The following is a 54,031-nucleotide window of genomic DNA, read 5'->3' as shown; positions in this document are numbered from 1 at the left end:
GCAGGATACTGGTGATCCCAACCTGCCCGGTGTTCAGGTTACCCTGGTTTGGGGTGGATTCAACAGCGACACGATCGGCAATGGCAACGATATCACTATCGGCACCGTCACTACCACGAACCCGGCATTGGCAAGCCAGCCGAATTATCTGTTTGGCAATCTTCCCAGTGGGAATTATTCGGTGCAGGTTTCTGCCACAGGTGGGTCGGGCGGAGTACCAGCCAACGTCAATCTGACTGATTCCATTAACGATGCAGTGCTCGATCCCAATGCCCAGCCTCAGGTGTTCCTGAATATTGGCCAGAATCTGCTGAATGTGGATTTTGGCTACCAGGGCAACGCCACGATCGGTGACACCGTGTGGTATGATGTCAATGGCAATGGCATTCGTGAAAACGGCCCCAGTATTTTTGAACCTGGAATTGCCAACGCTGTCGTCACAGTTACCTTTGCAGGTGCGGATGGGCTATTCCCTGGCGACGCTGGCGATACAGGTGACCAGATCGTCTTTACCACAACCACCAATGCCAGTGGCACCTACCAACTGACTGGTTTACCGGCAAATCTGCCGAATAGTCCGTATCGAGTAACCGTCACCCCACCCGCGGGTTTTACGGTGCAGACATTCGACAACGATGATCCTCTCAACGGGCCATTCATCACCCCGAATCAGTCTGCCCTGACATTAGCACCCGGACAGACCAATCTGTTGCAGGATTTCGGCTACCGTGGGACGGCCAGCATCGGCGACTTTGTGTGGAACGACCTGAATGGTGATGGCATTCAGCAAGGTGGTGAACCTGGTCTGGACGGTGTGCAGGTCAGTCTGCTTCAAGCAGGCCTCGATGGTGTGTTCAATACCCTTGATGATCAGGTGATTGCTCAAACCACCACTGCCGGTGGGGGAGCATACAGCTTTAACGGTCTCGTTGCAGGAAACTACCAGTTAGCGTTTGGGAATACGGATGGTACACTCACTTATCAACGGTCCCCTCAGAACACTATTGCAGTCGGTGCGACACCTGCCAATGATAGTGACGCCAGTGCTACCACAGGAAGAACGAACACGATCACACTGGCTGATGGCGAAATCAACGGTACGATCGATGCAGGCCTGTTTCTGGGAACTTCCGTCGGCAACTCCATTTTTAACGATCTGAACAACAACGGCCTTCAGGATGTGGGTGAAGTGGGGATCAATGAGGTAGAAGTGATCCTGTACGATGCTGCAGGCACCACCGCTCTGCAGACCACGACGACGAATGCCCAGGGGCTGTACCTGTTCAGTGGGCTGGCTGCGGGCAGTTATGTGATCGAGGTTTCTGCACCGAACTTCAATGCTGGTAATGTGTTAGAGAATTTCACCAGCAGCACCGGCCTGAATGGTTCGCTGACGGGACCATTCGAACCAGGTGCGAACGCGAACACCAGTAATGTGGATGGCGACGACAACGGTACGATCGTGGGCACCCTCGGTGCCGGCGGGGTGATCCGCACCGTGGCGGTGGTACTGGATAACACCGAACCGACGGGTGAAAATCCCAATAACGACCCCACCACGCCAGACAATCAGTCGAATCTGGCAGCGGACATGGGTGTTTTCCTGCCATCGACGATCGGTAACACGATTTTCAACGATCTGAACAACAACGGCCTGCTGGATGTGAGTGAAGTGGGCATCGACAACGTGGAAGTGGTGCTGCTGGACGGCACGGGCACGCCACTGGTCACGACCACAACCGCTGGCGGCGGGCTGTACAGCTTCAGTAACCTTGGTGCAGGTAACTACCAGGTGCAGATCAGTGCCACGAACTTCAACGTGGGCAACCCACTGGCGGGCTTCCAGTCGAGCACCACAACCAGCACCACGCCGAACGATGGCATCGACAACGATGACAACGGTGTGGTTGTGGGTACGCTCGGAACTGGTGGCGTGGTGCAGACGAATCCGTTTGCAGTCACCCCCGGCACCACGAACAACACGCTGGACTTCGGGCTGTTCGGCGCTCTGTCGATAGGGAACCTGGTATTCGACGATGTGAACAACAACGGTGTGCAGGATGTCGGTGAAAACGGCATCAGTGGCGTCGAAGTGGTACTGCTCAATGGCACGGGCACCGGGATTGCGACCACAACAACCGATGCAAACGGCCAGTACCTGTTTACCGGGCTGGCACCAGCGGAATACCGCGTTCGGTTGAGTGCGGCAAACTTTAACCTTGCCGGTGCGTTGGTGGGTTACCGCTCCAGCACGGGTGCAGCGAACGCCTTTGAAGGTGCGGGGACGCCAGTACCTGGTACCAGCAACGTCGACAACGATGATAATGGTACTACCACCGGCACGCTGGGTTCGGGTGGCTTCATTGAAACACCCACTTTCCTGCTCCAGGGTGTGCAGCCGACAGGTGAAACTCCGAACAACGACCCCACCACACCGGATGATCGGTCGAACCTGGCAGTCGATTTTGGGGTATACCGCACGCAGTCGCTGGGTAATGCCATCTTTAACGATCTGAACAACAATGGCATTCAGGACGTGGGTGAGTTGGGGATCAATGAGGTCGAAGTGATTCTGTACGATGCAGCGGGTACCACCGCTCTGCAGACCACAACGACGAATGCACAGGGGCTGTACCTGTTCAGTGGGCTGGCAGCGGGCAGTTATGTGATTGAAATCTCCGCACCGAACTTCAACGTGGGGAATCCGCTGGCGGGCTTCACCAGCAGCACCGGCTTGAATGGTTCGCTGACGGGACCATTCGAACCAGGTGCGAACGCCAACACCAGTAATGTGGATGGCGACGACAACGGCACGATCACGGGCACCCTCGGTGCTGGCGGGGTGATCCGCACCGTGGCGGTGGTGCTGGATAACACCGAACCGACGGGTGAAAACCCCAATAACGACCCCACCACGCCAGACAATCAGTCGAATCTGGCAGCGGACATGGGCGTTTTCCTGCCATCGACGATCGGGAACACGATTTTCAACGATCTGAACAACAACGGCCTGCTGGATGTAGGTGAAGTGGGGATCGACAACGTGGAAGTGGTGCTGCTGGACGGCACCGGCACGCCACTGGTTACCACCACTACCGCAGGCGGCGGGTTGTACAGCTTCAGCAACCTCGGTGCGGGGAACTACCAGGTGCAGATCAGTGCGACGAACTTCAACGTGGGTAACCCACTGGCGGGCTTCCAGTCGAGCACCCCAACCAGCACCACGCCGAACGATGGCATCGACAACGATGACAACGGTGTGGTTGTGGGCACGCTCGGAACTGGTGGCGTGGTGCAGACGAATCCGTTTGCCGTCACCCCCGGCACCACGAACAACACGCTGGACTTCGGGCTGTTCCAGGGGGCATCGATTGGTAATGAGGTATTCATCGATACCAACAATAACGGTATTCGAGATGTTGGTGAAGTGGGCCGACCGGGTGTAATCATCCGTCTGCTGGATATTACGGGTGTCAATGAAATCGCCAACACCACCACGGATGTGAACGGACAATATCTCTTCACAGGACTGGCACCTGCAAATTACATTGTCGAAGTGGCTGCTGCCAACTTTACGGCAGGTGGGCAGTTGTTCCAGTTTGTTTCTTCAACGGGTAATCCAGGTTTTGCTGCCCCCACACCGTTTGAAGGTGCCAGCACTCCGAACCCATCGGCAAATACTACGGACCAGGATGATAACGGTACCACCATTGGTGGGGTAGTGCGTACTACGTTGGTTGATCTGACGGTAGCACAACCCATTGGAGAAATACCGAATAATGATCCATTGACTCCCGATGCATTCAGCAACCTCACTGTTGATTTTGCCTTCTATCAAACAACAACCATTACGGGAACTGTGTGGGTAGATCGGACACCGAACGGAATCCTCGAGCCGACTGAACCAGGCAGGTTGGGTGGGGTAACGATTACGGCCACGGGACCAACAGGTACTTTCACTACAACAACTTTGCCAGACGGGACGTACGTATTCACGAATATCCCGGCAGGCACATACACAATTACGCAAACGCAGCCCGCGGGCTATGGTTCCTCCACACCAAACACAGTTGTGGTCAATGCCCCACCGAATGGCAATGCGGTTGTAAACTTCGGCGAAACACTTTCCAGCGTCAGCGGGCGGGTATTCTTTGATCGCAACAATAATGGTCTGCAGGATCCTGGTGACGCAGGCATACCTAATGTAGTTATGAATCTGGTGGGTACCGATGCCAACGGGGCTCCGGTGAATCTGAACACCACCACCGATGCCAATGGCGACTATATCTTCCGCGAACTGGTTGGTGGGACGTATGTGATCAACGAAACCCAGCCCACAACACCACCCAATATTGATGGGATTGATACCCCCGGAACCGCAGGTGGGATTGCCAATACACTTGCGAATCCGAATCAGATCAGCAATATTGTGCTGCCAGGTGGTATCGATGCCACGGGCTACAATTTTGCCGAAATCCCGTTAACATCCATCGCAGGAAGTGTTTACGAAGACCAGAATGGCAACGGTGTTCGCGATTTTCTGGAACCAGGGATTCAACTGGCAACAATCACCCTCACAGGGACGACGGTGCAGGGCAATCCTGTCAACATTCAGGTTCAGACAGATGCCAACGGAAACTACCTGTTTGACAATGTAGTACCAGGTACTTATACCCTGACCGAAACTCAGCCTGCAGGTTTCCTGGATTGGCTGGAACAGAATGGCACCCCACCTGCGACCGTGGTGCTGAACGATCAGTTCCAGAATATCAACTTGATTACCAATACCGGACCTGCAACGGGCTTCAATTTTGGTGAAGTATTACCTGTCAGCATTTTTGGCAGTGTCTATGTCGATCTGAACGCCAATGGCGTGCTGGATGGTGGTGATGGTCCAATCAATGGTGTTGTAATCACCTTAACAGGCATTACCGACCTGGGCACCACCATTACCCAGGTTACAACAACTCTGCCGAACGGTACTTATTCGTTTACCGGTTTGCGGCCTGGTACTTATACCATTCGTGAAACCCAACCCACGAACTTTGGCGACAGTAATGAAACCGTCGGTGATCGTGGTGGGATTATCAGTGCCAATGATGTGATCAGTAACATTGTGCTGCGTTCCGGACAGGTCGCCACTGGGTACAACTTTGGTGAATCGGATCAGATCAATCTGGTGCTCACACAAACGATTGATCGCCGACTGGTCAACGTGGGCGAATTTGTCACCATTACTTACAACGTGCTCAATCAGGGGCCTGCCACCGGAAATAACGTGGTGATGTCTGCACCGCTGCCTCCCGGGCTGCAATTTGCCAGCACCAGCGCGCCTGGCAGTTACAATCCTTTGACAGGCCAGTGGAACATTGGCACATTGCCCGCTGGTCAGATGGTGACCATGCAGGTGCAAGCCCGGGTCTTGCAAAGTGGGGTGCTCACCAATTTTGCACAGGTTACTGCATCCAATCGTGAAGTGACACTGGTGGATAACTTCTCGAATGTTAATGTCATCTCGGCATATCGGGCTCTTGCGTTGTCCAAGCGAACCTTCCTGACTTCTGTTACCCCCGCCAGCGGTGCCGCACCGACAGGCACCACGGCCGCCCGGTTCGTCTTGCGTCGTCGATAATCGACTGTGATCTGTTTGTTACGTTGCCCACCGATTTCCTCTGGCACCACATGATAAAGCACGTGATAGTGCCAATTGAAATCTGTCTGAAAGTTGTATGCCGAATCTGCTGCTGATAGATAACAGATCACGTGTGCTTAATCCAAACTGCTTATTTCACCAGCAGATCGGGTACATAACGTGGCAAAAAGTGGCAGTGGGATGGAATCGCGTAAAAACTGCACTCGCCCATCGGCAAAGAGTGCCATGCTGCCACCGATATGGAAGCTGTAGGGTTCGTTATCGTTTTTTCTGTTCATTGTGTAGGTGCAGCCTCCTGCCGGTCCACACCCTTCGGTGGTGCCGTCGGCACTGGAACCATCGAAGCTGAAGGGGCCTTCGCTGTCGGCCCAGCCAATCCCCTGATCATTAGCAATGCTGGGAGTCGCTTGCCGCTGCCGATAGGTCAGTGGGCGGGCACTGCATTCCAGCACCATGATGGTGTGGGTGGTGCCATCGGTCACACTAGCGAAATTGTTCGTTGAATTGCGGTGCATGATCGAAAACCGATTATTGCCATCGTACAGCGAGGTGGGCAGGTGGGGGTTTATTGCTGATGGCTGCACACCCATGATCGCCTCATAATCGGTGGGGGCAATCGGATTGCTGAAGGTCATCGCTGGGCGGGGAGCTTTCGCAATGGCACTGGTGATTTCCAGCCGATTTCCCACGGATGGGCACTGAAATACCTTTACGGGCACGGCGGCAGCCACCGGATTGGTGCCTTCCCACCAGTTTGCATTGTAATCGTAGAGCTTCTGAAGGTTTTCCTGTTCAATGTGGGGCAGAATCAGCACCCGCCAGCCAAGATATCTGCCCGCTGGATTCCCTGGTCCGCTGGTGGTCCAGCCCGACGCGGGAAAAACCAGATTCGAATCGTGAAAACCGTGCAGTGCGAGCCCCAACTGCTTCATGTTGTTCTGGCACTTCGTCCGGTTGGCTGCTTCACGCACCTTCTGAATGGCGGGCAGCAGTAAACCAATCAGAATAGCAATGATCGCAATCACCACCAGCAATTCGATGAGTGTAAACGCACGGCCATGTGGTGTCGCACGGTCAGAAAGATGATGCATCAACTATTCCCAGAAAAATCTTAGCAAACCTTCATTAATGAGAGGATTTTCACAGGTAGTGGGAGTGAATTCGTCCTGAAATGTTCCGATACCACTTCGCCTGATTGTACATGATCAGGAAGGTTTTTACCACACCGTGTGTCCAAAATCGATGTACAAAGCAAATTTCAAGCAGTTTCCCTTTCAGTAAACTATCTACCGTGGGCTGTTCCGGAGTAATCGCATGCCGTATCCCAGATTCGATCGTTTTCAGTTAGTCGTGCGACCATTAGGGGAACGTGTCCACGATCTAAAATTATCGCAACTACTGAATCTGCAAGATGTTACATCTTTTTCTGACCCCGCGTTGCCTGTGCTTGCCCAGCACCTGCGTGCGGCACAAAAGGTCGGGGCGGCACGGATCTGGATGATGGGTGCCCACGTGGTGCGTGCCGGTGTGCAGCGACAACTGATCGATCTGATGGAACGTGGTTTCATTTCCCACATCGCAATGAATGGTGCGGGGCCAATTCACGATTATGAGTTTTCTCTCATTGGTGCAACCACGGAAAGTGTTGCACGTTATGTGCGGTCGGGCGAATTTGGCCTTTGGCGCGAAACTGGCCAACTGAACGAGATCATTCAGGACGGAATCAGGCACGATCTGGGTGCGGGGGAAGCGATCGGCAAGGCAATCTGGACTGGCGATTTTCCCCACAAAGAGGTCAGTATTCTGGCCCACGCCTATCGCCTGGGCATTCCCGCCACGGTGCACGTGGGGATCGGGCAGGATATTATCCACGAGCACCCCAACTGCAACGGTGCCGCATGGGGTGAAGCGAGTTACCGAGATTTTCTGGTATTTGCGGAAAGCTGCAGGCACCTGGAAGGTGGCGTGCTGCTGAACTTTGGGACTGCGGTCATGGGCCCGGAAGTCTATCTGAAAGCACTGACCATGGCACGCAACGTAGCCCACCAGCAGAGAAAACAGATTGCGAATCTGACGACAGCAGTGTTTGATTTGATCCCACTGGAAGGCGACACGCGGGTGCAGGCCCCAAAAAGCGACCCACGTTATTACTATCGACCCTGGAAAACAATCCTGGTCCGCACCGTCAGCGATGGTGGGCAAAGTTTTTATGTGCAGGGCGACCACAGAGAAACAATCCCCGCCCTGCGACAGTGCTTGATGAGTTTGCAGGATTAGGGTTTTTGTGGGCAATTCTTCAAACTTTTTCTGCCCGAGATCGTCTTATTTCATGTGAAGCTGTGCCCACAATTCCCGTTTGTAGCTGATTCGGCGAAAAATGGCGGCATTTGGCGGATAGATGATCTGTAAACTAATGATCGATGCTTTAATGAATAATACGAGGTTCACCAGATGAGATACTTGCAACGATTTCTCCCCATCCTCTGTGGGGTGCTGTGTTCATCCCACGTGGCATGGGCAGATCGGATTGCCATCCAGATCCATCCTGCCCACCTGCGGGTGGTGGAATCTGCGATGGTGATTACTGGTGAAGTGGTGGATGTGGAAGAAAAACTGGTCAGCTACCCACTGCAAAAAGAAAACCCGAAGGCAGCATTTGATTATCAGATGGTGACGGTGAAAATTGACCGTACGTTGCTCGGTGGTAAGGGTTTAACGCAAGTTCGTGTGGGCACCACGCGACTCATTCATCAGATCGCTTTTCAAAAAGGTCAGAAAGGGTGCTTTTTCCTGGTGCCGCACCATTCGGGCGATTTCTTCACCACTCCATCGATCAGCAGCCCACCTTATTACGAACAGCAAATGTTGAATTACAAGGCCGAACTTGAACTGGTGGAGAGAGCGACAGCAATCCTGCAAGACCCTGCGAAAGCACTTGCTGCGAAACAAATTGCCGACCAGCAACTTGCGGTTCAGGTGCTGTTAACGCGGTATAACAGTCGCACGCACCTGGGCAGTGGGGATGCGAAACAGGTCGAAGTGCCCCAGGAAATCAGTAGTAAAATCATTTCGATTCTCTCCGAAATGCCATATTTTAATCAGGGCACCGTCACCGGTTTACAAAACCTGTTCTGGATGACGCAGCCGGAAAAAAATGGTTTTGTACAACGAGCAGACATTGGCAAACCGGACTTGCAGGAAAAAATCATGAAAGATTTCCTGAAAGCGAACCAGAAAAAAATCAAACTGCAGCAGTGGGTGGAAAAGCAAACGTGATTTCATGAAAATCGGATGAAAGGCAAATTGATTTCAGGAAAGTTTTCGCTTTTCCCTTGCCACCTTCGCTGGGCTGTGCTATCCCACATGATAAGCATCGCGGTGCAGTCATCGCATGTAAACCGTAATTTTGGAATGGTCCGTTGAATATTTTCTCCGCGAATCTGGTACTTATCGCTGCTGCCGTAGCCATCGCAGCCGCTGCGCGTACTTCATAGACTCCGGGGAACAACGAAAGTTAACTGAAAACCCCGGAGTCACCTCCGGGGTTTTTTATTGTCTTGAAAAGGAAACCAATGACGACTCTCTCCCACGTGCTGAACAAACAGATGTCTGAAAAGGCGAAGCGAACACCGGATTCGCCGATTAGTTTTTTCATGAAAAAAGCCCTCGAAAATAAGGATCTGATCAGCCTGGCAGCCGGGTTCGTCGATTCCCCATCCTTACCCGTGGAACCTCTGAAAGACGTAATGGAAGAGTTGCTTGCTGACCCGCTGGCAGCACAGGTGGCGTTGCAGTATGGCACCACTCAGGGCTATCGCCCACTGATCGACCAGTTGGTGCAGCACCTGGGCAAGTTAGACCATCTGGACCAGCCCGAACAGCATTTCCAGCCGCACAACGTGGTGATTACCACTGGTTCGCAGCAGTTGCTTTACATGTTGTGTGAACTGATGGTGGACCCGGGCGATATTGTGATTGTCGAATCGCCATCCTATTTCGTGTTCCACAGCGTGCTGGTGGAACATGGGGTGCGTGTCGAACAGGTTCCAATGGACGATGAAGGCCTGCGGGTGGATGCCCTGGAAGATCTGTGCGATGAACTTCGCGAACGTGGGGAACTGCACCGCGTCAAGTTGCTCTATTGTGTCGATTACTTCCAGAACCCCACCGGGTTGACGCTCTCGAAACGACGTCGGGAAGAACTGCTGGCATTTTTGGTGCGTTTGCGGCAGCACCATCATCTGTTTGTGCTGGAAGATGCGGCCTATCGCGAACTGGTCTACGAAGGCGAGAACCTGCCCAGCCTGAAAAGTTACGACAAAGATAACCAGCATGTTATCTATGCGGGAACCTTCTCCAAACCATGTGCACCAGGCTTCAAAACGGGCTATGCGGTGCTGCCCGAAGGTTTTGCCGAGCCGTTGCTGCGAATCAAAGGAAACCACGACTTCGGTTCCAGCCACCTGGCCCAGAATATTATTCATCGTTTTCTCATTTCTGGGAAATACCAGGCCCATGTTGCCCACCTGCGTGGGATCTATCGGGAAAAGCGGGACGCACTGATTGAGGCACTGGAACAGCACTTTGGTGACGTCGCTGGTTGCCGATGGACCAATCCATGTGGGGGAATGTTTAACTGGTTGACGTTACCCGAAAACGTCCCCACTTCGGCGAATAGTGAATTCATGGATGCGGCAGTCGCTGAAGGGGTGATCTATATTCCGGGTGAATTCTGCTATTATTCCCCCGACAACAGCCAGCCAAAACATGAAATCCGCCTCAGTTTTGGTGCGGCACAGCCCAATCAGATTCGAGCGGGCATTGCCCGCCTGCGAAAGGCCTATGACCGAGTGACAAAGAAGGCTTGTGAATCTTCTCCCACCACCTGCAGTACGGGAATGTAGAATCTTTGTTTCTTGAAGTACTGGGCCAATAAATCGAAGTAATGTTCCTTACTTCAGTGGGCGGGATTTCAGGTGATCTTCCAGTTTCAGGTGGGGCACACCTTCTTTCCACCAGTCTGGTGCCGATTTGCCCTGTAAGTGGTGGTCAAAGAATTCCCGCATCCGAATTGCATAGTCTTTGCGGTTCGATTCTACTGCCAGACCGTGGTTTTCACCTTTGTATTGCAGCATCACCACAGGCTTTTCCAGTCGACGCAGGGTGTTGAAATATTCCACCCCCTGGGTAAAGTCGACCGCACCATCTTTATCGTTGTGCAGTAATAAAAGTGGCGTTTCCACGTTCTGAGCATTGAACACAGGTGAATTGCGGATGTAGGCATCCTGCAGTGCCCAATAACCAGCGGTAAAGCGGCCCTGGCTGCTTTCAAAAATCGGCTGGTTGGCAATTCCGGAGTTCCAGTACATGGAACTATACATACTGATCAAGTTGGTCAGTGGGGCACCTGCAATGGCTGCTTTGAAGCGTTTGGTCTGGGTAATCGCATACGCGGTTTGATACCCACCCCACGAGTGGCCGTGCAATGCCATTTTCTGTGGGTCAACCACGCCGGTTTTCTCTGCAGCATCGAGCGCGGCCAGAATGCACTTCACCGAAGAGCCACCGGGATTGTTAATTTCGTAAGTAATGTCGGGCATCAGCACCGCGTAACCGTTACTGGTGTAAATCGATACGTTGAACGCACTGCTGCTGGGTGGGCTGTAACTGTGAATGCGGTCCGACAATTTCTCATAAATGTACACCACAGTGGGGTACTTTTTGCCCGCCTGATAGTTCGCTGGCAGATACAACGCTGCCTGCAACGGTTTCTTGTCGAAACTTTCGTAGTGCAGTACGCGGGTGCCAGCCATCCACAGATAATCCTTCTGCTGTGGGTTGGTGGTAGTCAGTTGTTTGGCGTTTTTGAACGTGCCATCTACCTGGAAAATGTTCGGGCTGTCAATCGCTGTGGTTTTCTGGTACGTGAACAGGTCGGCATTTTTTGCCTTGGCCAACCGTGTGAAATCGGCATCCCCTTCCACAATCGTGGTGAGGGTGGCGCTGCCGGGTAAGCGACGCACGTAGCCGTTTTTCTTGGTTTTCTGCACCACGTATGGGAAATAGATTGGCTGTGCAGGATCGATGCCTTCGCTTTCTGGATTGAGGTCCAGAATCGACTGATAGCGAATGCCATCTTTTTTACCATTCACTGTCAGGTTAGTGCCAGCATCTCCTGTAACAGGAATCTGCCAGATATCCCAGTTGTCGCTGATGAAAACCGATTGGCCATCTTTCGCCCAGCCCATGAACCGGGTTGGTGGGCGATCAACGTTATGGTCGTCTTCGGTATTGATAAAACTGGTGGTGCTTGCCTTGGTAATATTCACCGATTTTTTGCCAGCGAACGAATAATACCAGTAGTTGCCATCCTGATAGTAGAGCAAGCCTTTGCCATCGTTGGAAGATCCGAAGAACCAGCGAATCTTTGTGAGAATGTTTGTTCTTTTGCCAGTGGCAAGATCGACCTGATCGATATTTCGGTAAGAGATTCCATCCAGCGAAGCCTGTAAATCATACGGTGCCGTAATAGAAGCGTACGCATACTGATCTTTAGCAGTAATCCCTACCTGTGGGGCATCTTCGGAGCCAAGAGCAACAGTTTTTTTTGTTTTCAGCGAATACCACGCCAGGTAGTTTTCATTTTTGTCGCGACTTGCATCGAGTGCCTGCTTTGGCTGTAAGCGGGAGTCTTTCCAGTGCCATACCACCACGGCGGGGCGATTGGGATTGTTCGGTGCAGGTGCTGCAGTGGTCGATTTGGGTGGGTTATCGGTTTTCGCAGGTGCTTTGGGGGCAGGTTTTGTTGCTTCTTTCTTTTCCTGTGTTTTGATGCCGAACACAAATCCCTGCAGGTCTTCTGTCCAGCGTGGTTGTCGCTGTGTCACCAGTCCCATGTCTTTGGGGAAGGTTTTTTCCTGCTTGGGATCAAAAGTGATGATTTCTGGCTGTTTGCCGGTGAATTTCACCCCCAGAATGCCGTAATATTTCTCATTTTTCAGTTCTTTGTCTTCAAACGACTTCATCACCGTCAGTGCGGTGCCTTCTTTGTTCCAGTTCAAGCTGGAATAACTGCTGGAGGAGCTTTCCAGCATGGTCAATGCAGCACTGGTGGTATCAAAAATCTGCACCCCACTGCCCACGCCGGCATCGGTGGTGACAATCATTGCCAGCAGATTTCCCGTCTTGTTGAATTCGAAATCGCTGATATTTCCCAGCGGAATCGATTTGCCGGTTTTCAAGTCGTGCAGAATCAAGTCTCGGTTGGTACCCGCACTCGCAGCAATGGGCCCCGTCGCACCTGGTGCCGGTGGGCTCGCAGATTTCTTCGGGCTGGGCCGCAACGCCAGCCATGTTGGAGTTCCTTTGCTCAGCTTATAACTGCTGATATTGTCGAGAATTGTCTGTTTTCCATTTGCTAATTCAACAAAAATCAACTGAGATGTGCCTGCTTTGCTGGCGGTGCACACGAAGAAGTTGGAATCTTCGCTGAAGCCAGGATTACCACGTGCAATATCGGTGGTAATCGTGGTGACTTTGCCAGTTTCCACCGAAGTCAGCAGAATGCGATTTTTCTTCTGATTGCCCACCCCTACAGCGACCCATTTGCCGTTGGGTGCGATATCCTGCGACAGCACATTCTCCCACAGATCAGCATCGGCAAGCGACAGCGTTTTCTTTGTGGGTGGGGCCTTTAATTCTGCCAGCCGTTTTTTCAGGTCGGCAATTTGCTTTTCCAGATCTTCAATCTGTTTCTGACTGGTGGGTGCTGCCTGTGCCCACATCAACGTGGGGCAAAAGGTCATGGCAGCAATGGCCAAATATGATAATACTCTCACAAAATGCTCCTGGCACATCGGTTCTGAATCGGTATGAATGCCGAGTGATCACTGAAATTTGGGCAATTTAGGTAATTTATAGCTTTTCTTCATGAAAAATTACCAAAATCTGTTGGAAAGTCGCTTCCCACCAGTGCGGTAACGTTTCTCCCACGTGGCGCAATTGATACAACCCCTATATCTGAACCTAATTTCGAACATGGTTGGAATATGCGTCTTCTGGTGACTGGTGGGTGCGGTTTTATCGGCAGTAACTTTATCCGTGGTTTCCTGAAGCGAAATCCCGAAAGCACCATCATCAACCTGGATGCGTTGACCTACGCCGGCAACCTGGAAAATCTGGCCGATCTGCACGCCGACGCACGCTACCAGTTTGTGCGTGGAGATATAACAGACGCACCCCTGGTCCAGAGTTTGGTGGGCGACATCGATTCTGTGATTAATTTTGCCGCGGAAAGCCATGTCGACCGCAGCATTATGGATTCCGGACCTTTTTTACGCACCAATGTGATTGGCACGCAGGTGCTGCTGGATGCTGCCCGCAAAGCGAAGGTGCGGCGTTTTGTTCAGGTGTCTACCGATGAAGTCTACGGTTCGCTGGGGGAGACGGGTTTGTTTTCCGAAACCACCCCACTGGCGCCGAACAGTCCGTATTCTGCCAGCAAAGCTGCTGCCGACTTGCTGGTGCGGTCGTATGTGCATACCTTCGGGATGGATGCCATTATCACCCGCTGTTCCAATAACTATGGTCCCTACCAGTTTCCGGAAAAGCTGATCCCACTGTTTATCAGCAATTTACTGCGTGATGAAGTAGTGCCTGTTTATGGCGATGGCATGCAGGTGCGTGACTGGATTCATGTGAACGACCACTGCCTGGGTATTGAAGCCGCCTGGAAGCACGGGAAAGGTGGCGAAGTGTATAATTTCGGCGGCAAGTCCGAAATGCCTAACCTCTTACTGACCAAAGAGTTACTGCGAATTCTTGGCAAGCCGGAATCGCTGATCCGTTATGTGCAGGATCGCCCAGGGCACGATCGTCGATACGCGATTGATTGCAGCAAAGCAGAAGCAGAACTGAACTGGCAGCCCACGGTCAGCTTTGAAGAAGGCCTACAACAGACAGTCGACTGGTATCTGGAGCACCAGGATTGGGTCAATTCAATCCGCACTGGTGCGTATCAGGAATATTACCAGAAGCAGTATGGAATCGATACAGGCAAATGATGTGCGGCACAGCCCGAAGGAATGAAGCAAAATGCGTGGTGTTGTATTAGCAGGTGGCAAGGGAACTCGCCTCGGCGAACTGACCAAAGTAACCAATAAGCACCTGTTGCCGGTGGGGCCTTATCCCATGGTTTACTACCCGCTGAAAAAAATCGTCGGTGCGGGAATCAAAGATGTGCTGCTGGTTTCCGGTACAGAACACATGGGCGATTTTGTGGAACTGCTTGGTTCTGGCAGGGAACACCAATGTGCCCTGACATACCGTGTTCAGGATGAGGCCGGGGGCATTGCTCAGGCACTTGGCCTGGCAGCCACATTCTGTGGGGATAATCGCTCGCTGGTGATTCTTGGCGACAACATTTTTTACGATCCTTTGCACGAATTTGTGAAGAAATCGGATGCCCACCCCGACTGGGCTTGGATTGGCCTGCAGAAAGTGCCCGATCCTGGCCGGTTTGGAGTTGCTGAACTGGATGGCGACCGCGTGATTTCCATTGAGGAGAAGCCTCAGCACCCGAAAAGCGATTTCGCGGTCATTGGCATCTACATTTACCCACCCGATGTGTTTGAGGTAATTAAAACACTGAAGCCCAGCCGACGTGGGGAACTGGAAATTACCGACGTAAACAATCACTATCTGAAAGCAGGCCGCCTGGGCTACCAGATTATTGAAGAATACTGGACCGATGCTGGTACGCTGGATTCGCTGGACTATGCCAACCAGTTAGTGCGAGACAAGCCACCGGTTTTCTGAGATTGGAATTCCCTTCCTACAGATCAAATCAGGCAGGCAACATCGCGTAAAACTTTGGGCCTGGGTGCCTCTATGAACGATGCGGCAATCGCTTTCAAGAAAAAAGAGCGCAATTCAATATTTTTGTTCAATTCAACAAATCTTTTCTTGCAGACAATTACTAAACCCAATTTCATATGAAAATCGGTGTTTTAACGTCTATCATGCGAATCGCGGTTCATGAAACATGATGTTGAGTTGCCAACTCAAGTGTTTAGTACTGGATTCCCGCCTTCGCGGGAATGACGATTGTAGACACAACCGCGGTTGGATCGAAAAATACCAGAAACACCGAATTTCAAACTGATTTTGGTTTAGATCTAAATTGCATGTTTTTACAAATTGAGTGTTGAAGTAAAACGACAATCAGACGGCTGTGCTAACAACCGTCAGAAAGCCGCCCTTTGGAGGACTTTTGAACATGCAAGCAAGCTGTCAATTTAGTTCAATCTTTGTTCCAGGTAAAACTTACGGTGCGGCCTGTTAATCCAACCATATCGATGGTATGGCTTTTAATTTTCGTCGGTGCACCAAACGTTTTTGCCTTCCAGAACTCTATCACATATTTGCTGTTATCATTTGCCAGAAAGTTATAGACACCAGAATCTTTCGTCTGATCTTTGGTGGACAATTCCTTGATCAGTTTGCCGTCCTGATAAATCTTGATCGCCTTCCACCAGGTGATGTTGCTTGGGGTTTTCAGTTGAATGCCCACTTTGTTCGTTTGATTGAAAGCCATTGCCACAGCAATCTGGTCCACGCTCTCAGCGTACTTATTCCCAGATGTCAGATTTTTGTAAGTAAGATCGTAATTCACCACCGTAGCTGGGGCGTTTTTTGTCAGGATCTCCGTCAGAACTTTATTTGCTTCTGCCTGTGAAATCTCTGTGCCATCCGCTTTACAATACTTAGCACTGACAATCCGGTACAAAGAGCCTTCAAAGTCTGGCATGGTGCCTGGTTTTACAAGAAAGTAGCCATTGCGGGCAAAAGAGGTCCCCCAGCTGTTCTGGATTTCCCAGTAGGGCTGGCCAGTTTTGTTGCCCGCCTGGGGATTGTTATAACCAATCAGTGCCACCGCATGACCGAAACCACCATTGATGATGTTTTCATTCACCGAACCTGCAAACACTTCCGTACCACTGAAATCCAATAATTCCTGGGTAAAAGAGTAGGAGCCTACCAAAGGAACATCGCGAGACAGCAGATAACGAATGTAATTCGGATCGTTCCGCACCCATTCTGTGTCTACCACCTTCACACCATAGTTGGCGTTGGTAGCAAATGGAATCACCACCTGCTTCGCCTTTTGCAGAGCATCAGGAATATTCCAGCCTGCGTCTTTGGTTTTGTCGGGTCGTTGGTCATAAAACCATTTTGCATCCAATAGATTCATGCCAGCTTTGGTAAACGCTTTGCGATCAAAACCACGAACTCCACTTTGAAGAATCTGGTTGGAATTAATCATCTGCATGCCCAGAACCGAAGTGATCGACCAGGCAACGCACGAATTGCCACTCTGTTGCATTACTGGCAGTGTACTTGGAATCGCTTCGGTCCCACGCCCGTAGAGAGAGGAGCTTTCCGGTACTGGGGCTCGTGCTTTGGTCGCCCGATCAGTAATCACGGTTACCGGACCGGGGAGGTTTTCCTTCACCAGAACCAGTTGGTATTTCTGCCCACCTTTGCTGATCAGAAATCCTCTTCTACCTTCGGGTGTGTTGGCATCCACGGTTGCACTGCCAACAAATCCGAAGTCTTTATTCCACAATTCCACATAAAACTGTTTATCAAAGCGGCGATAGTTATCTTTGGGCTTCCAGATTTTGTTAACCGCAGCTGTTTTGGTGTTCCCACCTGGAACATAGGCGGTCCAGTTACCGTTCAATCCCGTGCCATCGACGCGGTACTTCAGATATACCTCCCCTGGGGCTTATCGTTGGCATCGCAATGCATACCCAGCACCCAGACGCCATATTTTGTGCTGGGTGCCTGGGCCTGGACATTCAGGGAACCCAGCATCAGTGCCACCATCGCGGTGGGGATGATCAGTTGAAACTTCATCACGTAACTCCTTACAAATTAAGTGTTTGTCGTTGTCGAACATCAATTCCGGCAATTACTTGCCAACTGGGTACTCCCGCCAGATCACTCCCACCCCTCACGAATTTTCATCGTTTTTCATTTTTTTCTGAAAGTCCCACCAATCGTGGGTAAAATCAATTGAGACTTGATCCCACAGTCGTGCTAGCTTCATGGATTCTTCACATTCCATTACCAACTGGATTCGGGATTGGCAGCAAGGCGATCCCAAAGCTGCTGAAAACCTCTGGCAGCGGTTTTCCAGACGGGTGGAAGGTATGGCCAAATCAAAATTACAGCAAGTACCAGGCCGTTTTGGCGATCAGGCGGATCTAGCCCAGGAAGTCTTCGCTGCGGTGTTTACTGGTATTCAGCAGGATCGTTTTCAACAGCTTCATTCCCGTGATGATCTGTGGCAGATTCTGGCCATGGTTACCGCCCGCCGTGCCGCCAACCTCTGGCGGAAAGCAAATGCCGCAAACGAATTGGGCGAATCTGCATGTTCTACCACCGATGAGCAGGTGCGGGTGCTGGAATGTGTTGCAGAACAGTCGGATGAGCAGTTATCCGAATCACTTGGATTTGCCAGCATGGAATTGCTGGAAAAACTCGAGCCGAAGTTACGGCATGTCGCCCTGATGCGCTGGCGGGGCTATTCCAATCAGGAAATCGCTGATGAACTGGGCAGATCTGTGAAAAGCGTGGAGCGATATCTGGCGATGATTCGTATGCAATGGACAGAAGATGAATAACTCTTTGGAACGATTACAACGGATCGACCCACTCTGTGAGGAGTTTGAAGACGAACTACTGGCAGGTGTTGCCCCCCATTATGACCACTATTTGAATCAGGTTGGTGCGGAAGATCGGCCAGTGCTTTTTCGCCATTTAGTCCACCTTCATTGGGATTACGCCAACCGTTCAGGGAGAACCTTCGATTCCAGCCAGCTTCGGGCAGAGCATCCGCAATTTTCGCAGATTATTGATGAAGCAATAGCGGGCAATCAGCCAACAGGTGCTAATTCCACGCTCAATGAATACCACGGCAAAACATACGATCCCCCACGGCTATTGGGGAAATACACCTTATTGCAGGAGTTAGGTCGAGGTGGGATGGGGGTTGTCTGGAAAGCCCAGCAACATGGACTGGATCGATTCGTCGCCATCAAAACGATTAAATCGGCGGGTGATGAATCGGAACGACTGCGTGAACGGTTTCGCGCTGAAGCAATCGCGGTATCGCAGTTGAACCACCCAGGAATCGTCCCGATCTACGAAATTGGCGAAAACGACAGCCAGCTTTATTTTTCGATGGCCTACATGCCCGGTGGCGCCCTTTCAGAACGGATCAAAGATCGCACGTTTGCCTCACTGGAAGCAGCGCGCGTACTTCACAATCTGGCTCAGGCGATTGACCACTGCCACCAACGTGGGATTATCCACCGCGATTTGAAACCAGCAAATATTCTGATCGACACTGATGGAACTCTGAAAATCAGCGATTTTGGCCTGGCATGCCAGGTGGATCGCAATACCGAACTGACCATGACCGGCGAAGTGATTGGTACTCCCAATTACATGTCGCCAGAACAGGTCAATGGTTCCGCAACCCGCCTAAGCGATATCTATTCTCTGGGAGCGATACTCTATCGCCTGCTGGTGGGGCAGCCACCCTTTCAGGCAGCATCACTTCAGGAACTGTTCGAATTATTACTGTATCGTTCCCCGGTACGCCCCACCCAGATCCAGCCTGGGGTCCCACGCGACCTCGAAACGATCTGCCTGAAATGTCTGGAAAAGAATCCCGCACGACGGTATCAATCGGCCCAGGAACTGGTGGCAGAACTGGACCGATATCTTGCAGGCAAGCCGATCCTGGCTCGCCCGATTTCCCGCTTCCAGCACGCCTGGAGGTGGTGCCAGCGGAATCCCGCCATCGCAATACTCTTATCTACCATCATGCTGCTGTTGCTTGCAGGCACGGGTATTTCCAGCTACTTTGCGGTGCTGGCGAATCGTCGCCTGGAAGATAGCCGACAGGCCAACGGACAATTGGTCGTTGCAGAACAGGTAGCACAGCAGAAATCCCGGGAAGCAGAAGCAAAAACGATCCGTGCAAATGCTGAAACAGAGCGGGCATTAACGATTCTGGAGGGCGTGCTGTTTGAAATAGAACCGATCCTGGAAACTCGTGATGATCTGGAAGAACCCCGCCGTCGGATGTTGAAAATCTTATTCGATCATGTGCAGCAGTTAGAAAATCTGGATGGTGCCAGCCCCCGCCTGCAGGTGAACGTGGGCTATATTTTAACGCGAATTGCCAACGTGTATTCTTTTGTGGGTAACGAGAATGGCGAGCATGGTATCACCGCTGCGGATAAGGTCTTTCAGCAGGCGATTGAGATATTTGAATCGCTCCACCGCAAGTATCCCACAGAAAAACAATATGCAGGGTTATTAGGTCAGGCCTACGCACAACATGGCGATCATCTTTTCCACTGGGGAGAGTACCGCCAGGCGAAAACCGTGCTGGAACAAGCACTCCCTATCCTGAAAAAGCTCCTTGATGAGGATCCATCGAATCTGCATCTACTGAAAGACCTGCTCCATACTCAACTGGATTGGATCGGCAATGAAATGTATCTGGGGAAGCATTTGCAGGTGAAACAAAAATTGATTGAATTCCACCAACAAGTGAAAGATCTTGCCAATCGATATCCATCAGATCGTGGCTTTCTATTTCTCGCCATGGAAACCAGCGAACGGATGGGCGATTTATATCTGGCAGTCACCAAAGATTTCGACAAAGTGAAATCCAGCTTTGAAGATATGGATCACTACACGGCCAAAATTATTGCCATTGCACCCGACCCGACAGTCCATGAAGAAGATGTGGCAAACATGCACGAACGGTGGGGCAATTTGTACATGAAGATGGGCGATGGACAAAATGCGTTGAAACGCTATCAGTTGTTTCGCGAAGCGCTGCTGCCGATGGAGGGACGTGCCCCCAACAACAGTGCGGTCCTGCTGGACAATGCAATTGCCTGGCAGAAAATTGCACAGGCATGCCTGATGATTAAGGACGATCAGGCGGCACTGAATGCCTGGAATGAAGCCTTACTCCGAGAGCGAAAATTAATGCAGATCGACCCACGTAATCTGCGGCAGATGCAGTTCCTGGTTCGTGGACTGGAAGGAAAACTGAAAACACTGGTTCGTTTGAAGAATCAGGTGGAGGCGAAAGCTACCTATCAGGAATTGATCAAGGCCCTCCACGATTTTGATCAGCAACAGGAAAAACCACGTTTCCAGGCGAAAATCAGCCAATTGCAAACTGCGTGGCCACAATTTGCAGAAACCGTGCCGTAGCTTCCACCCTCTTCTTTGATTAACCTTGCGGATGGAGTTTCAAGGTCTGCACGGTGGTGCTGGCGATTTCTTCCGCTGTGCAGGCAATTGGCACACTTTCGCCGTTGATCCACAGTGGTAACAGATCGTCGAAGTGCGGCGAAAATCGATTGGCCGATTGCCCGCCAGCAAGACAGAAACGACTGTTCGACCAGTTTCCCACATCAATGACTGTTCGCAGGTTGGGGATCGAACGCACTTCGCCAAGTGGATCGAGCACACTTTGCGAAGCGTGGCACGGAGTGTGTTCATCACCCCCACATGGAATGGGGGCGGGATTAAACACCTTCCCAAGTGGCGTGGGCCCCATCATGAAGTGCTTCAACTTCAATGGCCGGATTTCGCCCCATTGAAACTGTTTAGGATTTGTTCCGTAGTTCTGGTGCAGCATCGTCATCACTTCATCGAGCGCATCGGCAATTTCCTTTGACCAACTGTGGGTAAACCAGTCTGCGGGCTGAGTGTGCAGCAGATGCACCAGGTGGCTGAATCGACGATACACCACAAACGTCACACTATTCAGTGGTGATATCCCTTTGCCAACAGCATACGCCCACGACCTGGGTGCTTTGGCTTTTGCCACACGAATGCACATGCTCGCCATGAACAGCTCATAAATGGTGGCTGCTGCAGAATCTGCTCGCAGGTGGTTATCCCAACTGCCAAGAATGCGAAGAGCTTCCCGCACTCCCGGTCGTGGATCATCATTCGCCAGAACAATATCACGAATCTGCTGCCAGGGAATGCATTCAACGGAACGCTGGATCTCCACGCAGTCTTCCATGTTGATTGATTGCTTTGATGCCAGCGATTTCGTAATCACATCGTGTCGATAACTATCCAGAAAATCACTGCCAAGAAATGCCCCATCCGCTTCAATCCTTGGGCGAGAATTGGCACTGGCCACATAGCCCTCCTTGGGATTGAACACAAACGGCATCTGTTCCAGTGGCACCAGGTCGGGCTCCCAATCAACGGCAGAATCCCAGGCAGCCTGGGGTAAATTACCCGCACAATCCTTGGTGCGTTTCGGCACTTCACCTGTCAGCAGCCAGCCAGTGTTCCCTTCCTTATCTGCATAGACCAGGCTCTGTGGGAAGCCAGGCCACCTGCGGAATGATTCTCGAAACTCGGTAAAGCTTTTCGCTTTCATCGCCGAAAACCAGCCATCCATCGGACGTTGCTGTAACCAAACGGCTTTCAATGAAAGCGCCATCGGTGCCTCGTACAACACTTCATGCACAACCGGGCCATGGTTGGTTTCGTAAACATGGAATGTAACGGGTGCCTTACCACGCACATGGATGGTTTCGACCCGTTTGGTGCACTGCTGGTATTCTTCACCACGAAGATAGAAAAGATCGTCGCCTTCCTGCTTCACTTTCTCCAGCATCAGGTCTGCCTGATCTGTCAAGCCAGCGGTAACGCCCCAGGCAATATGACCATTGTGGGCCGATGGAAACGCGGGAGTACCTGCAAAACTGGCCCCCACTACTTTCCATTCCGGCGTATGAATCGATGCCAGATACCACAATGGTGGAATGACCGGTGCCAGGTGGGGATCGTTTGCCAGGATCGGTCGGCCTGTGCCTGTTCTTGAAGCAGCAATCACCCAATTGTTCGACCCACCTGCAGGTGGGTGCCAGCGTTGCAGTTCTTCCAGTGCAGACCGAAGATCGTTCAGCACAGTACCCATCTGCCCAAGTTTTTCCAGGGGCATGGCGGGATAGGTTTGTCCGGTGCTTTCAAATGCCAGTGGATCCAGTGCCAGCAGTGCTTCCGGCCCATCGTTACAGTAGATCATCAACCGTGCCAGTTCGCTATCCCAGTTGCCGGGCATAAACCAGGTTTGCAGTTTGTTCCATGCCAGCACATCCCACGGTTCCCAGGGGGTGGGGGAACGACGAAGGATTGTAAACTCGTGTGGCTGCTGTCGCCAACCGTGCTGATATCCCTGATTGACACCGGCGACATAGGCACTCAACTGTTCCTGAAATGGTTGATCGAGCAAGTCCCACTGCTGGCGTGCAGCATGATGAAAGCCCACCGTGCGTAACAGGCGATCAACTGGAACTGCTTTTGGGCCCACCATTTCGCTGAGTGTGCCACGTCCTAAACGTTGAATGACTTCCAGTTGCGAAGCCCTGTCCTGTGCGTGGCAGAACCCCAGGCCAAAGACAGCATCACGCTCGTGGGATGCGGAAATGGCTGGAATACCATATCGATCACGTTGAATCAGCACCTCGCTATCGATGCCGGCAACACGCACCTTACCCGCGGTTGTGGGCAGGCGTTTGCCCAGCAACGTTCGCAGTAGTGTTCCAAGAATAGCCATCAGTAAATCTCCCACGGGCAGTGCCGTTAAGTTCTTATTGTTTGCCAAGTTACGCGTATTTCAACCACCGTAAATGTTGGCAACAATCTAAGAATGAACACAAGTTCATAATAAGCAAGACGATCAATAGTGGAAATTATTCCACAAGTTTTTCAACAAAATTTGTAAAATAATGAAACTTTTTCCAAATTAATGCGTTATGTATAGTGAATGGATAATCACGCTCAATACATTTTGGGCGAATGGCAACAATGAGAGAAAAATGAAGGCGCCTACCCTGACTGAGTATCGTTTACTGCGAAAGTTCCTGCTCCCAGGAAATAATCAACTGCACCGCCTGCTGGCACCACGTGGGCTGGCTGTGGTTTGTCGCTGGGCCAAAGCGTGCCTCATCCAGCCGTTGCAGAAAATCCCCCCACCGATCTGAAAGGTGGGGTGTCCTTTCCGCAATCACCTGCACTATTTCCTTGCTGGTCATGCTGGATGTGTCGCATTGCAAACGCTGCGATAAATAAGTCCGCAGAGTTGCCAGGATTTCGTGTGCAGTCAAGTTGTGTCGCTCAAGCTGTTGAATGGCCTGGCGCGTGGCTTTGTACTGCTGCATACGTTTCTTGCGATAACTGTCTGGTCGGCGTGCGTATTGCCAAGCGATGTGCAGTGCAACAATGCTGCTGGGCAGAACCAACCAGACAACCCATACCCACGTTTCCTGTGGGAACCAGGTTTTGCCCACAGGATTCCGCACATGAGCTGGAATATCCAGTGGCTGTTCCACGATTGGTGGTGCTGGCGTTACTGGTTCACGCACCTGAATTGGGATTGCCTTTGCCTGCACCGTGCGAAAGGGAAAGCTGGGAAAATCTTCTGGTTGTGGCCGTTTGGGATCGTAATACGGCAGCGTGAATACCGGGATGGCCTGCACCTGTCTGCTGCGTGGAATGAGTTCGTACTCCCAGGCAAGTTGCTGATTGGCAATGGCACTAGAGATTGTTTTGCAGGTGAACGATTCCTGGAATGCAGCGATCATTCCAAGGTCTGGCTGTGTAACATCGCTGGGATTGATGATGCCATCAATCACCAGGCGGTAGCGTATTGCCTGGTTCGGTTCAAGTTCCGCAGGTTCCGCAGATGGCATGATTGTCACTGTGCTGCCAGCGGCACCATAAAAGGGATCGGGCTGGCCAATGATCGGAATCTTTACTGGCTCGCCAGGTTGTCCCAGGCACAGGCAGGTAAGGAGTGCCAGACTACCAGTCGTTAACACGGCTGTGTTCTCCATCCAAAGTACCAGCACGGTGCTTGCGGCGCTCGCGTTGTATCCGTTCAATCGCGTTCTTCAGCAACAGATCAGCATCCTGATCTGTCAATTGTTGTGGTGCGGCAGAATCGTTTAACACAGGCATACGTCCCGCACCTGGAATGGTTTTGGGCGTTTCTTTGGGCTGGGCCTGGGGGTTGTTTTCTTTGCCAGGCTGTTGTTTTGGTTGCGGATTATTTTCCCCACCATTCTTGGGTATGGTGGTATTGTCTTTCGGTTGCGTTTCGTTCTGCTTTGGTTTTGGCTTCGGTTCCGGGGGCTTTGGTCGGGTGCGTTCTTCCTGTTCCTGTTTTTGTTGTTGGGGAGTAAGTTTTGCTAGTGCCTGCTGATAGAGCAACTTGGCCACCACCAGGTTATGCTGGGCATCGGTGCGAAGCTCCTTGGTTTCGGAGTTGCCAGGTGTCGTGGTATCCAGAATGGTCTGGAAGCACTGCATCGCATCGCGAAACAATGCAATATTCTGCGGGCTGGCCTGATGTAACAGGCAACAGCCCAGGTTCAGCAGGGCCACGCGTGCCCGCTGGGGAGGGATCAATTGGTCTGCAAGTGTGCGTTGAAAATGAAGCTCTGCTTCACGAAATTCCTGCTGCTGATACAAGGCCATTGCCTTATTGAAGGCAACCAGGCCGGGATCGGTTGTTTCTGGTTCTGCACGTTGATACGCAGAAGTTGCCTGCTGCCATTGTTGCTGTTGGTAAGCGGCATTGCCCTGGCGAATCCAATCCCAGGGAGCAAGCTCGTCAGCACCCAGCAATGCAATGATGGCACCCAGAAAAAGCACGCTGCAGAGTTGTCTTTGCATCAGTTATTTCTCCAGCATCCAGCCCAAAAACAACAACATCAGTGCCAGCACACAGAACCAGACGGTGCGGTCCTTTGGCTTGGGAATGGCATCTTCATCCAGCTCTCTGCTGGGGCGATTCGCCAGCACCTGCTGGTACCACGTATCCAGTGGGGGCGTTTCCCGTTCCGAAGCCAAATATTCACCATTGGTGCGGCGGGCAACATCTCGCAGCAGATCCGCCTGCATGGTGGTGCCAACAAAGTCAGCATTATTGCCAGTACCAAGCACCAGCTCGAACGGTCGCGTGGGATCACCAATTCCCACGGTATGGACAGGAATGTTGGCATTGCTTGCCGCACGGATGCCAGTTTCGATCTCGCGTTCGACAGCAGGCCCATCGCCATCGCTCAGCAGCACAATATCCTGATACCCGATAAATTGTGGTTCGTGGGCTTCTACCGCAAGCTGTATTCCCCAACCCAGGCGTGTTCCCGATTCGATTGGTTCATCGGGCTGTGGACGCACTTCAGGTGGGGGCAAACTGGGCGAATATTCGTCAATCCGTGTTCGAAGGTAGTCGTAATCGCTGGTCAACGGACAGACCACGTATGCCTTTGCTGCCACCACGACCAGCGCCAGGCGATTCCCCCCACGTGCCTGCACCGCATTCAGCAATCGGTGCATTCCTTGCTGGGCAGCCTGCCAGCGCGTGGGCATGCTGGCATCGCTCATATCTGCCGCTTCCATGCTTCGGCTGAGGTCGTAGATCAGCACAATGTCGCGGCCCACCAGGACGCCTTCCTGATCACCTTTGCCCCACCTGGGGTTTGCCAGTGCCAAGCAGAGCGAAGTCAGACCGAGGATCAGGCACCACTGGGAGATTCTTCGCCTTCGTCTGGGGATGGTGATGAACTGACCCAGCACAGCCGCATCGCCCAACGCGGAAAGTGTCTTCTGGCGTTGACGCTGGGCGTAGTACAGCAAGCCGCACGCAACCGGAATTGCCAGCAGCCACCACAAGGCCCAGGGATTGCCAAAATACCAAGTCAACGGCGTTCCTTTCTTCCAGAACAGAGTACAAAGCAGTTATTCTGCCAGTATACACAATATTCTCTATTTCGTTGCTGCCTGACATGGTGTTGTTACCATACAATTTACCACGTTCGGTGTGGGATGCTATTGGAGGGTTCTGCACTTGTATTTCTGTATTACCTGCGAAGTTTCATGCCAGTACAACAACGGATTCTGATTGCCTACAACTCGCCGGTACTGCCGGAAAATCACCCCGATGCTGCTTCCGAACTGGACATTCTGGAAATTGTGGAAGGTGTGGAAGAAACTCTGCAGGCATATCACTATCCGTGCAGTTGTGTGGGCTACGATCGTCATCCACGGCCATTGCTGGAAGCGATTAACTGGTATCAGCCCGATGCTATCTTCAACTTATACGAAGGCTGTGGCGATCGATCCGAAACGGAAATTGCCAATGCAGCGTTGCTGGAATGGTTAAACATTCCCTTTACCGGTTCTGGTTCGCTGACTCTGGCATTATGTCGCGATAAAGTTCGCACAAAGCACTTGCTGCAAAGTGCCGGCTTGCCCACCCCACCTTTTATGGTGGTGGAAGGGGAACAAATTGATCCATGGACCCACGCCTGGCCTGCGTTTGTGAAGCTGGCCAATCAGGATGGCAGCCTGGGGATTGATCAGGGTTCGGTGGTAACCAACCAGCAGGCACTGGAAGATCGTGTGCGTCTGCTACAGGCACGTTATGCGGTGCCCATTCTGGTAGAGCAATATATTGCCGGGCGGGAAATTTACGTAAATATGTTTGAATCGGCCACCACCGGACAGTTGCAGATGATCCCACCTGGGGAGTTGCGATACGATTACGAGCAACCCAGCACCAACTGGCCGATCTATACTTACGCTGCCAAGTGGGACCCGGAATCGCCTGAATTTGGTGCGTCTGTCATCACTTCTGGTGTGTCGCTGCCGGAATGTTCCACGGCAATGTTCTACGATATCTGTCGCAAGGCATTCCGCCTGGTGGGATTGCGGGATTATGGTCGGCTGGATTTCCGCATCACCCCGGAAGGTGTCCCCTATATTCTGGAAGTGAACCCAAACCCGTATTTGTACAGCCCCACAATTGTGGATGGATTATCAATGCTGGAACTGCACCACGAGACATTTATTATCGACCTTGCGGTGCGTGCCCTGGCCCGAAGATCTTCTTAAAGGAACCGCTGACTTGAAAACAAACTTACTGGTTGTAAATGCCCACGAGGCAACGTTCGAATGTACTTTTGGCCGTGGTTGCGAGGGGGTATGCTGCAAGAATGGCCGCCCCACGGTAGATGAAGAAGAGATCGAACGGATAAACGATTTGCTGCCTGAGATTATGGACCAATTGGTGCCCGCAGCACAGAAGCTGATCAACAAGTCGGGCATCACAAGTAACCGTCGTAAAGAAGGCTTTCCGATGTTACGGGTGGTGAATGGCTGGTGCATTTTCTTCAACAAGGGGTGCGTGCTGCACCGCCTGGGGATGGAACATGGCGATGCCCTGAAATACAAGCCGCAGGATTGTTCGCTGTTTCCGCTGGCATTCGACTATCGCACCGAAGAATGGTATGTGCGACAGCACGGCACCCGTGGCGAAAAATGGAATGACCTGTTCTGCCTGAATCCGGCAAATTCCAAGAAGAAAGCCGCCACCACGCTAGCAGCAGAGATTGCACTGGTGGAGCGAATCGAATCAGAAGAATAGGGCATGTTTTCTGCACTCCCGTTTGTTATCTGTTTCTGGACAAAAGATGCCGTGCATCGCATCCAATTATTATCATGAAGAAACCAATTGTATATGCTGGAAGAATGCAAAAGCATCATTGTCTAATTTGCGATCTGCCTGTGCTGTCTTTAGCTGGACAGGATCAATCTATAACTGAAACTATGCTCATCCGTTCTGACAAAATGTCTAGTTATGATGAAGGCCCAATGCATACAAAATGTTCAATTCAGTCTGGAATGAATGAAATTATTTTTGAGATGCGTGAGAATTGTAATCTTAATAGCTACTTATTTCTCGAAGAAACTTACGGTATAGCCATGCATGTGTATCTTGAACACATCAATGTATTTGACATTCATGGCAATGCATTTGGAACTAGTTTTCGTCAAATCGCTAAATCTGAAAGAACTGACAATGGTTGGCTTGTGCCGAATTATCAAGAGGCACGTTTGTTAGTGTCCGCCGAGCCAGACATTGAAAATGCACTCACGTTCAAGAAAAATGGAAAAATTTCATTATTAAAAATGATTGATCTGCTAGAGGTGAAAGATTACTTATATTATCCACCTGCTTTGCAAAATGGTTTTTTCTGTTCAGATGACAACTACCCTTCAGGTATTTTATATGGCAAATTTTACTACCACGTTTTTATTGAAGATCACATTATGGACTCTATTAAGAAATTAATTACGATGTCGAAGTCTATGGAATAATACACCTGCAATGCTGCCTCATTATTCTAGATTATTCGGATTAATTATTTTTTCTTGAAAGCGATTGCCGCATCGTTCATAGAGGCACCCAGGCCCAAAGTTTTACGCGATGTTGCCTGATTTGATCTGTAGGAAGGGAATTCCGATCTCAGAATACCGGTGGCTTGTCTCGCACTAACTGGTTGGCATAGTCCAGCGAACCCAGCGTGCCTGCATCGGTACAGTATTCTTCAATAATCTGGTAGCCCAGGCGGCCTGCTTTCAGATAGTGGTTGTTTACGTCGGTAATTTCCAGTTCCCCACGTCGGCTGGGCTTCAGACGGTTGTGTCTACAACCGTCATTCCCGCGAAGGCGGGAATCCAGGACTAAACACTTGAGTTGGCAACTCAACATCATGTTTTGTGAGCCGCGGTTCGCTTGATAGTCGTTAAAACACCGATTTACATATGAAATTGGGTTTAAGGTGGTTCTCAACCAGCCCCACCGCATCTCATCAAATTCTCATGAATAAGCCCATCGGTGCTGAATTTCCCTTGTTTTTTTAGATTAATAACTGTTAAACTGTGTTGATTATCTTTGTTGGTGGTTTGATATGCCCTTCTTTGGTGGCTTTCGTCGCAAATCGATCATTCGCAGAAGCATTCAAACCACGTGGTTTGCCATTGCCATTGTTGTGTTGGTACTGGCGGGTTTCCTGGGCAAAATGTTCTGGGAATCGTACCAGTCTCGCCAGCAATACCGACAGTTATTGGCTGAAATGGATCGTCAACAGCCTGGCTGGCGCTGGCAATCGATGGTTGAGGCAATGCCCAACCTGCCACCTGAAAACAACAATCTGTTGATTATGCTGGAAGCAGAAGAACGGAAAAATAATTATCAGCAATTCACCATTTACAGTGGGCGGTATTACAGCGACATTCTCCGCAGCTACCATGTCCACCGCAGCCAGGAAGAAATTAAAATTCTGGAAGAATTTCTGACAGGAAATGAGAGTTCTTTTCATTTATTAAGAAGGCTTCATGAATTTCCGGATGGTCAGATGCAGGCCAAAGCCAATATGTTGCCCAAAGGAACTTCAGACGACACGTACCTGAACAGCATACTGACCTGTGCCAATTTTCTGCGGCTGGAATTCGAATATCGGTGCCACCTGGGCCAGAAAAGTGCCGCACTGAACGTGCTCCGCTCAATGGTGAACTGCACCGATTCGATTAATTTTTCCACCGGCTTACGTGGGCATATCATTCGCTGCAATGTTCTCATTAATTTATGCTGGAGTGCGGAACGCCTGTTGGGTCTGTTTGAATTAACAGAATCAGAACTAGTTCAATTGTCGCAAATCCTTACTGATATAGAGTTTACGAAGCGATTTCAGGAAAGTTGTGCCGGGGAGCGAGCACAGATTGCGTTTCTGTGCGAACAGCTTAGCAGTGGGGAATTAAGTTTGAAAGAATACCTGCGGGAGTACTTTTCTTACACGATGACCCCACCTGAGTACCAGTACTGGCTAAATTACTCCCACAACTGGTCCGAAGAAATCCTGAATTTGCTGCGGCATGCCAACCGCATTGTTGAGGCATCGCAGATGACGCCAGAAACAATGCTGGGTTTTTTGCAGCACATCAGCCGCCCACCTTATATTCAGGAAGACAAAAAACACCATCAGTTGCTCTCTCGCCTGCACCAGACAGACCGCATCGGTTTCGATATCTACCTGCGTGGGCTGGCAAAACTTGGTAGCCTGCAGGGAGCAATCCAACTGGAACGTTATCGTCTGCAGCACGGTTACTGGCCTGCAGATCAGGTAGAATTAGAACGCTTCAGTGGGGCGTTGCCGGCAGATCCTTACAACAGCGAATCATTAAAAATGCATCATTTTTCTGGTGCGGTTTCTATTTACTCGGTTGGGATAAACCTGAGAGACGATTTTGGCTGGGTTCACCCGCGCAAAGTTTTCTTTACCACGTCTGGTCGCCCTGGTGAGCGAAATAGTTCCGGCGATATCGGTACACTGCTGTGGCATCCGGAACGACGCGGTCTGCCACCTATGAAGGCAGAACTCAACCCTCCGAAGATAACAAATAACGTTATTCAGCGAAACGCGTTGATTCCCTATGAGTCACCTGGAATTGAGCTACCAGCGTCATTGGAATTGGCAGAAACAGGCCCGGCACCTCGCGAAGTTTTGGTGGCACCTGAAAGCCAGCCCATACCCGTGGGCGGCCGATAATTTCTTCAACGCCATAATTCCTATCATTTCTCAGTGGATTCAGGTAAAGTCCATTTTGCACCACAATATTACCATTGAATAATATCGCATTATTGCAATATGAAAATTGAATCCTTGCCGAGTGCGGCACTGATTCCGGTACTGGATTTGCGGCAAGGTCTTGCTGTGCAGGCAGTTGCGGGCGATCGTGCTAATTATCAACCCGTTGAATCGGTGCTATCAACTACCACAGACCCGGTAGAACTGGCACAGGTAATGATTGAAAAAGTACCATGCACCACCATCTACTGTGCGGACCTGGACGGAATTATGCACCATCGGCCCCAATGGGGGTTGTTACAAAGATTTTTTCAGCTTTCGGTTCCGTGCTGGGTGGATCTGGGAATTTGTACACAAGCTGAAGTGCAGCAAGTAATCGAACTGGGAGGTGTGCCCGTGATTGGCCTGGAATGCACCACCGGTCCGAACCATCTTTTGGAATTACTTCAAGGCACCGATCCCATGCAGGTGATTTTTTCGTGGGATCGGAAAAATGGGCATTTCCTGCACCAGTGGCACCAACAGCCGACTCTCGAGGAATTGGGCGAAGTGCTTATCAATCAAGGACTTACACGCTGGATCTGGATGGATCTGGATCGCGTGGGCACCCACCAAGGGCCGGATTGGGAGATCGTTTCGCGACTGGTTTCAAGATTCCCACAGGCGGAAATCACGCTCGCAGGTGGGGTTCGAAATGCCCACGATCTACAGGAATTAGCCACACACGGAGTAAAGAATGCCCTGGTTGCCAGTGCTATCCACCGTGGCGTTTTCATCAAATAAAGTGCATCCCGGCGTGCGAATTTTCACATTTCCTGAAAATTTCACTCTTCTGGACTGTGCGAGAAGCAGTCTGCTAGTACAACTAGGCGAGTAAAGCGATTGAGATTTTTTTTCGATTTTCGGGAATAAGTTCCCGCGAAGTGAATCCTACTTTCAGGAATCGGAAAATGGATCGTTCACCGGGCACCAAGGTGAACTTAACTGTGAGGAAACATCGTGAAGAAGATTTTTTCGTTGATGGTTGTTGCCTGTTTGGCAGTTGTTGGGTGTGATGAAACTACCTCGGGAAGTGGCAGCGCCTCCGGCTCCAAAGCTACTCCTTCGAAATCTGCAGAAGCAAGTTCGAAGTCCTCTGAAGGAAGCAAGGGCTCTCCTGCAAAGTCTCCTGAAATGCCAGCAAAGAGCCCAGAAGCCGCCAAGACCCCGGCTCCTGCAAAGACCCCCGATGTTCCGAAACTGCCTCCCATTGACCCACCCGCAAAAGATCCAAAAGATGCCCCCAAAGACGCTCCCAAGTAATTGGAATTAGAACTGTTGTTGATTGTTTTGATGGATATAGTGCACGATGTGTGGTACGCGTGCTTTCTATAGTGGTTGTTATTTTCTAAAAAAAAGGAAAAGAAGATGAAAAAGATTTTTGCTCTGATGGTTGTTGCTTGTGCATTGTTCGTGAACGTGGGCTGCGATGAAGAACCCAAATCCGGCAGCGGTAGCGGTACCCCTGCAGGTAGCTCGGCAGCAGCAAGCCCAGCCAAATCCTAATTATTGTTAGGATTAGAATGGAAACATTCGGAAGCCGGCCTTTGGCCGGCTTTTTTTATGCGCATTGATCTTGTTCCACCTTTCCTTGTGAGGGAAGGGCTAGGGGGTTAGGTTGCCTTGACCTCGCCCCGGCTTCGCCACCCCTCTCCTCGCAGGAGAGGGGAAAAGATTGCAAATTCAGAATACCAAAACTGCATTAAACCAAAATGAGTTTGAAATTCGGTGTTTCTGGTATTTTTTGATCCATCCGCGGCTAACACCGTCGGCTCACAAACCCAACCGAGGTTAGGTTTCAGACGGTCGTGTCTACAACCGTCATTCCCGCGAAGGCGGGAAACCAGCACTAAACACTTGAGTTGGCAACTCAACATCATGCTTTGTGAGCCGACGGCGGTAGCCGCGGTTCGCTTTGAAAATGTCTTCATAGCCCGCAGCGCCAGCCAGGGAATTTCTTTTTAATGAACGACCGCCAAGACGCCACGTCGCCAAGAAGACAAATTTCTTCATTAATTCCCAAAGGACAATACGAACCTGAAGCGTAAGGAAACGGAATTTACATTAGCCCGCGGTTCGCTTGATAGACGTTAAAAACATCGATTTTCATAAGAAATTGGGTCTAGTTATCAAATCCCTGTCTTGCTCCCCCTTTCCTTGCGAGGGAAGGGCTGGGGGTTAGGTTACAGCAAACCGTGATCGGCCAGTGCCTGCAATCCCGATTGATGCCGGCAATACTGGTGGCGTAAATACCCCAGGCATTCACACGATTGATCAACAGGAGTGCCAATGCGTACTGCATACACGGGCCCCATCCCTAATGTGTGAACCAGAAAGCCGCGCCCACCAATTTCACAAGGAATTTCCACGGCGGTATACAATACTACTTTCTTCTTTGCGGTAATTCGAAAGACAAAAATCCCGTGTCTATCCGGTTTGCGGAGCAATGCCACGCTTCCCCGTTGTTTCGGCTGTGGGTCTTTCGGCATGACATCACCGCAGTGGGTGGGTACAATAAACAACGTTCGTTTTTTTGGGTAATCAGTCGTATGCAGCGTTTTATGTTCAAATCAAAGATTCACCGTGCCACCGTGACCGATTCGAATCTGGATTATGAAGGCAGCCTGACCGTGGATCCGGATTTACTGGAAGCGGCTGACATTCTGCCCTACGAGCAGATCCATGTCTGGGATGTTACCAACGGTGCCCGATTGGTAACTTATGCCCTGGTGGGGACTCGTGGTAGTGGTGAAGTTTGCGTGAATGGTGCTGGTGCCCACCTGATTCACCCAGGTCACATCGTCATTATTGCCACTTATACCAGCTTAAACAGTGAAGAAGCGGTCGGATTCGAGCCCACAGTGGTGCAAGTAAACGAAAAAAATGAAATTCGCGAATTATCACCAAAAACGAAAACCGATCCGAAAGATAAGAAAGACGATATCCATGCGGATTTGGAAATTACCACCATCCCACCCCGTGAGCTGCAGAAGTAAGTCCGGTTTAATTTGAATGTCCTATGTCCGCGATAGCAATTTGTACCCGGAAACTGGCTACAAACTTCCCGGAATTTTCGCTGCCTTGCGCTGATTCTCTCCGCATACCAGTTATAAAAACTGTCAACCGCAAGCTGGGAAGGAACCAATGTCTGAGAATCATCTCATCGATTACCCCAAATTTCAGGAACGTCTGGTGGAAGCGCTTCGCACTGCCTGGACGGAAATTCGGCAACAGCGCCCCACGGAAACGTTTTATCTCTTTGGACTGGAAACAGATTCCGACCTGACCGATCTGAATCTTTTTTGCAATACGAACGAAGAAGCAAAGTCAGATCAGGATGACTATACGATCGAACGGTGGTTCTACGAAATTGAAGAATCCCCACTTTACCGGGCGGGCAAGGAACAGATTGAACCGCTGGCCAGAGAATTGAATGGGTATGTTTACGAAGACCATTCTGATGACCCGCCGGAAGCATTTCAGCAACGGAAGAAAACGTTATTACAGGTGTTTGAGAATGCACTTTTTGCACTTGATCGGGAATCATTTTTTGCACCGGAACAGGAACGCAGCAACGTGCTTTTAATGATTCAGTTTACCGACCCCGATGACGCTGAGTGGGACTACACAATCGAAGCAGTGAAGCGGTTAAATCCCGAATCTGCCTACCAGCCGTTCATGGATGCCATCGAAGTGGTAGAACAATTGCAGGAAATGGACGATGAACGGCAGGAAGAGATAATTTCGATTGCCCAGGAGTTTCTGAAAAAAGAAGGAAAAGAATTTCAGGATACGCTGACAGCCGCACCAATTTTGAATCCAGCGATCAGGAAGCAGTTACTCCAGTTACTTCCAAATTCCCCACCCGATACCTCAATCTGGCAGGTGATGTTCAGCAAACCGGGTGCGTCAGACCAACCAACAATTGATAACACCCTCATGGTGATTGTGGAAGAAAGCACAGGAAAATGTGCCCTGATCGCCTTATGACAACAAATCCACGGTGGAACTATTTTCCCTGTTCACGGTAGAGTCTTGCGGCCAAACCCTTCCCTCCCGATACCTTGTTCACGCTGCGGGCGATGAAGGCAAAAACACAACCGCCGCAAACAAATTAATTCGTCCGTCGCTAACGTTTTTGATCGGGTAGGCAAATAATTGCAAAATTCCGTCGCTCATGCTTCAATTCGTTTGTTTTCTTGGCGACTTGGCGTCGTGGCGGTCACATTCAATATCAACCCTTGCTCACACAGCGAGCGATGAAGACAAAAACGCAACCGCCGCAAACAAAGTATTTTGTCCGTTGCTGACTCTTTTGATCGTGTAAGCAATTCTAACAATCGATTCCAGACTGGAAGAATCCGGTTGAGCATAGATGAAGTGAATCCCGCGAGTAAGTGATCAGTTAGAATTGAAGTGCGTGTACGTAAAAAAACCCACTTGGTTTTATCCAAGTGGGTTTAATTTATCAATGCAATTTGGATGGTACGGGGTAAAAGAGTCCAGAGTGTACATGTCGACTATTCAGCAGAGAGGCTCGTGAAAGCATCAACTGAATGTCATGAATCAAATCCTTTTAAAGGAGGTGATCCAACCGCAGGTTCCCCTACGGTTACCTTGTTACGACTTAGTCCCAATCAAGGGTATCGGATTCGGCACTTAGCGCGACTTCGTCCGCTCCCCTCTTTCGTGGCTTGACGGGCGGTGTGTACAAAGCTCAGGAACACATTCACCGCAGTGTTGCTGACCTGCGATTACTAGCGATTCCAACTTCACGGAGGCGAGTTGCAGCCTCCGATCTGAACTGGGGCGTGTTTTTTGGGATTTGCTCCGTCTCGCGACTTGGCTTCCCTTTGTTCACGCCATTGTAGCACGTGTGCAGCCCTAGACGTAAAGGCCATGATGACTTGACGTCGTCCCCACCTTCCTCCGGTTTGACACCGGCAGTCCCGCTAGAGTCCTCAGCATTACCTGTAGTAACTAACAGTAAGGGTTTCGCTCGTTATGCGACTTAACGCGACATCTCACGACACGAGCTGACGACAGCCATGCAGCACCTGTAGTGGGTCCTCCTATTGCTAGGAATCACACCCCGTTTCCGGGAGTTACCGCCCACCGCTATCGCACATGTCAAGTCTAGGATAAGGTTCTTCGCGTAGCCTCGAATTAAGCCACATGCTCCACCGCTTGTGTGAGCTCCCGTCAATTCCTTTGAGTTTCAGCCTTGCGACCATACTCCCCAGGCGGGGTACTTAATACTTTTGCTTCGACAGTAAAGCCATGTTACCCTACTATCTAGTACCCATCGTTTAGGGCTAGGACTACCGGGGTATCTAATCCCGTTCGCTACCCTAGCTTTCGCGCCTCAGCGTCAGAAAAGATCCAGCGTACCGCTTTCGCCACCGGAGTTCCCATCGATATCAACACATTTCACCGCTCCACCGACAGTTCCGCACGCCCCTATCTCACTCTAGACATCCAGTATCCAAGGCAGTTCCACAGTTGAGCTGTGGGATTTCACCCCAGACTTAGACATCCGCCTACACGCCCTTTAAGCCCAGTGATTCCGAACAACGTTCGCTCGGTTCGTCTTACCGCGGCTGCTGGCACGAACTTAGCCCGAGCTTACTGAGGTTTGATCAAGTTTCCCTTTCTTACCTCTTTCGTACTTTACAACCCGAAGGCCTTCATCGTACACGCGGCATCGCTCGTTCAGGCTTTCGCCCATTGACGAAGATTCTCGACTGCAGCCACCCGTAGGTGTCTGGCCAGTGTCTCAGTGCCAGTGGCGCGGATCGTGCTCTCACACCCGCTACGCATCTTCGGCTTGGTGGGCCGTTACCCCACCAACTACCTAATACGACATGGGATCCTCTCGAGACGAAATTCTTTCATATCCAGCGGATGCCCGCCAAACATATCGTAATGGATTACCCATCCGTTAGGAAGGCTATACATTATCCCGAGGTAGATTCCCCATGCATTACTGCCCCTTTCGCCATTTCCCCCAAGTGCAAGCACCCAGGATTCATTCGACTTGCATGCCTGATCCATGCCGCCAACGTTCGTTCTGAGCCAGGATCAAACCCTTCACAGTGTGTTTATCTTTTCATGACTTTCATCATGATTTAAAACGTGAAATAGCTTGATTTCGCCAGCTAGACATCACTCAATTCATTGACTCATCTTTTACAGATTTCATCAGAATCGTGATAGCTAACCAGCTAACACTCTTCCTCTGTTACCCTAAAAGTCTCACAAGATCCTTATTCAGTTTCTTAAATGACTCGTAACACATCCAAATTGTCAAAGATCAATGTTACAACCGACTTCGCTTCACTTCCGTCTCAAACGTTTCCGTTTTTGACTTCGTCGAAGTTTCACTCGCGTTGTGAAATTAATATTACCCGTTCCAGAAGGATTGTCAACAGGTGGGAAGAAAAAAATTGGGAAAAAATCCCCGCATGCCCCGAAAGCACTGCTTTCTTAAGGGATGAACTCTTTCCAAATGCAGCATTTCAGCCGATTCGCCCTGGCGGAAGTCCTTATTTCATACTGGTAAAGGATAATCGCCCCTGTACAATATCATCATGATCCGAATGTTTGGGTTTGTCAACAAAAACTTTTGTTTCTCACGGATTTTTTACTTTATGGCCGTCCCCAATGTCTTAATTCTGCGTGCACCTGGTACCAATTGCGATCTCGAAGCCGACTTCGCCTTCCAACAGGCGGGTGCGAATACCGAACGCATCCACATTCAGCGGCTGCGGGAAAAACCTGCTTTGCTCCACGATTTTCAGATTCTCATGCTGCCTGGGGGCTTCAGTTACGGTGATGATGTGGCTGCGGGCAAAATTCTGGCCGCACAGCTTGCCCATTTTCTCAGCGACGAACTCCGAAAGTTCCGCGATCAGGAAAAATTGATTCTCGGTGTCTGTAACGGCTTTCAGGTGCTGCTCAAGGCGGGCCTGTTGATCCCAGCCGATGAAGAGGGCCCGGTTGCCACGCTCGCCCACAATACATCGGGCAAATTTGAAGATCGGTGGGTGCACCTCTCGGTGCAACCCGGAAATTGCCCATTTCTCAAAGACCTGAACCATATGTATGTGCCGATTGCCCATGGTGAAGGGAACTTTGTTTGTCGTAAAGAGTGGATTCTGAAGGGGTTAGAGCATGTTGGCCAGCTTTGCCTGCGGTACAGCACCCCTAGTGGTGGGCCAACGAATGGCTATCCGGATAATCCCAATGGCTCGCAGGGCGACGTGGCCGGGATGTGCGACCCGACAGGTCGGGTTCTGGGCCTGATGCCGCACCCCGAACGCTTTATTCTGCCCACCCAGCACCCACGCTGGACGCGGGAAGGTCTCAAAGAACATGGCGAAGGGCTGCCTCTGTTCCGCAACGCGGTGGAGTATTTTCAATGAATTCGCCCAACGCCCACCTGACAAAACTGGTTGAACTGGCACTGCAGGAAGATCTTTCAACCGTGGGAGACCTCACCAGCCAACTGTTTATCGCACCAGATCAGGTGGGGAGTGCCCAGTTTGTTTCCAGAAGAACTGGAATCGTTGCTGGCTGGCACGTCCTGGCGGAGGTTTTTCGGCAGGTCGATCCGCAACTTCTTTTTCAGCCAGTACTTACGGAAGGTTCCACCATGGAACCCGGCCAGGTGATTGCCACGGTGACAGGTTCTGTCCGCTCCATCCTGGGTGCGGAGCGTACCGCACTCAACTTTTTGCAGAGATTGTGCGCAATCGCCACGCTCACAAGAACTTACGTCGAAAAGTTGGCAGGATTACCAGTCCAGATCCTGGATACGCGAAAAACCACCCCAGGCTGGCGTGAAATTGAAAAACATGCGGTCCGGATGGGTGGCGGCAGCAATCATCGCATGGGACTTTATGATGGAATTCTCATTAAAGATAACCATCTCGCAGCGATTGCGGGCAGCAAACTGGAAAAACTGGCCCAGTTACAGCCACTGATCGAGCAGGCCAGGCAATCCCACCCTGGGATCACAATAGAAGTGGAAGTGGACACCATCGACCAGTTTCAAGTGGTGCTGCCCATGAAACCGGACATCATTCTGTTGGACAATATGCCAGTGAACATCCTGAAGCGGTGCGTGCAGATCCGAAACGAACAAAATAGCAGCACCTTACTGGAAGCATCAGGCGGGATCACGCTGGAAACACTACACCAAATTGCACTGACTGGTGTGGATCGCATCAGCACCGGTGCCCTGACCCACTCCGTAAAAAATCTGGATATCGGCCTCGATTATTTGCTGTAATTTTGCCGCCGGCGAAGAATGATCTTGCAATGGATTCCCGCCTACACGGGAATGACGGTTGTTGCACAACCGCTTTGAGAAATCGACGTGCGTCATTATTCCGGAGAATCCAAGGCAGTGCGTGGGTATTCCGGAGGGAATCCAAGACAGAAAAGCGACATTCAGTCATTCACACCTTGCGAACAGCGCTACCTATCCACTCTGCCCAGTTGAGCTACTGGAACCGACACTCCGCCCTCTGCTAGCAGAATTTTCACCAATAAGATAACGGAATCTCTTACAAATGGATGCAGATTTGATGCGTTGTCTCGTTTTTCTTGCAGCATGGGCCTTCAGTGGCGTGCTGCCTACTTCAACTTCAGGTGCAGAACCGATCAAACCAGTGCGGGTGGAAACAATTTCCCCCATCCGTAATGCCACTTTTAACAAAAACGGTCAGGCCAAAGAACGGAAACAGGGCGGCAACCCACGTGAAGTGAATGGGATGCTGATTTTTGAAGGCTCGAAAGATGGCGACCGTCAGGTGGATCCGCAAATTGCTGTGGGTCCGAAGCACATTCTGCATGGCACCAACAGTGGGCTGGTAATCTACGACAAAAAGGGCAATTTCGTACAGGGTGTGCGGCAAAATGCGTTCAACGATGGCATTGACCCCAAACTGTACTACGACATCCACAATAAAATTTACGTTTTTGACCTGTGGGTGTACTGGGACAAGGCGAAAACCAAACCAGTCAACATATCCGCTTCCGAAACAGACGACCCCACCAAAGGTTGGAATACCTATCCGGTGCCCGCACCCGGTGGTGTGGATGGTGGGGGAATTGGCCACAGCCGCAAGTGGGTTGGCTATTCCTTTCCCGGTGGGCCAGAACAGACATTCGTGATGTCTTCTGCCGCCGTAAAAAGTGGCAAACCTGCAAAAGTCTATCACTTTGCAGGCAATCTGGGCCACCCAGTGAACACGCTGGACGCCATTGACGACTTGTACTTCATCGCATTACGGTCGCGGGATATCGTCTTTACCCGCGTGGGCGACGCAGGCGATGGCACACCAGTGGTGAAAGAAGTGATTTCCAAACCGCACGGCTTTGCCAATTTTGGTTACCCACCGCCCTCCCCGCAAAAAGGCACGAAATTAACCGTGGCTTCGGGCGACCGAAACCCGAAAAGCCTGGTCGTCTACCACGGTTCTGTCTGGTTTTCGCAAGCGGTCAACGTCAACGGTCGCAGTGCGGTGCAGTGGCACCAATTCAAGCTGGACGGCACCAAAGTACAGTCGGGCCTGATTGCCCACCCAACAAACAGCTACATTCAAACCACCCTGGCGGTGAATAAGAACCAGGATGTGCTGATCGGTTTTCAGGAAACCGGGCCGGATATGTTTGTCAGCCCACGCTGTGCGTTGCATAAAGCCACGCACAAACCTGGAGAAGTGGGCGAAATCATTAAACTTGGCGAAGGCCGCGGAGCCACCGCAGGTGGCCCATGGGGCGACTACAGCGGCACCGTAGTCGACAGCGAAAATATGCTCGATCTATGGACGATTCAAAGCATTGCCAGCGACAAAGGCAAAGGCGAAACAGTGATTGTGAAAATACCAGGAACTGGGAAGTAACAGACAAACACGCCCCAAGTGGAATCAGGGGAATACTTTTCAGAGGCTGCTGGATTACTTGAGGAACTCAGGCAACGAACCCGGGCTTGATGCCTAACGTGGTGCTTTCGGCAAGCGGCCAGCTCCTTGTTGTTGCGCACTAATGTTAGCGCCTGAATCTTTCGGTTCCACTTTCACATTACTTGATGGCACTTCATCCGATTTTGAACACCCGAAAACAGTTGCTATCCCAATACTGAAAACACTTAACAAAGTAAACTTGCGAACAATCTTGGTCATGTGATGATTCCGTGTAGTGTGCTGGCACTGTAGTTTGCTAGGCTGCCGATGTACATGCAGTCCATTTGCCAGAAAAGGTTTATCTGGCATTCCACCTCAGCACTTTTATCTGAACTTTCAATAGAAATTACTTACTTTGATTAAGGCAAATTATTCGTTTCGCCCCCAGCACGTGTGCTAAGCATTGGCAGAATGTTGTTGTTGCTGTACGTGATCATTCGCACAGAGCCATCACCCATCAAAAATTGTGCACCTGCGGTATGAAAACTCCAATAGTGGGCAGCATCGCAGCTTACCTCTGGTCGGCCAGGCTGCAAGCCGATTTTTTGCGCGGCAGATGTACCACAACCGAAGTAGTTCGCCACAGCGAGATCATTTGAAGTCAATACACAGTCTGCATTGCCTCTGCCATCATAACCATATGCAGTGAACCACCAGCCAAATTCCAGATTTGTATTCGGTGGTCGCTCTCCCACCATGATGGTATTGCTCGTTCAATCCGTAATATGGGGCAGTGCCACCTTGGAACCCATGTATAAAACACCATCCATCGATGTTGAAGTGGTGCCAGAATTGCCCAGATAGCCCGTTGTGGCTTGATCGGCGATGCCGTAGGGGGCTCCGGAATATACTTGATTGCCACGTGAGTCTGAAGGACAGATATACATACTGACTTTGAGTGCACAAGTAGGATTATGCCACGAGTAATGATCTGTCTGGGCAAATGCCTGCCCCTGTCGATAAGCGTTGTCTTGTTCAATGTATGGCAGAATGTAGTTCATCCACGACCATGCACCTTCGTACGGCGGACTGTAAGCAGCACTCCAAGGAGACTGACCTTGCGGAAGCGCATAGTACGTATCATGGTAGGAATGTAATGCCAGCCCCATCTGCTTCAAATTGTTACTGCATTTTGCACGATTTGACGCTTCGCGCACTTTCTGAACTGCGGGTAACAGCAATCCAATCAGGATTGCAATGATCGCAATCACAACTAACAGCTCAATGAGCGTAAAACCACGCCTTGAGCGAACCAGATTCCAAGACATAACCGACCCCCTAAGAAAAAGGATTGCGTAGCACTGATAGCCACGCCAGTAAATAGTCGACAATAAATGGGAAGAAATGCCAAATCAGAGAGGAGCAATCCATTTATCAATCAGGAGTCTACAGGTGTAAGCGACAAGTTGTCAACTGAAAAATTTTTAATTAGTTTCATTTTCAAATAGCAACCTTTTAGGATGTGATCAGTCCGAAATCTACCTGACAAACGACAGCAGCAGCATATCCAAACCACCAGATTGCGTGTGGTCAGTCTCTCAGGTGCGTGGCACAAGCGTGGCTTCACATCCCATGTACCAAACCACGTTCATTCACCCATTCCCATTCTGAGGTGGTTTCACAAAGCCGCTTTTTGGCTCATTTTACCTATCATACCTTCAAGCGAGGTGGGGTATGAAGGCGGTTTGGTATCAGGCGGGGTTGCGGTTTGAATGTACCATGTGTGGGCGGTGCTGCACTGGCGAACCTGGCTTTGTGTGGGTCAGCGATGAGGAAGTGACGGCACTTGCTGAGTTTGTGGGCGAAGAACGCGAAGTGTTTGAAGCAGTCTACACCCGATTGCACCGTGGGCACCGCACGTTACGCGAAAAAGCCAATAACGATTGCGTGTTTTACGATCCGGCCAAAGGCTGCACCGTCTACGAGGTGCGACCCGTGCAGTGCCGCACCTGGCCGTTCTGGGAAACCAACCTGAAAACGCCCGCCCGCTGGCAGGAAGTGGCTGAAAACTGCCCGGGGTGCAACGTGGGCGATATCATTCCTGTAGAGGAAATTACCCAACGCTTAAACCAGTTTCGGTTATGAATATTCCAGAACTGTCACCGGAACAACGCACCGCACTGCAGCAAATCTATACTGAAGTGGCTGCCGATATTGCCCAGGCGGGGCCGGTGTGCGATGCTTCTGGACGGTGCTGCCGTTTCAAGGAATATGGCCATACCCTCTTCATCAGCCATATTGAAGCAGCTTTTCTGCTGGAAGATTGCCCACCTTTCCCCGCACAGAACGATGGTGCGGGTTGCCCGTTTCAAATTGAAGGCCTGTGCACCGCACGTTCCAATCGACCGTTGGGGTGCCGCGTCTACTATTGCGACCCGAATTATGAAGAAACGGGCAACGCGATTACCGAAAAGTATCTGCAAAAACTAAAACAGTTGTCCGATCGTGAAAATCTCGGGTGGGGCTACGCACCACTGCACTATTTTTTGAACTCCGAAGCCGCCCAAAGCCGTGCGACCACCCGCAAAGAGCCTGTTTCGCCCGAAGTACTTACCAGACAATCACTTCCGGTGATTGATTCCCCCCTGGAGGAAACACCATGAGTCGATTTTTTGTTGTGGTTGGATTATTGTGGGGCACCACGTTCGCCAGTGCGGCAGACTGGCCCCAGTGGTTGGGCCCCAAACGCGATGGTTCCAGCACCGAAGTAGTGCCTGCATGGCAGGGCGAACTGAAGGCGGACTGGTCCATCGACGTGGCAGAGGGGAACAGTTCCCCTGTTGTGGCAGACGGCAAACTGTTTATTCATGCCATTGGCAAAGATATTGATGAAGAAATGATGAGTGCCTATGATGCTGCCACAGGAAAATTATTGTGGCAGCAGAAATATGCCAAAACCAAGTTCAAACCGTTGTTCGGTGTGGGCCCACGTGCGACACCAGTTGTGGATGGGGAATTGGTTTTCAGCCTGGGGAACACCGGCACGCTGGTCTGCTACTCAGCTGCCACTGGCAAAATTGTGTGGCAAGCGGAAACACTGGCGACACCCAGCAAAGATAATCTGTTGTTCGGTGTTTCTGCATCCCCCATCGTGGTGGGTGACCTGGTTGTGGTGCAGACCGGCCAGAAAGGCAGCGTCGGCACCGTCGCCTACAACAAAAAGACCGGCAAAAAAGCATGGACTGCGGGCAAAGATGCCTCCAGTTATGCCGCACCGATCTGGATTAATAACCAAATCGTTATGTTAAGTGGGGCCCACCTGCAGGGGATTAATACCAAGGGTGAGATCGTCTGGAAGGTGCCATTTCGCGATCTGCTGAACGAAAGTTCCACCACGCCAGTGTATGCCGGTGGGCTGTATATTGCCTCTTCGGTTACCGCAGGTGCCGTGGGTGTGCAGGTAACTGGTTCCGGCGATAAAATGGAAGCCAAACAGGTCTGGAAGAACAATAAGCTGACCTGCTATTTTTCCACACCTGTCGCGGTTGACGACAAGCACATGTACATGGCCACGGGTGTGGCATCGCTGACCAAGCCATCCATCATGTTGCGGTGCGTCGAAATTGCCACTGGGAAAGAAATCTGGAACAAGCCGGATATCGGCAAATACCACGCCGCACTGCTGAAGATGGGCGATGGCAAACTGCTGATGCACGATGACCAGGGGAATCTAATGCTGCTGGCACCGAATGTGACGAAATATGAAGAACTGGCCCGTACGAAAGCCTGCGGCCCCACGTGGGCCCACCCGGCAGTGGCCAATGGCAAGATTTATGTGCGAGATGAAAGCACCTTGAAGTGCATCAGCATTCCGAAGTAAGCGATTTTCGCGTTACTTGTCACCTTTCACTTCTTCTGCCGTCAGTGTGCGGACTTTAATATTTTTCACCATCCCCACGGTACGCCAGGTGGCGATGCCAAACGGTTTTGATTCATCGCACTCAATGCGAATGGAAAATTCAAAACCTTTGCGTTTCAGGTCGACAACTTGTTCATCGTCGATCCAGACATTGATTTTGGTATCGGTAACCCGGATGCGAAAGCGATAAAACTGGTCGTCTTTAAACACTTTGCTGCCGTTGGTCAGGTTTTCGGAAGCGTCGGCACCATTAATATTGGACAAACCAATGGTTGAGCCACCCCAGCCACCGACCACAAAAGAGCAGAATTCCTTCCCCACCGGAAACGTGGTGGTGCAGAAGAAATCCTGCCCGGTAACCCGCTTGCCTTCCAGCGTCACTTCATAGTTGGTGGTGGGGAAATCCTTGCCGGCATAGGTGATGCCTGTCATCGCATCGCCTTTTTCCAGCACCATGCAACCATCTTTGACAGTCACTTCGCCTGGCTTGAAGAAATCAGATTTTTTCCAGCCTTTGAGTGTTTTTCCATCGAAAAGAGCCTTCCATTCCGGTTTCGCTGGTTTCTCTTCCGCACCACAAGTACCGGTATCGCAAGCATTTGCAACAAATACTGCCAAGAAGAACGCTACCGCACCATGAGAATTTTTCATTTTTCAGTCTCCTGCACAATCCCACTAGAGTGTATGCTAGCGGCACCAGAAATGCCAATGAAGATTTCTGAAAAGGTCCCAGGGAGTTAACTGTGGTGAACGTTGCATGTTATCGGATTCACTTTGCGAATTTGCGACTTTGCGTGCAATGATTTAAAGAATTTCCTCACCAGTTTCCGGGGCTGAGCACTTCAATTCTTGTCACTTCATTACCAGAATTTCCACCAGGGTTTTGCGTTTTTTTGCTTTCTTTTCCCTTCAATCATGTTATTCAAGATATCAAGTGCCTTGTCCATGGTTTCATTACTCACCCCACGGTCGGGTACCACACAGGGATACATGGTGAGCCCGGACAAATCCAGGTCTTCCCCCACATCATCCATTGCATTCATAATCGCCTGAGATTCGGCATTGTAGAGACACAGGGCCTGAAACTCCTTTTCTGGCATTGTCTGGCGAAATTGTGCGGCAAGTGCTTTTGCCCGGGTGTAAGCCGGGATAGACATTAAGGGCACATCCAGTTCCACCTTCCCGTTGCGGCGAGCACGAATCACCTTCGGAGAGTATTGCACCCCCAGATGTTCAAACAGTGCCCGGCCAAAAGCAATCGTAGAATATGCCTCTACTTCGTGCACCAATTCAGGATCAAAACCTTTCTTTTCCATCGTATCCAACAGTTGATCGATCGATTCGTAATCGGAATAGTGCTTTGCAAAGTACTTGATGGTGCGTTCCAGTTCTTTCCGGCGTTTCATCGCATTTGAATTCGGTGGGAACTCAAAGACGGCAAAGCGTGTCAGATAGCCATAGTCGGGACAGCGTACTCCCACCGACCAGACAGGTTCGTGGTACGACACATCGTGTCCATCGACTTCCAGCGATCGGCTCCAGCCCTCTTTGCCTTTTGCCAGCACCGTAGACTTTGCCAGATGCACGCGGCGTGGTGCTGCAGACTCGGCCGCAAATTGAAACCATGGCTTGCTATCATCCAGTTGATTGCCGACTTTATCGTTACTAATTCCTCTTGCAAACGACGGGCCGACAAACGCACGATGGTTGGGGAAGCCATAATTTCCTGGCACATAGCCCTGGGAAGGATCACCATCAACCACACCCGCCTGACAGGTCATGCAAACCGGCTTGTTATCAATAAACGATTTGATTGGTCCGGACACACCAGTAATCCAGATAATCGCTGCTTCGGAGAGTGCCTCTTCGGCATTCGCACCCATGCCCATCAGGCAGGCGTCCAGTACCTCATCGTCATAATCATGCAGAGTGGTGAGTACATGGGCATGAACCATTTCGAGTTTGTTGGATGGGTTGGAATCATGAATGAGGGCACGGAGGGTTACCCGGCCATCGAACAGTTGCAGGGTATCATCCTCCCGCTTTGTCCATCCCCCAAGGTCCCCACCGTGGGCAATGATTCCCTTTTCAATCTCATCCAGCAGAAATTCTTCATCAGACATGAGCAATCCTGTGATAAAAATACTGGCATTGACGAGCTATCTTGTGCAAAAAACCTTGCAATATCACTGCAACTAATTGTATGCAATCCGTTGCCCACAGGATCTGGGATCTGGGGATAGCAGATCAGGAAAGGAACTGCTTGATGGCACCTTTCTGATCGAGTTTCTTTCGGGCCATTTCCAGATCAAAGTCGCCGTAATGCTCGATTGGGTTACCATGGGCATTCAGTAATGTGGTATACCAGTTGCCGATGGTTTTATGGCCTTCGGTACCGTGGTAAGGCAGGCGAATATAGCGACCCAGCATGTTCAGGCGACATTTGTCACCGGCAACGATAATAAAGGGGGCTTCGGTGCCATGGCTATGGTGCGTTTCACCGTTTTCCGGGAAGTAGATCACCATGGTTTTGTCGAACATGGTTCCCGTTCCCTCGGGAATTGCTTTCAGTTTGTCAACGATGGTCTTGACCTGCTGGATATGACCAATGCGAATTTTTCGCGGATCAGATCTGCGGAAACACCACTGTAGCCCCCACCATGGCCAAGTTCGTGAATCGAAATCTGGTCGTTTTCGTTACCAGGGAGCCCTTTAATTGGTGTGGAAAGCTCATCGATCGTGTAGGTAACCACATTGGTCAGACCGGTTGCAAGTGCGGCGATCAGAATGTCGGTCATCGCCTGCTGCTTTTCCGGTGTCGTGGCGTTTGTCCCACCGTTGCGATGCACAGGAGCGATCGTCGGCAGATGACTCTTGATCAGGTCGGACATTTTTTCGAGCTTTTTATTGCGGGCCTGAATCTGCTCGATTGATGCGATATGATTGCTGATTTTCAGCTTTTCGTACCCTGTGAGAATCTTCGACTTGTAAGATTCTTCATTCTGGAGAAAAGCGAGCATCGCTTTATCCGAATTACTGGATTCCGGATCGACCACCGTTTTGAACAGTTCATCGTAGGCCGTCTGGGGATCGGCATAGCAATAATTCCGCTGGTGGGGTGCAGGGGCGGAGTAACCGGGTACGATGCCCGTTCGCCAGGTGCTGTAGTTCCCAGTCAACGATAGTTCGATATGTTCAAAAGGCGAAGGGAACAGTTTGGCCAGTTCAAAGTCGATGGTGGCACGTTTGATCCCACTGAGGGAGTTGCGGCCCGACTTGAATGCCCCCATGACGGATGAGTAAGACCAGTGGCCGTTCTCGCTCATCATGCAGGATAACCCCTGCAGGATGGCCAGATTTTTCTTGTACGGGTCCAATGCTCTCAGCCATTTCGGCAATTCATGCTTCGCAAAATCAACTTCGAGTGGCTGCTTTTCGCGATCAAGTTTTGCCTGTTCTTTGGTAAAACTGGGCAAAGCGACTTCATTCGGACGGATTCCATTCGACTTGCGGATGAACACAAATCGCCGCACCTCCGACGGTGAGGTGACAGGCAAGCCGGATTCGGCAAGCAGGGTATGCAGCGGAGATGATGCTCCCAACGCACTGACACCAAGGGCCGATTGGGTCAGAAAGGATCTTCGTGTAACCACAGTATCTATTCCTTTGGCTTGGGAGCCTTTCGGTAAATAAACGAATCAGAAGTTAATAAGGAAACAATCAAGGCATCGAAGCTGCCACCACTTTTCAGGTAGGCACGATCAGCTTCGATCAATGTTCTGGAGTCAGAAAGCGTCTCGTTCCGACCCATGAAATAGCGGAATGCGTGGCGGATCATCGATTGGCGGACGCGATCAGATTTCGCCAGCCGGCCAATCAAGTCCAGTGCATCAGTCACGTTGCCATCCAGCGTTGCATCTCCGGTGCCTTCAAGATACCCACTTGGGTCAATCGGCAGTGTCTTGTAAATGTCTCGCAGATCGCTTTCAATGGGGCCTTTATCCTCCACCTTTTTAATCAGATTTTCTGGATATTCCAGCCGCTCCTGGGTACGATATCGGCCAAAATCATCATAAATCTCAAATGGTACCCCCAGGGGGTTCATTTTACTGTGGCAGGACATGCAGTACTGATTATTGGTTTTGGCTTCAAGCCGATGTCTCAGCGTGTGGTGGGGATCTTCCGGAATCACGGCATCAACCGTGATCGGCACATCCGGTATAGTACCCGCGAGTAGTTTTTCGCGAATCCACTTCCCACGGTGAATCGGGTCGGTTTCGGTATTCTGTGCGTGGGCAATCAACCAGGCTGGGTGGGTCAACATTCCCATGCGGTTGGCTATCGGTGTGGGCTGTGCCGTGGGATAGTTCCAATTTTTCAGGTCGATATCGAAGAAATTCGCTACTTCCGGGCTGTGCAGCCGCCCACCGTAACGCGTGCTGGCATTCGCCATCCCGTGGGCAGGAAACGAGTTATACGGTGCTGCTGCGGTTTGCCCATGTTCCAGGCGAAGGGTAAAGCTGGCCATCTGCGTTTTGAATGCCTGCAACGGGTTGTAACGTCGGTCTTTCGCCAACCGGTTCACATCAATGCCCCGCATTTTTTCCCTGGCGATGAAATCTTTGTGTCTGGCAAGGTCTTCAATGGTATAGTTCTGCCAGTCTTCCCCTTTAAAGTGGTCATAAATCCGGCGAATGCGGTCCGCGGCTTCCTGCATCGCTACGTTGTCCCCACTGTGGTAGACATAAAACCTGTCCGTAGTTAACAGGGTCTTCAATACATCTTTGTCCTGTTCCAGAATGTGCTCCACCAGCATGTCAGTTTCAGCCACCAGGCGGACACGGGATTGATCGTACTCCGCACCAAAGCGCTTGCGATCCTTGAAAATCGCCAGCAGATTCGGGTAACCAAAGAAATCGCGAAAGAAGCGGAGTTCGCGGATCGGCATGCGGGTGAAATTCGGGCAGTCCTGATGGTTCACCGCTTCATCAATAATGGAAACCTGATCCCGCTTCGCAAGCATTCGACGCACCTCGCGTTCGTAGTCTGCTCGCGTGTTCAATCTGCCCTCAGCCGCCGCCTTGGCGAGTTCTGCATCTGGAGAACTATCCGTCAGTGCGTAAGCAATTGCGTAGCTGGCATCACGTGGAGTCATCATTCGCCGATCATGCTGATCTGCTGTGCTCTGCCCAAATTCGCTGCGGTAAACAAACTCAGTATTGAGAATCAGGGTTTGAATCAGTTTCTCGATGGCAGGCTGGCGACCAAGCTGCTGAGAATACTTCTGTGTCAAATCGGTGTATTCCTGGCTTTCCTCACTGTTCGGTGGGCGTTCCAGGATCAATTGGAACATCTGGACCACCAGGGCACGTACCTGATCTGCTGGTGGGGAACCAGCAGCGATTCTTTGTTGTTCGAACCCTTTCGCCCACTCTTCAGTGCATTTTGCCACCACGTCCAGATAACGATCTCCTGGCTTGCGAAGTCTGCGGATCGTTTCGGCAACAATTTTCATTTCCTCTGCTGGCAGAGGCTTGAAAACAACTTCCTTATAGCGTTCATCCATTTTGTGAACATTGATTTGTTGCCGCCATTCCACCATGTAATTATTCAGGAAGGTGATCCGTGTTTGGATGGTGCGTACTTCGTGGCCGAAATAGAACCATTCTTTTTCACAAGCTTCCAGAAGTTGTGCATCCGTTTGATTTGGCTTCTGATGACGACGCATCGTCCGGAAAATCAGTTCGAGTTCTGCATTCCCTGGGTTCGCAGCATGGAAAGGTGCTTTTTTGGTTGCCTCTTCCCCACTGATCGGTGGGGCGACCTCAACGCGAACAAACCTAGGCAGCAGTTCCTGATGTTTATCCCCATACAGGTCCTGTAATACCCGCTCAATATGTGTGTCCAGAAACTTCCTTCTGGATTCCAGTGTCAGCTTATTTTTGCTTTCCAGTTCCAGAATACTCGCGACCGCTGGTAAAAATCTCTTATCTCGGTCTGCCAGTCGCATGATTGCCGCAGAAGCAGATCGGGCATTCGTCAGCATGGTCAGCAGGTGCCCACCGTTCAGGGTTTCGTTGCTGTAATAACGCACACCCGAATTGGTGGGGAGAAGAAACGGATTGGTCAGGCTGACACTTCGGTTATTGCTGCCTACCACATTCCAGCGTTTGCCATCAATTGTGACAAATGGCTGGTGCTTCAGGATGCGATTGAACTTTGCCTCGAAGATATACTGGCTGATCAACCAGCGACGGTCTTCTGTATACCCCTGCAAGTGGGCATACTTACCCGAAAACAGATCATCATGATCCACATAATTGCCCGCTTCCGGTCGCAGTAACTTTTCTTTTAATTTTTCTGCAGCTTCACCCTTCAATTGCTCCTGGAGCCAATCCTGCAGAACTTTCCTTTCTGCTGCGGTGGGTTGTTTCGCTTTGGCTGGCGGCATCTGCTTCGTGTGAACAGCTTCCTGTGCCTTTAGAAACAATGCCTGTAGGTCGACAGTGTCGATCGTTTCCAGTGCATCGAAGCGAATCCCACTTTGTTGCTTCATGGGGCCATGGCAGGAAATGCAATAGGTATCCAGCACCTGGGCTGCGGTGCCCGACTCTTGTGCAGAAAGTGGGGCGGCCAGAAATACGAAAAGCCCCACGTATCGCATTATTTTTATTGTCGTGCTACGATGTTTCATTCAGTGATCACTTCATTTCAGGTAGGTGGGACAATTTTTTCAAACTGTTTGCCGTGACGCTCAGAATTTAGAACAGTTTACCTGTTCAATCCTGACAGAAGATGGGAGAAATTTCAAGAACAAACAATTCTTAGAGAGTTATCATAAATAGCTGCCACTGATTGTCAAGGTTCTCCGACACTTCCCAGGTGGTCAGATGAAAAGAGCCATTTTAGCACTACAAACGGTTTCTTTCTGCCCATCGTGGGGTAAGATTGCCTCATAATGACCCCATGTGGGCGGCTCGCAAGCACGCACAATAGAGGAAAATTCATGTCTCGGATTGGTGTTATTCTGTTGATTCCTATCTGTCTGGTGGTGGAAATTGCCAGTGTGATCGGCATTGCTATCTTTGCCATGGAGAAAATGTATATCCCGATGGCGGCATGCATTATCCTGTCGATCATCTGTGGGTTTGCATTTGTGAAGTGCATCAAAATAGTCCAGGAAGGGGTGAAAAAGCTCAAAGAAGAAGCCCTGAAAAAACAGGGTGGCACCCGCGTGGGGGATTTTGTTTCCGATCTGCCCCAAATCCGCGAAGTGGTGGGACAACCTTATCAGGTGCTGTTCCGCAAGGCGGTTCCGGGCAAGAATGGCCGACCGGCAGATCTGGCAATCAGCGTCAATGCTGCTGTGCCCACCACCATGACTTTTAATGAGGAAACGTGGTTTGATCGCTGGAGCAAGCGGATGGGGATCGCCCACGAACACCAGACGGGTGATGCGGAGTTTGACGATGCGATCTTTATTCGTTGTCCTTCCAACTCTTACGTGGAAGAATTCCTGAAAGAACCGGTGCGGCGGGTGGCCATTCTGGCACTGCGAAATCTGGGATATACCGAAATCCGCATTACTGGCACCGAGATTGTGGCCTATTGGGCCAATTTTGATCCATTAAAAAATGGTGAAGCTGACTTACAGGACCGCACCGGACAGATATTGCTGAAGTTGGCTGAAGATTTGCCCCAGCAAATTGACACAGAGCTGGTGGAAAAACAATCCCACTCCCTGGGAGTGGGCAAAACGCTCCTTTGGACCTTTCAGATCGTTTTTGCAGTGGCATTTATTCTGACGTTTACCCACCCAGCGATGCGGGAATCGAAGATCCTCTTGGCCGCACTGATGGCGATTCTACCCGTCATGTTTGTCTATGGGTGGTTGTGTGCTTTTGCCGTGCGTGGCACCAGTACCTCCCACGATAAGTGGAAAGCCATGATGCTCGTAGCCATGTTCACGATGCCACTGGGAACCTTGGGCACGCTATCTGGCATCAATGCGTTGCTCGATTCCAAACCAGCCGTTACCCACTCGCAGGTGGTGGTGAATAAGCGTTTTTCAACAGGCAAGAACAACAGCAAAACATACTACGCGGTAGTCGCTGCGTGGGACAACCCCAACGATACCTTTGAATTCCGAGTGAACTCCGCCGATTATAACCGGATCCAGATTGGTATCTCCCGCATGGATCTGACGGTAAAACCCGGTAAACTGGGAATCGAATGGCTGGTGAAGAAATCAGTGAAACTGAATGCTCCCCGGGCAATTCGGCCCCGCAAGTAATTGTTGGCCACCGCACTTTTTCCATTTGCCATTCCTGCACGAAACTTGTTTTCCTTACCACGATCTCCTCTCCAAGGGCATCCTGAAAAAGTATCCTGAAAATCCACAATCAAACCTGTTTTGCTGTAAAATAGATGGTGGTGGTTCTTCTGGATAACTTGCTCGCAGTCATGTAATCTGCCACCATCACTTTAACCAGGGAGGAACTAGTCATGTTGAAGAAAATCCTTGTACCACTGGATGGCTCAGCCGCAGCGCAATTCGCCATTCCGTGGGCTGCAACACTTGCAGGCAAGTGGGGTGCAGAACTGTGCCTGACGCGGGTATTCATCCAGCCGATGCCCTATTTCGGTGGCGAGGGTATTGCCAGTGGCGATCCAAGCATTTACGAAGAATCCAAAGTGGTTCAAAAGGATGCGATCGAACAGCAGGCACAAGCCGTCGGCCAGACTTATCCTTCGCTCCAGGTATCTGGCACTTTGATTGATGGTTCTGAATCGACCGCAGGGGTCCTGGCAAATTATGCTCAGGAACAACAGGTTGATCTCACAGTGATGACCACCCACGGCAAGGGTGCCTTCGCCCGCTTCTGGCTGGGCAGCGTGGCCGATTCGTATCTGAAAATTGCCACGGGCAAGATTCTGCTAGTGCGAG

The 54,031-nt window shown here is 50.8% G+C and carries 42 protein-coding genes, 1 rRNA gene and 1 pseudogene (1 of these 44 only partly in view); 25 read left to right on the top strand and 19 right to left on the bottom strand.

What is annotated here, in order from left to right; all coding sequences use genetic code 11:
• Nucleotides 1-5,632 (top strand): SdrD B-like domain-containing protein (locus R3B84_23365; protein MEZ6143518.1); only part of this gene is annotated, 5,632 nt, incomplete at its 5' end.
• 137 nt (nt 5,633-5,769) lie between these two features.
• Here R3B84_23365 and R3B84_23360 read toward each other — a convergent pair.
• Complete coding sequence (locus R3B84_23360; protein MEZ6143517.1) at nt 5,770-6,744, bottom strand: DUF1559 domain-containing protein; 975 nt, start codon at nt 6,742-6,744, stop codon at nt 5,770-5,772.
• 223 nt (nt 6,745-6,967) lie between these two features.
• Between R3B84_23360 and R3B84_23355 the strand changes: the two genes are divergently transcribed.
• The 3 genes from R3B84_23355 (at nt 6,968) to R3B84_23345 (ending at nt 10,557) form a co-directional block, all read left to right on the top strand.
• Nucleotides 6,968-7,930, top strand: coding sequence for a hypothetical protein (locus R3B84_23355; protein ID MEZ6143516.1), 963 nt, complete (start codon nt 6,968-6,970; stop codon nt 7,928-7,930).
• A 174-nt stretch (nt 7,931-8,104) separates the two neighbouring features.
• Nucleotides 8,105-8,929, top strand: coding sequence for a hypothetical protein (locus tag R3B84_23350; protein ID MEZ6143515.1), 825 nt, complete (start codon nt 8,105-8,107; stop codon nt 8,927-8,929).
• Between the two features lie 296 nt (nt 8,930-9,225).
• A complete protein-coding gene (locus tag R3B84_23345; GenBank protein ID MEZ6143514.1) occupies nt 9,226-10,557 on the top strand; it encodes a PLP-dependent aminotransferase family protein in 1,332 nt (443 codons plus the stop codon).
• A 48-nt stretch (nt 10,558-10,605) separates the two neighbouring features.
• Here R3B84_23345 and R3B84_23340 read toward each other — a convergent pair whose 3' ends face one another.
• Complete coding sequence (locus tag R3B84_23340) at nt 10,606-13,491, bottom strand: prolyl oligopeptidase family serine peptidase (GenBank protein MEZ6143513.1); 2,886 nt, start codon at nt 13,489-13,491, stop codon at nt 10,606-10,608.
• Nucleotides 13,492-13,701: 210 nt separating this feature from the next.
• Between R3B84_23340 and rfbB the strand changes: the two genes are divergently transcribed.
• A complete protein-coding gene (gene rfbB, locus R3B84_23335; protein MEZ6143512.1) occupies nt 13,702-14,715 on the top strand; it encodes a dTDP-glucose 4,6-dehydratase in 1,014 nt (337 codons plus the stop codon).
• 31 nt (nt 14,716-14,746) lie between these two features.
• Nucleotides 14,747-15,469 carry a sugar phosphate nucleotidyltransferase gene (locus tag R3B84_23330; GenBank protein MEZ6143511.1) on the top strand — a complete coding sequence of 241 codons (723 nt, stop codon included), beginning with the start codon at nt 14,747-14,749 and terminating at the stop codon, nt 15,467-15,469.
• 484 nt (nt 15,470-15,953) lie between these two features.
• Here the strand turns inward: R3B84_23330 and R3B84_23325 are convergent, their stop codons facing one another.
• Together R3B84_23325 and R3B84_23320 are read right to left on the bottom strand one after the other, a co-directional pair.
• Nucleotides 15,954-17,396 carry a C1 family peptidase gene (locus tag R3B84_23325; protein MEZ6143510.1) on the bottom strand — a complete coding sequence of 481 codons (1,443 nt, stop codon included), beginning with the start codon at nt 17,394-17,396 and terminating at the stop codon, nt 15,954-15,956.
• A gap of 23 nt (nt 17,397-17,419) precedes the next feature.
• Nucleotides 17,420-17,572 (bottom strand): hypothetical protein, encoded by a 153-nt coding sequence (locus R3B84_23320; protein MEZ6143509.1) that lies wholly within the window; start codon nt 17,570-17,572, stop codon nt 17,420-17,422.
• Nucleotides 17,573-17,763: 191 nt separating this feature from the next.
• Here R3B84_23320 and R3B84_23315 point away from each other — a divergent pair, with 191 nt between their 5' ends.
• Both R3B84_23315 and R3B84_23310 read left to right on the top strand, forming a co-directional pair.
• Complete coding sequence (locus tag R3B84_23315; GenBank protein MEZ6143508.1) at nt 17,764-18,342, top strand: sigma-70 family RNA polymerase sigma factor; 579 nt, start codon at nt 17,764-17,766, stop codon at nt 18,340-18,342.
• On the top strand, nt 18,335-20,962 hold the full coding sequence (locus R3B84_23310; GenBank protein MEZ6143507.1) for a serine/threonine-protein kinase: 2,628 nt from the start codon (nt 18,335-18,337) through the stop codon (nt 20,960-20,962). Before R3B84_23315 ends, R3B84_23310 begins: the two co-directional genes overlap by 8 nt.
• Before the next feature lie 19 nt (nt 20,963-20,981).
• On the opposite strand, the gene R3B84_23305 is transcribed toward R3B84_23310, so the two are convergent.
• From R3B84_23305 to R3B84_23290, 4 genes are all read right to left on the bottom strand, one after another.
• Nucleotides 20,982-23,336, bottom strand: coding sequence for a penicillin acylase family protein (locus R3B84_23305; protein MEZ6143506.1), 2,355 nt, complete (start codon nt 23,334-23,336; stop codon nt 20,982-20,984).
• 292 nt (nt 23,337-23,628) lie between these two features.
• Nucleotides 23,629-24,600 carry a hypothetical protein gene (locus tag R3B84_23300; protein MEZ6143505.1) on the bottom strand — a complete coding sequence of 324 codons (972 nt, stop codon included), beginning with the start codon at nt 24,598-24,600 and terminating at the stop codon, nt 23,629-23,631.
• The gene (locus tag R3B84_23295) at nt 24,584-25,456 is read right to left on the bottom strand and encodes a tetratricopeptide repeat protein (protein MEZ6143504.1); all 873 of its coding nucleotides are present in this window, start codon (nt 25,454-25,456) and stop codon (nt 24,584-24,586) included. The genes R3B84_23300 and R3B84_23295 overlap by 17 nt, the downstream gene beginning before the upstream one ends.
• Before the next feature lie 3 nt (nt 25,457-25,459).
• Nucleotides 25,460-26,488, bottom strand: a complete 1,029-nt coding sequence (locus R3B84_23290) for a VWA domain-containing protein (GenBank protein ID MEZ6143503.1) — start codon at nt 26,486-26,488, stop codon at nt 25,460-25,462.
• A 174-nt stretch (nt 26,489-26,662) separates the two neighbouring features.
• On the opposite strand from R3B84_23290, the gene R3B84_23285 reads away from it, so the two are divergent.
• From R3B84_23285 to R3B84_23275, 3 genes are all read left to right on the top strand, one after another.
• Nucleotides 26,663-27,679, top strand: coding sequence for a hypothetical protein (locus R3B84_23285; GenBank protein MEZ6143502.1), 1,017 nt, complete (start codon nt 26,663-26,665; stop codon nt 27,677-27,679).
• Between the two features lie 13 nt (nt 27,680-27,692).
• Nucleotides 27,693-28,211 carry a DUF3109 family protein gene (locus R3B84_23280; protein ID MEZ6143501.1) on the top strand — a complete coding sequence of 173 codons (519 nt, stop codon included), beginning with the start codon at nt 27,693-27,695 and terminating at the stop codon, nt 28,209-28,211.
• Between the two features lie 74 nt (nt 28,212-28,285).
• Nucleotides 28,286-28,945, top strand: coding sequence for a hypothetical protein (locus tag R3B84_23275; protein ID MEZ6143500.1), 660 nt, complete (start codon nt 28,286-28,288; stop codon nt 28,943-28,945).
• A 148-nt stretch (nt 28,946-29,093) separates the two neighbouring features.
• Here the strand turns inward: R3B84_23275 and R3B84_23270 are convergent, their stop codons facing one another.
• Entirely contained in the window at nt 29,094-29,342 is a 249-nt protein-coding gene (locus tag R3B84_23270) for a hypothetical protein (GenBank protein ID MEZ6143499.1), read from the bottom strand.
• A gap of 196 nt (nt 29,343-29,538) precedes the next feature.
• Here R3B84_23270 and R3B84_23265 point away from each other — a divergent pair, with 196 nt between their 5' ends.
• The 4 genes from R3B84_23265 (at nt 29,539) to R3B84_23250 (ending at nt 32,760) form a co-directional block, all read left to right on the top strand.
• Nucleotides 29,539-31,176 carry a hypothetical protein gene (locus tag R3B84_23265; GenBank protein ID MEZ6143498.1) on the top strand — a complete coding sequence of 546 codons (1,638 nt, stop codon included), beginning with the start codon at nt 29,539-29,541 and terminating at the stop codon, nt 31,174-31,176.
• Nucleotides 31,177-31,275: 99 nt separating this feature from the next.
• The gene (locus tag R3B84_23260) at nt 31,276-31,998 is read left to right on the top strand and encodes a HisA/HisF-related TIM barrel protein (GenBank protein ID MEZ6143497.1); all 723 of its coding nucleotides are present in this window, start codon (nt 31,276-31,278) and stop codon (nt 31,996-31,998) included.
• Nucleotides 31,999-32,214: 216 nt separating this feature from the next.
• Nucleotides 32,215-32,517, top strand: a complete 303-nt coding sequence (locus R3B84_23255; GenBank protein MEZ6143496.1) for a hypothetical protein — start codon at nt 32,215-32,217, stop codon at nt 32,515-32,517.
• Between the two features lie 105 nt (nt 32,518-32,622).
• Nucleotides 32,623-32,760 carry a hypothetical protein gene (locus R3B84_23250; GenBank protein ID MEZ6143495.1) on the top strand — a complete coding sequence of 46 codons (138 nt, stop codon included), beginning with the start codon at nt 32,623-32,625 and terminating at the stop codon, nt 32,758-32,760.
• A gap of 315 nt (nt 32,761-33,075) precedes the next feature.
• On the opposite strand, the gene R3B84_23245 is transcribed toward R3B84_23250, so the two are convergent.
• Together R3B84_23245 and R3B84_23240 are read right to left on the bottom strand one after the other, a co-directional pair.
• Nucleotides 33,076-33,267 carry a hypothetical protein gene (locus tag R3B84_23245; GenBank protein MEZ6143494.1) on the bottom strand — a complete coding sequence of 64 codons (192 nt, stop codon included), beginning with the start codon at nt 33,265-33,267 and terminating at the stop codon, nt 33,076-33,078.
• A 170-nt stretch (nt 33,268-33,437) separates the two neighbouring features.
• The gene (locus R3B84_23240; protein MEZ6143493.1) at nt 33,438-33,743 is read right to left on the bottom strand and encodes a hypothetical protein; all 306 of its coding nucleotides are present in this window, start codon (nt 33,741-33,743) and stop codon (nt 33,438-33,440) included.
• 60 nt (nt 33,744-33,803) lie between these two features.
• Here R3B84_23240 and R3B84_23235 point away from each other — a divergent pair, with 60 nt between their 5' ends.
• On the top strand, nt 33,804-34,250 hold the full coding sequence (locus R3B84_23235) for an aspartate 1-decarboxylase (GenBank protein MEZ6143492.1): 447 nt from the start codon (nt 33,804-33,806) through the stop codon (nt 34,248-34,250).
• Nucleotides 34,251-34,398: 148 nt separating this feature from the next.
• Entirely contained in the window at nt 34,399-35,244 is an 846-nt protein-coding gene (locus R3B84_23230) for a DUF4303 domain-containing protein (GenBank protein ID MEZ6143491.1), read from the top strand.
• A gap of 588 nt (nt 35,245-35,832) precedes the next feature.
• On the opposite strand, the gene R3B84_23225 is transcribed toward R3B84_23230, so the two are convergent.
• Nucleotides 35,833-37,351: ribosomal RNA gene (locus R3B84_23225) — 16S ribosomal RNA — on the bottom strand.
• 553 nt (nt 37,352-37,904) lie between these two features.
• Here R3B84_23225 and purQ point away from each other — a divergent pair.
• The 3 genes from purQ to R3B84_23210 all read left to right on the top strand — a co-directional run bounded on the left by purQ (nt 37,905) and on the right by R3B84_23210 (nt 41,165).
• Entirely contained in the window at nt 37,905-38,678 is a 774-nt protein-coding gene (gene purQ / locus R3B84_23220) for a phosphoribosylformylglycinamidine synthase I (protein MEZ6143490.1), read from the top strand.
• Nucleotides 38,675-39,547, top strand: a complete 873-nt coding sequence (nadC, locus tag R3B84_23215) for a carboxylating nicotinate-nucleotide diphosphorylase (GenBank protein MEZ6143489.1) — start codon at nt 38,675-38,677, stop codon at nt 39,545-39,547. Before purQ ends, nadC begins: the two co-directional genes overlap by 4 nt.
• Nucleotides 39,548-39,845: 298 nt before the next feature.
• Nucleotides 39,846-41,165 (top strand): hypothetical protein, encoded by a 1,320-nt coding sequence (locus R3B84_23210; protein MEZ6143488.1) that lies wholly within the window; start codon nt 39,846-39,848, stop codon nt 41,163-41,165.
• Between the two features lie 93 nt (nt 41,166-41,258).
• Here R3B84_23210 and R3B84_23205 read toward each other — a convergent pair whose 3' ends face one another.
• The gene (locus R3B84_23205) at nt 41,259-41,444 is read right to left on the bottom strand and encodes a hypothetical protein (protein MEZ6143487.1); all 186 of its coding nucleotides are present in this window, start codon (nt 41,442-41,444) and stop codon (nt 41,259-41,261) included.
• Nucleotides 41,445-41,584: 140 nt separating this feature from the next.
• A pseudogene (locus R3B84_23200) lies at nt 41,585-42,493 on the bottom strand (DUF1559 domain-containing protein).
• A gap of 406 nt (nt 42,494-42,899) precedes the next feature.
• Here R3B84_23200 and R3B84_23195 point away from each other — a divergent pair.
• The 3 genes from R3B84_23195 to R3B84_23185 are packed head-to-tail and all read left to right on the top strand — an operon-like array spanning nt 42,900 to nt 45,045.
• Nucleotides 42,900-43,310: a YkgJ family cysteine cluster protein gene (locus tag R3B84_23195; protein ID MEZ6143486.1), complete on the top strand. Its 411-nt coding sequence runs from the start codon at nt 42,900-42,902 to the stop codon at nt 43,308-43,310.
• Nucleotides 43,307-43,828 (top strand): YkgJ family cysteine cluster protein, encoded by a 522-nt coding sequence (locus tag R3B84_23190; GenBank protein MEZ6143485.1) that lies wholly within the window; start codon nt 43,307-43,309, stop codon nt 43,826-43,828. The genes R3B84_23195 and R3B84_23190 overlap by 4 nt, the downstream gene beginning before the upstream one ends.
• Nucleotides 43,825-45,045, top strand: coding sequence for a PQQ-binding-like beta-propeller repeat protein (locus R3B84_23185; GenBank protein ID MEZ6143484.1), 1,221 nt, complete (start codon nt 43,825-43,827; stop codon nt 45,043-45,045). Before R3B84_23190 ends, R3B84_23185 begins: the two co-directional genes overlap by 4 nt.
• A gap of 12 nt (nt 45,046-45,057) precedes the next feature.
• Here R3B84_23185 and R3B84_23180 read toward each other — a convergent pair whose 3' ends face one another.
• The 5 genes from R3B84_23180 to R3B84_23160 form a co-directional block, all read right to left on the bottom strand.
• The gene (locus tag R3B84_23180) at nt 45,058-45,735 is read right to left on the bottom strand and encodes a DUF1080 domain-containing protein (GenBank protein MEZ6143483.1); all 678 of its coding nucleotides are present in this window, start codon (nt 45,733-45,735) and stop codon (nt 45,058-45,060) included.
• A 209-nt stretch (nt 45,736-45,944) separates the two neighbouring features.
• Nucleotides 45,945-47,207, bottom strand: coding sequence for a hypothetical protein (locus tag R3B84_23175; protein ID MEZ6143482.1), 1,263 nt, complete (start codon nt 47,205-47,207; stop codon nt 45,945-45,947).
• Between the two features lie 124 nt (nt 47,208-47,331).
• On the bottom strand, nt 47,332-47,625 hold the full coding sequence (locus R3B84_23170) for a hypothetical protein (protein MEZ6143481.1): 294 nt from the start codon (nt 47,623-47,625) through the stop codon (nt 47,332-47,334).
• A gap of 26 nt (nt 47,626-47,651) precedes the next feature.
• A complete protein-coding gene (locus R3B84_23165) occupies nt 47,652-48,737 on the bottom strand; it encodes a DUF1552 domain-containing protein (protein MEZ6143480.1) in 1,086 nt (361 codons plus the stop codon).
• A 5-nt stretch (nt 48,738-48,742) separates the two neighbouring features.
• A complete protein-coding gene (locus tag R3B84_23160) occupies nt 48,743-51,778 on the bottom strand; it encodes a DUF1588 domain-containing protein (protein ID MEZ6143479.1) in 3,036 nt (1,011 codons plus the stop codon).
• A 312-nt stretch (nt 51,779-52,090) separates the two neighbouring features.
• Here R3B84_23160 and R3B84_23155 point away from each other — a divergent pair, with 312 nt between their 5' ends.
• Both R3B84_23155 and R3B84_23150 read left to right on the top strand, forming a co-directional pair.
• Nucleotides 52,091-53,377, top strand: coding sequence for a hypothetical protein (locus R3B84_23155; GenBank protein MEZ6143478.1), 1,287 nt, complete (start codon nt 52,091-52,093; stop codon nt 53,375-53,377).
• Between the two features lie 212 nt (nt 53,378-53,589).
• A protein-coding gene (locus tag R3B84_23150; GenBank protein ID MEZ6143477.1) for a universal stress protein crosses the window boundary here: on the top strand, nt 53,590-54,031 show its start. 488 nt of this gene lie beyond the right edge of the window; only the first 442 of its 930 coding nucleotides appear in the window; it begins with the start codon at nt 53,590-53,592; the stop codon falls past the right edge of the window.

Origin of the sequence: Zavarzinella sp., from assembly GCA_041399155.1 — a bacterium.
Taxonomy (GTDB): domain Bacteria; phylum Planctomycetota; class Planctomycetia; order Gemmatales; family Gemmataceae; genus JAWKTI01.
Note: the sequence above shows the minus strand (reverse complement) of the source record. Positions and strands in the feature narration are given on the sequence as shown.

Bases quoted from the DNA above. Each gene is read 5' to 3' on its own strand.
- R3B84_23360 (MEZ6143517.1), bottom strand. From the start codon at position 6,744: ATGCATCATCTTTCTGACCGTGCGACACCACATGGCCGTGCGTTTACA.
- R3B84_23355 (MEZ6143516.1), top strand. From the start codon at position 6,968: ATGCCGTATCCCAGATTCGATCGTTTTCAGTTAGTCGTGCGACCATTA.
- R3B84_23350 (MEZ6143515.1), top strand. From the start codon at position 8,105: ATGAGATACTTGCAACGATTTCTCCCCATCCTCTGTGGGGTGCTGTGT.
- R3B84_23345 (MEZ6143514.1), top strand. From the start codon at position 9,226: ATGACGACTCTCTCCCACGTGCTGAACAAACAGATGTCTGAAAAGGCG.
- rfbB (MEZ6143512.1), top strand. From the start codon at position 13,702: ATGCGTCTTCTGGTGACTGGTGGGTGCGGTTTTATCGGCAGTAACTTT.
- R3B84_23330 (MEZ6143511.1), top strand. From the start codon at position 14,747: ATGCGTGGTGTTGTATTAGCAGGTGGCAAGGGAACTCGCCTCGGCGAA.
- R3B84_23320 (MEZ6143509.1), bottom strand. From the start codon at position 17,572: ATGAAGTTTCAACTGATCATCCCCACCGCGATGGTGGCACTGATGCTG.
- R3B84_23315 (MEZ6143508.1), top strand. From the start codon at position 17,764: ATGGATTCTTCACATTCCATTACCAACTGGATTCGGGATTGGCAGCAA.
- R3B84_23310 (MEZ6143507.1), top strand. From the start codon at position 18,335: ATGAATAACTCTTTGGAACGATTACAACGGATCGACCCACTCTGTGAG.
- R3B84_23305 (MEZ6143506.1), bottom strand. From the start codon at position 23,336: ATGGCTATTCTTGGAACACTACTGCGAACGTTGCTGGGCAAACGCCTG.
- R3B84_23295 (MEZ6143504.1), bottom strand. From the start codon at position 25,456: ATGCAAAGACAACTCTGCAGCGTGCTTTTTCTGGGTGCCATCATTGCA.
- R3B84_23285 (MEZ6143502.1), top strand. From the start codon at position 26,663: ATGCCAGTACAACAACGGATTCTGATTGCCTACAACTCGCCGGTACTG.
- R3B84_23275 (MEZ6143500.1), top strand. From the start codon at position 28,286: ATGAAGAAACCAATTGTATATGCTGGAAGAATGCAAAAGCATCATTGT.
- R3B84_23270 (MEZ6143499.1), bottom strand. From the start codon at position 29,342: ATGATGTTGAGTTGCCAACTCAAGTGTTTAGTCCTGGATTCCCGCCTT.
- R3B84_23265 (MEZ6143498.1), top strand. From the start codon at position 29,539: ATGCCCTTCTTTGGTGGCTTTCGTCGCAAATCGATCATTCGCAGAAGC.
- R3B84_23260 (MEZ6143497.1), top strand. From the start codon at position 31,276: ATGAAAATTGAATCCTTGCCGAGTGCGGCACTGATTCCGGTACTGGAT.
- R3B84_23250 (MEZ6143495.1), top strand. From the start codon at position 32,623: ATGAAAAAGATTTTTGCTCTGATGGTTGTTGCTTGTGCATTGTTCGTG.
- R3B84_23245 (MEZ6143494.1), bottom strand. From the start codon at position 33,267: ATGAAGAAATTTGTCTTCTTGGCGACGTGGCGTCTTGGCGGTCGTTCA.
- R3B84_23240 (MEZ6143493.1), bottom strand. From the start codon at position 33,743: ATGCCGAAAGACCCACAGCCGAAACAACGGGGAAGCGTGGCATTGCTC.
- R3B84_23235 (MEZ6143492.1), top strand. From the start codon at position 33,804: ATGCAGCGTTTTATGTTCAAATCAAAGATTCACCGTGCCACCGTGACC.
- R3B84_23230 (MEZ6143491.1), top strand. From the start codon at position 34,399: ATGTCTGAGAATCATCTCATCGATTACCCCAAATTTCAGGAACGTCTG.
- purQ (MEZ6143490.1), top strand. From the start codon at position 37,905: ATGGCCGTCCCCAATGTCTTAATTCTGCGTGCACCTGGTACCAATTGC.
- nadC (MEZ6143489.1), top strand. From the start codon at position 38,675: ATGAATTCGCCCAACGCCCACCTGACAAAACTGGTTGAACTGGCACTG.
- R3B84_23210 (MEZ6143488.1), top strand. From the start codon at position 39,846: ATGCGTTGTCTCGTTTTTCTTGCAGCATGGGCCTTCAGTGGCGTGCTG.
- R3B84_23205 (MEZ6143487.1), bottom strand. From the start codon at position 41,444: ATGACCAAGATTGTTCGCAAGTTTACTTTGTTAAGTGTTTTCAGTATT.
- R3B84_23195 (MEZ6143486.1), top strand. From the start codon at position 42,900: ATGAAGGCGGTTTGGTATCAGGCGGGGTTGCGGTTTGAATGTACCATG.
- R3B84_23190 (MEZ6143485.1), top strand. From the start codon at position 43,307: ATGAATATTCCAGAACTGTCACCGGAACAACGCACCGCACTGCAGCAA.
- R3B84_23185 (MEZ6143484.1), top strand. From the start codon at position 43,825: ATGAGTCGATTTTTTGTTGTGGTTGGATTATTGTGGGGCACCACGTTC.
- R3B84_23180 (MEZ6143483.1), bottom strand. From the start codon at position 45,735: ATGAAAAATTCTCATGGTGCGGTAGCGTTCTTCTTGGCAGTATTTGTT.
- R3B84_23175 (MEZ6143482.1), bottom strand. From the start codon at position 47,207: ATGTCTGATGAAGAATTTCTGCTGGATGAGATTGAAAAGGGAATCATT.
- R3B84_23170 (MEZ6143481.1), bottom strand. From the start codon at position 47,625: ATGTTCGACAAAACCATGGTGATCTACTTCCCGGAAAACGGTGAAACG.
- R3B84_23160 (MEZ6143479.1), bottom strand. From the start codon at position 51,778: ATGAAACATCGTAGCACGACAATAAAAATAATGCGATACGTGGGGCTT.
- R3B84_23155 (MEZ6143478.1), top strand. From the start codon at position 52,091: ATGTCTCGGATTGGTGTTATTCTGTTGATTCCTATCTGTCTGGTGGTG.